Origin of the sequence: Chlorogloea sp. CCALA 695 (assembly GCF_003003885.1) — a bacterium.
In the GTDB taxonomy this organism is placed as follows: domain Bacteria; phylum Cyanobacteriota; class Cyanobacteriia; order Cyanobacteriales; family Chroococcidiopsidaceae; genus Aliterella.
Genome location: NZ_PVWN01000001.1, coordinates 1 through 57,671, shown reverse-complemented (window position 1 = coordinate 57,671; position 57,671 = coordinate 1). Strand labels below are relative to the sequence as shown.

Sequence of the window (57,671 nt, the reverse complement as noted above, 5' to 3'; positions counted from 1 at the left end):
TCCCGCTATGCAAGAGTTTCAGCTATTTTGAGGAGCAAGGCTTCGTTTGTAAATCCCGTCTTTGGGCGGCTTCTTGCTTAAGACTAAAATTTGTAGTTAAATAATTTTATGTAGGAACTTTGCTATCTTCATATTAAATTGTTACAACTTTAATCAAAAAATATATATCGGAACAAATACGGTGTTTTGCTATTCAAAAATGAATCAGCTTAAAAACTTCTGTATTTATACGTATTGCAGAATGATATAAATGTTTGCTAAAAAACTAAGGTAACAACTGACGAAAGTAGGCATAGCTAACCAATATTAGGCTCAAGTTATTAATTAAATATAAAACTAGGGATATATTTATAATTAGCCAAAACTTTGGAAAAATCCCATGATTAGCAATCAAATAGCAAAAATTAAAATTTAATTGCAGATATTTTTAATTAAAAGTTTAGGAATCAATTTATGAATAATGTTAGGCGCGATTTTTCTTCAACTCAAGAGCAAGTTTTAGACCTTTCCTTACTGGCGGCAGGAGAAAAAGAACAGCTATTAAAAGTATGGAACAATACAAAAACTAATTATCCCCAAGACCAATGTATTCATCAACTATTTGAGGAACAAGTTAAAAGAACTCCCGATAAAATAGCTGTGAGTTGTGAAAATAAGCAACTAACTTACCAAGAACTAAATAAACGAGCGAACAAAGTTGCGCGTTATTTGCAAAAAGCAAAGGTTTCGCCCGAAATTATGGTAGGTATTTGCTTAGAGCGAAGTCTTGACTTAATTGTGGGATTGCTAGGGATTCTCAAAGCTGGGGGTGCTTACGTGCCATTAGATCCAGCCTATCCTTACGATCGCTTGGCGTTTATGTTGCAAGACTTGCAGCTTCCGGTAGTATTAACAGAGATTGGTTGCTTAGAGCGACTACCACAGCATCAGGCACACATTATACTAATAGACGCAGAAGAAAGTGCGATCGCGCTGTTAAGCGATGAAAATCTAGAAAGTACCGTTACTTCCAAAAACTTAGCTTACACTATCTACAATTCGGGTACGGGTAAACCTAAAGGCGTACAAATTAGCCATCAAGCAGTAGTCAATTTTCTATCTTCCATGCGTTGCGAACCAGGAATGAACGAACAAGATGTCATGCTGGCTGTGACGACAATGAGTTTTAATATTGCCAGCTTAGAAATTTACTTACCGCTCATAGTAGGAGCAGAAATTGCCTTAGTCAGTCGTGAAGTTGCCGCAAATCCGATTGAGCTTGCCCAAAGCCTAGCAGCAGGCGTTACAGTTATGCAAGCAATTCCGAGTATTTGGCGCAGTTTATTAGCTTCTGGTTGGAAGGGAAACAAACAACTAAAAGTCCTCTGTGGTGGCGAAGCATTGAATAAAGGATTAGCTCATCAGCTACTAGAGAAGGTAGGCTCAGTCTGGAATATGTATGGCGCTGCTGAAGTTACAAGCTGGTGTACCATTTGTCAAATAGAGCTTGGTAACACACCAATTTCTATAGGTAGACCGATTGCTAATACTCAAATATATTTGCTAGATCCCATGCTACGGCGCAAGAGCGACCCTATTACACCCGTACCAGTGGGAGTAATGGGTGAAATGTGGATTGGTGGCGCAAGTTTGGCTCGTGGCTACTTTAATCGCGCCCAAATGTCAAACAATTTTGTGCCTAATCCTTTTAGCGACGAACCCAATTCTTACCTTTACAAAACTAGAGATTTGGCTCGTTATCTCCCCGATGGGAAGATTGAATTTATTGGGCGTATGGATAATCAGGTAAAAATTCGCGGTTTTCGGATAGAAGTAGAGGACATTGAAGCAACTCTTGGTCAACATCCAGCCATTAAAGAAACAGCAGTTGTTGCTCGTGAAAATGTAGCTGATGGAGACAAATATTTAGCTGCTTATTTGGTTTTGGATTCGCAATTTTTTCAGCAATCTCAAAATAAAATTGGGGAACAGCCTATTAGACATAGCAACATTTTGACAATCCCAGCTTATGCCCCAACGGCTGTTCAACTTTGGCATAATCCTGAAGAAAAACAAACTGTAAATAAGTTAATAGAGCAGCTACAAGCTTTACTTAAAGAGGAGCTACCCGAATACGCCATTCCATCGGTTTTTGTCGTCCTAGAAGCTCTCCCGGTGACTTCTAATGGCAAAGTTGATCGTCGAGCGTTACCAGAACCCAATCAATTTAACTCGACTTTAAGCGAAGAATTTGTTGCTCTGATCGCTCCCAGTGACGTAAAGTAGTAAAGATTTTGGTGTAGAGACGTTACACTATAGCGTCTCTACACGGGTTTTGCTTGCCTAGTGCGATCGCCTAGTAAATTCAATCAACTAACGATGCTCGATTGTAATTGGGTTTTGCCACCAACTCAGGTATCAGCTAGTAAAAATGAAGTTCACATTTGGCGCTCTACTCTCGATTTGCCTAGAGAAAAGGTAGAAATATTAGCTAAAACTTTGTCCGCCGACGAGCGCAAGAGGGCGGATCGGTTTCATTTTGAGCAAGATAAACAGAGGTTTATCGTGGCGCGTGGCGTGCTAAGAACGATTCTTAGTAACTATTTGGGGATACCCGCCGATTGCTTAAAGTTTGATTACGGACACTATGGCAAGCCAGCAATTAAAGACACCCAATTACGGTTTAATTTGTCTCACTCTCAAAGTTTAGCTTTGTACGCCATAACGAGCGATCGCAATTTGGGTATAGATTTAGAATTTATCCGCCCGATGAGGGAAGCCGAGCAAATTGCCAATCGTTGCTTTTCTCGTCGCGAAAATGCTATTTTTCAAGCTCTCACTCCTAGTCAAAAACCCGCAGGCTTTTTTCATCACTGGACTCGCAAAGAAGCGTATCTAAAGGCTGTAGGCGACGGTTTGGCAGCTTGTAACGATGATTTTGACCAAACAGTAGCAACAGAGAGGCTTCGCGCAAATTGTTGGTTTCTGCGATCGTTCGCTCCTGCACCCAATTACTTAGCGACTGTAGCTGTAGAAGGCAATGGCTGGGATATTGTTTATTTTGAAATATAAATTTTGCGGTAGAGACGTTGCATTGCAACGTCTCTACCTTGGGAATTACGTTTATTAAAACCATCCTTCTTGTTCCAAGGTTTCGATTAGTTGCAAGCCGCGCGGATCGCCAACGCCCAATAATGAGGCTTTAGAATCTTCCCTGACTCCCAAGTCTTCATCTTCAGCGAAAGCTTGAATTAAAGCATCGATGGCTGTGGCGTAAACAACATTAGAAGGCAATTCGCGGCACAATTGACCAATCGCCCACGCGCAATTGCTCCTGACGGCAGCGACAGGATCATTAACTAAGGCTTCAATTAATGGTGGGATTGCACCGACAACCCCTTCGTAACTTACTCCCGCCATCTGCGCCAAAGAACTCGCCGCCCATAACCGTACCGCAGAAATATCGGTTTTTAAAGCCTCTGCTAGAGGTACTAAGGAACGGCGATCGCGGCAGTTTCCCAACGCCCACACGATACCTTTACGGACGTAACCATTCCAATCAACGTTTAACTGCTCAATAAGCGGTAGAACCGCATTAGAGTCGGGGTTGCGCCCGATGGCATAAGCTGCACTTACTCGCACTAAAGGGCAAGTATCAGATAAAAGGTGAATAAGATGAGGGGTAGCGCGTCTGTCTTCTAATTCGCAAAAAGCCCGTGCTGCTAACATCCTTTGCTGGGTTTGCGGATCTTCTAGCAAGGCTAACATTGCGTCAGGATTTGGTTTATACGCCTCAACTTCAGCCGTTAACGGTTCAAGGTGATCTAGGGGACTTTCTAATTCTTCCCCTTCAAGTAAGCTGATTAAATCTTCGTCGTCATACATAACTATTCAAGCTACCACAACCTTTAGCTGTTAGCTTTGTTTAGTATATCTATTTCAATGGTTTTACCATCGATAGCGATTGAGTTTGATAGCCTAACTGATTGTAAAGATTTAAGGCGCTGCTGTTGGCTTGAAATACTTGTAGAGTGATCGCGCGCAGTCCTTTATCAATTGCCCAAGCTTCGACTAAGCCGATCAAAGCTGTAGCAATGCCTCTACGGCGGTGTTCTGGGGCGACATAGAGTAGAAAAATGTGAGCAATGGGATCGCCTGTTATTTGATCTATTGCGTTTCCTGCCCACAGACAAGCTACCGGAGAATTGCTATCATTTACCCACCATAAAGGCGTCTCTCTAGATAAATACTGCTCTACAGTCAGGGCTAAATGAGAAAAATCTTGTTTTGGGGCTAGTTCTTGATAAGTTTTTTGCATAAACTTTACTAGCAATGCCCGATCTCTACTCGATCCAGCCTGAACTTTGTAACCTTGTATTACCACATTTAATTAATCGTCATGCGGAATTGATCCGACAGCGCCAAATCGTCCGGGATGCCTTTTACCAATACTGATAAGCCTGGAGGTAGTTGTAATTCTGCTTTTTGGGGTGAATTGATTTCCTCAATTGGCGCAGGTGCAGCCATATCGTTAGGTATAAATATCCGGGCGCTAACTGCTACAAGGGCAATAAAAAATACAAACACGATCGCAAAGGGAAGCACGTATTGACGAAAGATAGCCATGTTGGTAGCCGTAGAAAGCAAAAAATATGAGAACTTAGCTAAAGAATTGTTAAGCTCTCTTTTATCTTACAACTTAATTTATTAATAATCATCATCATTTAATCCTGGTTTTGCCATAGCAATCGGCGGCGAATTCCAAGGCGCAATAAAAGGTAAAAGTAACAATCCTGGTAACGCTGCTACAATCGAAAGCAAGAAAAAGGTTGACCAACCTGTCATAACGGCTATTTGTCCGGCGGGGGCTGAGATGATGTCACGACTAATAGCAACTAAACTTGAGAATAAGGCAAATTGAGTCGTTGTAAAGCTATGGTTGCAAAGACTCATCAAATAGGCAACAGTGACGACAGTAATTAAACCTGCACACAAATTCTCGATATTGATTGCTAAGACAAGCAGAGAATAATTTTTTCCGAAAACCGCCAGAGCATAATAACCTAAGTTACTGAGTAATTGGAGAATCCCAAAAATCCACAAGGCGCGATTCATACCAATTTTCGTTAAAATAGCTCCTCCTGCTAACACTCCTATTGTTGTGGCAAAAAAGCCCATCCCACCTTGGATTGCGCCAATTTCAGTTTTTGAAAAGTTGATCTCCTGTAGAAATAAATTTGCTGTAATTCCGACCAAAGAGTCGCCCAGTTTGTAGAGCAAGATGAAAGCTAAAATCAAACTTGCTTGCGTTACTCCAAAACGCCCGAAAAACTCTTGAAAAGGTAGAACTACCGCGTCTTGTAATGATTGTGGTGGGCGACTTTCGCCGACGTTATTTAGCCGCTTCGGTAATACAAAAGCTGCAACTATCCAAAAAACGAGTAGACCTGCAATCAGTAGAGATAATGTAGGCAAAGAGATAAAACCTGTAATTAATCCGCCGACTAAGCCCGCCAGGAGTAAAGCAAATAATAAGAGAAAAATCCCGTCTTTAGCTGATATAGGTGCAGTATGTTGTTCGCCTTCTAGCATTGGTTCTGAGGGAGCAAATAAAGTCGCAATTATGCCAACTCCCATAAAAGCCGCCATGAATAAATAAACGGCATTCCAAGAAATGTAATCGGCTAAAACTAAAGCCAAAAAGCCAGTTGCAAGCAGCGCCATCCGGTAGCCTAGCACCCAAACCGATGCACCTGCGCCAGCTTCAAGAGGTGATAAAACATCTGTTCTATAAGCATCGCCAGCAATATCTTGAGTTGCACTTAAAAATGTAATAATTAGGGCGATAATTGCCAGTATTTGTAAGGATTGGAGGTTTTGGGAGGGTTGTTGTAATGCCATTGCTGCGATCGCAAGTACCAAACCAATTTGAGTTAATATGAGCCAACTGCGTCTTCGTCCTAGAAATGGCGGTACAAAGCGGTCTAATAACGGCGACCATAAAAACTTGAGCGAGTAGGGAACGCCAACTAAACTAAATAGGGTAATTGTTCCTAAGTCAATCTTCGCGTCTTGCATCCATAGTTGTAGAGTTTTGCTGGTGAGAAATAAGGGTAAACCAGAGGAAAAACCCAAGAATAGCAAAATTGCCATTTTGCGGCTTTGAAAAACTTGTAAAAAATTGCGCGTTGGATTCACTTGCGAAAAACCCCTAACTGAGCATAACTTTAGGCTGAAGTCATGATGCCACAGTAGGGGTTAATTGGAATGATGCGATCGCACGAGATCCCCCTAGTCCACGTCAACAAAGCGGTCAGGTTCAGCTACACCGCTTTTTGACTCCCCTTAAAAAAGGGTGAAAATATTTTGGAAAATCAAAATTATTGTAGAGACGTTGCAATGCAACGTCTCTACATAAAAATTCCTACGTTTAATTGGCAATGCCGACTTTTACAAATATCCTGTAATTAAGATGCGGTATCTTGGGGTTTATCGGGAGACTTAGCAGCAAGAGCAGCTTGTTGTTCGTCGGCTTTTCTTTGCCGCTTTTTGCGCTCGGCGGCTAACATATCTTCCATGACAATTAAGGCTTGGTTCATTTTTTCGACGTTACCGCGATACAAATCTAAGTCTTTGTTGAGTTTGTCTTCGGGTAGGTGTAGGCTGCTGGAAATTTGCTTGAAAGCTTCTTCGCGTTTAGTTTCATCTTTAACTAATTCTGGATCGGATAATTCTAGTAAACTAAATACACCGATCGCAAATAAACGACTGTATTTGAATTTGGGATTATTGGCAATTTCTTTGATTTGCTCTTGCAAATCGCTATAACCATCTACAGGCTTTTCACCACTCAACCATGCAGTCAAGTCTTGAGATGATAAACCTTTAGCAAAATTTCCCAAGCGTTCGGCATCTTGGCGATGTTTATCAGGATCGGTATTGATAGCTTGACACAAAGCTTGAAAAATTGATTCTTTATCCCGTTCTGGTTGATAGCCTTGCATAAAGCGCTCGTAGGCGGTAACAAAACCTAGCGCATATATGGGGTTGTAGCTAAAATCAGCGTTGACAGAGAGCAAGTGCGTTTCTACCATTAATTCCTCAACCACGCGGCGATAAATAGTGTTTATCGGGCGAGTGTGAGTAGAGTAGAATGACCTTTTGGTATCGGAAACAGTACGAACAGTGTTCACAGGTTGAGAATTAACGGGAGACGTATTAACTATTGTCTCGCTTAAAGGCGACTTTGCCAAGTCAGGAAGTTTTGCTTGAGAGGATGGTTTGGTAGTTAGTTGTGCGGGGAGATCCCCCCTAACCCCCCTTTTTAAGGGGGGAAAATCAGGAGAAATAGTTTTAGAGGTTGCCTTTTTTAGGGCGATCGCATAATAAGATTTAAGAGGTCAAATACTTATTCAATTCTTGGGCTAATGCTTGGACATTGGGACTTTTGAGCATGGTTAAATGATTGCCAGGTATAGAGTGTAATCCTACAGAACTTGTTAGTTGACTCCAGCCTAAAGTTGTGTCAGTGGTGGTTAAGGGTTCGTTACTTTTAAATAGTGCGATCGCATTTGGGTAACTTTGGGGTGAATAATTTAATGTAGCTTGACTATTTGCCCAAAAAATCCTCATTATTCGTTCAATTGTTAATTCGTCTAGCATTCGTAATCTAGTTTCTTGGGGGAAAAGGTGAGTAATTGTGGCGTTTTCTAGCAATGAAGTCCACCAGTGCGGAGAGAAAATTTGCTCAAAAGTGCTGGGAATACTAGCAGCATCGCAAATTAACTCCCAGTAATCTAGCAAGTAAGGATATATAGATTGGGGTACGGTGGTGACAAGAAATTTTAAACTATCCCAAAATGACGGTTGATTGTTGGGTATGGGTGCAAGAGTATCGAAAATTGCAAGTTTACTTACGGTTTCGCCTGCTTGGTGCAATTGTCGCGCCATTTCAAAAGCAACTAAACCGCCAAAAGACCAGCCACCTAGTTGATACACGCCTTTTGGTTGAACTTGACGTAAGGCTTTAATATAATAAGTTGCCATTGCTTCAAGGCTGGTTAATGGTGGCTGCAAACCATCTAAACCGCAGGGTTGCAGGGCGTAAAATGGTTGGTCTTTGCCTAAATGGGTTGCTAATTCGTAATAAGGTAAAACAACGCCGAAAATCGGATGAATGCAGAAAAATGGGGTTTTAGCACCTTGAGGTTGAAGCGGTACTAAAGGCGACCAAGTATAGTTTTTTTCAATGTTGGGTGCGAATTGTTCGACGGTTGGCGCACCCAAAAGCGCGGATAAAGGTAGGTTTTGCTTAAAATGCTGGTTTATTTGCTCTAATAACGCAACTGCTAGTAATGAATCTCCACCTAATTCAAAAAAGCTGTCTTGTATTCCTACTTGTTCAAGTTTAAGAGTTTCCGCCCAAAATGTTGTTAGGGTTGATTCTGTTGCATTACGAGGCGCTACAAAAGATTTGTGTGTAGTGGTATTTGAGCTTTTTAGGGCATTTCGGTCTATTTTACCGTTGGGTGTTAAGGGTAGCGATGACAAAACGATAAAAGCTGAAGGGATAGAATAATCGGGTAATTTTGCTTTGAGAAAGTCCCGCAGTTGAGTAGGGGAAAGAGTTAAGTTTGGCTGGAAGACTATATAAGCTATCAATTGTTTACTATCAGCATTTTTTTTCGCAACTACTACGGTGGATTGAATTGCTGGATGTTGGGATAAGACGCTTTCAATTTCTCCTAACTCAATTCGGTAGCTACGAATTTTTACTTGTTCGTCCTGGCGACCTGAAAATTCTAAATTTCCATTGGGTAGGTAGCGGACTAAATCACCAGTTTTGTAAAATTTTGGTAATGAGACGTTGCTAATTGGATATAAGAATTGTGGTAATAAGACGTTGCGCTGCAACGTCTCTACAAAGGGGTTAGGAATGAACCTTTTAGCTGTTAATTCAGGACGATGGAGATAGCCTCGCGCTACTCCTAGTCCACCTATGTATAATTCGCCGGGAATGCCTATAGGGACGGGTTGATAATTAGAGTCTAAGACGTAAAGTTGAGTGTTGGCGATCGCACTTCCAATCGAAATACTATCCCCAATCTCCGCCATGGTAGACCAAATAGTTGTTTCTGTTAGTCCGTAAGCATTGAATAAACGTCTCCCTTTTGCCCATATAGTCACGTCTCCCGTACAAGCTTCCCCCGCTAAAATTAGGGTTTGTAACGCTGGTAATTGTTCTGGGATGAGGGTTTTTAGCACCGCCGGAGGCAAGGTAGCATGGGTAATGGCGTGTCGACGCAAATAAGCAGTTAAGAATGCTCCTAGGCGCGATTTCTCTGGAATTAGGTAAAGCGTTGCGCCGTTAGCTAATCCCATAACTATTTCAAAAATAGACGCATCAAAACTAATAGAGGCAAATTGTAAAATTCGATGCTGTGGCTTAAGGTCAAAAATCTGTCTTTGCGCGTGGATTATATTAGTTAGTCCTCGATGTTCGATTAAAACACCTTTGGGTTGTCCGGTTGAACCAGAAGTATAGATTGCATAAGCTAGATTTGCTGCTTTTACTGAGTTTGTAGGATTATATTTATTTTGAAGGGCGATCGCTTTATCATCAATAAACACTACTTTATGCTCCCAATCCTCGGTAAACAAAGATTGTTGAGTTAGTAAAATAGTGATTTGCGAATCTTCTAACATGAAACGTGATCGCTCTATAGGATAACTTGGATCGATTGGTAAATAAGCACCCCCAGCTTTGAGTATTCCTAAAATTGCTACGATAATTAACGGCGACTTTTCTAAGCAAATCCCGACAAGTACATCGGGTGCAACTCCTAGGTTTTGTAAGTAATGGGCAAGTTGGTTGCTTTGTTCGTTTAACTGCTGGTAGGTTAGTTGATTGTTATCGTGTATGAGTGCGATCGCATTGGGATTATTATTTACTTGTTCCTCAAATATCTGATGTAGGCACTTATCAGGATAGTTTTGTTGGGTATTATTCCAGTCAATTAGTAACTGTTGGCGTTCGGTGGCGGTTAAAATGGGCAATTGGGCTAGTGTTTGCTGGGGATTATTGATAATTCCTGCTAGTAGAGTTTGCAAGTGTCCAGCCATGCGGAGGATTGCAACGCGATCGCACAAATCGGTACTATAAATTATCTGCGCTTCTAATCCGGCGGAACTCTGCCAAAAATTCAACTCTAAATCTAACTTACTTGTGCCATTTTCAATCTCAAAGGGACTTAGAGTAAGTCCAGGTAATTCTAAGGCTGTAAAGGGCGTATTTTGCAGAGATACCGCTACTTGAAATAAGGGATGTTTGCTTAAATCTCGCTCTGGTTGAAGTTCTTGTACTAGCTTTTCAAAGGGTAAATCTTGATGGGCGTAAGCTTCTATTGTTACTTGTTTTACCTTTGCTAACAATTCAACAAAGGTAAGATTGCTAGACAAATTAACTCGCATGACTAAAGTATTGACAAAAAAGCCAATCAATGGTTCTAACTCGGCGCGATTGCGGTTAGCGATGGGAGATCCCACAGCAATATCTTCTTGTCCTGTATAGCGATATAACAGCGTTTGTACGGCTGCTAAAATCGTCATGAATAATGTAACGCCTCTTTGCTGGTTGAAGGCTGCTAAAGACTCGCTTAGGCTGGCTGGAAGGGCTAAAAAGTTGTAAGTTGAGCCTTTATAGCTTGGAATGGGATTGCGAGGGCGATCGCACGGCAAATTTAAAGTTGGTAAATCGGCAAGTTGTGTCTTCCAGTAAGGTAGTTGCGACGCGATTATTTTTGGTAACTCTTGTTTTTGCCAAGCGGCGAAATCAGCATATTGGATAGGTAAATCAGGTAATAACGAAGTATTTGTCCAAAAAGCAGCGTATAGCGCGCTAATTTCCTTGAGTAATACGCCAATTGACCAACCATCAGCAACAATGTGATGCAGACATAGCAGCAAAATAGAGTCGTTGACATCTAGTTGAAATACTGTGACTCGCAGTAGCAAGTCTGTACTAAGGTTAAAGGGAAGCTGGGAAAGTGCGATCGCTTGTTTTCTTGCAGTAGTTTCTCGCTCATTTACAGGTAAATGTTGCAAGTCTACAAGTTTCAGCTTTATACTTGCACTCGTTGCAATTACTTGATTTAGTTGTCCTTGCTCCATTGCAAAGGTTGTCCGCAAAACCTCATGACGGCGGATTATTTCGTTAAAGGTTTGCTGTAGCGCTGTTAGATTTAAGTTTCCAGTTAGACGAATCGCCGCAGCTACGTTGTAGAAAGGATTGTTGGGCGCTAAAAGGCTGAGAAACCATAGTCTTTGTTGGGCGAAAGCAGCCGGAAAAACAAAAACTTCATCGGTAGAAATGGAGTAAGTCTGCAAGAATTACCTCCCTGAGTTTTCAGGATTTTTGAGAGACGATCGCAAACGGCGATGAGCATCACGGGAAAGCGGTACAATCCCTATGTCTGCGCCTTTTTGTTTGCTGTTTTGCAAGGCTTCGATAGCCAAAGCAAGGGGCGCGATTTGAGGAGTTTCAAAGACTTTTTGCAAAGGCAATTCTACGCTGAAAGCTTCGCGGATACGGGAAATTAGTTGAGTTGCTAGTAAAGAATGTCCCCCTAACTGAAAGAAATTATCTTGAGTACCAACATTTTTTATTCCTAGCAATTCTACCCAAATATTTGCTAATTTTTGCTGGGTGGGTGATGTAGGAGTAGTTGCGGCATTTCTTCCCCAATTTGGTACAGGAAGGGCGCGGCGATTGACTTTACCATTATTTGTAAGGGGGATGTTTTCTAAGACCACTAAGGCAGCAGGAATCGTATAATCGGGTAGATTTTGCTTTAGATATTGTTGTAATTGGGGGATGATTTGACGCGCTAGTTGTGCTTGCAAAGGATTATTAGTATCTGTCTTTGCTGTGTGTCTTTCCCTTACAACCTCTCTATTAAAAGGTACTTTTTGACTAAGGCTTTGAAAAATCACATCATAGCAACCTGTAGCATCGGTATTTATCCAACTTACTTCGACGGTGTAAGATAGCGGAGTTGATTTATACCAATCTTCCGGCTCAATACCTACGGTTTCTAACAAGCTTGATTCTGTACCAGTTAGCCATTGCGCGGTTTTGACGGCGGCGATTACACGAGCATTTGGTACTTTTGTTACCTGTAACATTGCTGGCTGATTTTCGAGCAAGTATTGATTTACTTTAGAAATACTTAACTTGGCAAATTCCCAATCAAGCTGATAATCAGGAATTGGGGTTTTTTGAGACTCAATATGCAATATGGCGTTGTAGCGAAATTGAGTTAATTCATTGCGATTACATCCTCGTGTAAGCTGTACTTGGACGTGACTAATTTTTTTAAAGCGCTGTTGCAATGCGGGAAAGAAAGCCGGATCGATAACTAATTCTGTTTCTTGATATATTGCTGCTTGTAACTGTTGCTGCAACTGCTCTTGAGTTATATTTGCGCCCATGCGATCGCATTGTACGGCTGCATGAAAAGCTGTTAATAGTTGCAAGTTTCGCACATCACCAATAAATATAAATCCTCCCGGCGTGACAGTTTCAATTGCTTGCTCTAACACTTGCAATAGGTAATCTAAGCTAGGAAAGTATTGGACTACAGAATTAAGAATCACACAGTCAAAATTTGCAGCTATTCCAGTAAAATCTGTTGCTACTTGTTGCAGTAATTTAACTTGTGGGAAAGATTCTACTAAAGGCTGTAAATATTGAATAGATGCAGAGGAAAAGTCTGTTGCTAAGTATTCGCTGCAATGAGGCGCAATTTTAAACAGCAATAAACCCGTACCGCAACCAATTTCTAATACTCGCTGTGGTCGCAATGCTAAGATTTGCTCTACGCGGCTATTTACCCATGTCTGCATTTGCTCGGTGGGAATGGGAAGCCCTGTATAACTGCTATTCCAGCCGATAATATTAAAGGTAGATTCGCTTGCAGATTGGCTATAGGTGCGATTGTAAAGATTTTCCCATTGTTTTACTTGCTCTAGTTGCAATTGTTGCTCTACGGTTGGTTGAGGGACAATGTAGGCTATGATGCGATCGCCATTGCTAAGAGCGATCGCATCAGTTACCATCGGATGCTGTTTTAACACTGTCTCAATCTCACCTAACTCTATCCGAAAGCCGCGAATTTTTACTTGCTCGTCAATTCGTCCAATAAATTCTAAATTTCCATCATGGCGATAACGAGCTAAATCCCCAGTTTTGTACAAACGATTGGTTGAAAAAGGATTATTGATAAACCTTTGCGCTGTCAATTCTTCTTGATTCAAATAACCCCGCGCTACGCCATCTCCAGCAATATAAACCTCGCCAACTACGCTGATTGGGACGGGAAGAAGGCGATTGCCCCTGGCGCTGCGCTCCGCGCAATCGCTTAATAAATAAATCTGTGTATTCGCCACTGGACGACCGATAGAGGGCTTTTCGTCCGAAACCATTAATCGTCCCACCGTTGCCCATATCGTTGCTTCTGTTGGGCCGTAGGCGTTGAATAAACGACGATCTTTAGCCCATTGTTGGACAATTTCAGTTGTACAGGCTTCACCACCAGCAATCACAGTTTGCAATAGAGGTAATTCGGACGCGGGTAAAACAGCTAAAACTGCTGGAGAAATAATCGTTGTATTGATCGCGTTTGTTTGCAAAAATTCTACTAAATTCCTTCCCGGTAACTGGGCTTTTTTGGGGGGAATGTAGAGACTTGCACCAACTCCAAAAGCAAGCATTATCTCAAAAATAGAAGCATCAAAGCATAGAGAGCTAAACTGTAAAATCCGGTTGTGCGATCGCAATTCAAAAGCTTTTATCTGTGCTGCAACTACATTACATAGTCCGCGATGTTCGATTAAAACTCCTTTTGGCTTCCCTGTCGAGCCAGATGTATAAATAATATAAGCAAGATTATCTAGATTTGCGCTACTGGTGGGATTTTCGGCGCTGTAAGTAGCGATATTCTCGTCTGTATCTAAACAAATTAGCTTTATATTTGCAAATAGCGATGTCAATGATTGCTGAGTTAAAACTACTTTTACTCCTGTATCGGTAAGCATAAACTCTCGGCGGCTTTGAGGATAATTTGGATCGATAGGTACATAGGCGCCACCTGCTTTAAAAACTCCTAATATCCCAATAACCATTTCTAGCGATTTCTCAATGCAAATTCCTACTAAACTTTCTGGCTTAATCCCTAATTCTTGTAGGTAATGCGCTAATTGATTTGCCTTATGATTCAATTGCTGATAGGTTAGTGTTTGATTATCGAAGACTAGAGCGACTTGATTTGGTGACTTCTCAGCTTGCTCCTCAAATATTTGATGAAATAATTTATCTGGGTAAGTACAGCTAGTTTGATTCCACTGTGTCAATAACTGATGGTTTTCGGTATCGCTTAATAAAGGTAAATCAGCTATGGGAGTATCAGGATTTGCAACAATTCCTGTAAGTAAGGTTTGAAAATGAGCGAGAAACTGAGAAATTGTACTTTTATCGAATAAATCGGTATTGTAAGCCAAAAAACCGCTAATTCCTTCAGCTTTTTCTGACCATAACCCACTTAAACCAAAACCTTGCTCCCACAGATGCAACTCTAAATCGAATCTTGTAGTAGTAACCTCAAACTGCAAAGGATTTATTGTTATTCCTGGTAATTCCAAGGCTTGCATAGGGGCATTTTGGAGAGCAAAAACCACCTGAAATAACGGGTTTCGGCTTAAATCGCGCTCCTCTTGCAATTCTTCAACCAACTTTTCAAAAGGTAAGTCTTGGCAATCGTAAGCTTCTATTGTCTTCTCTCGCACTCGTCCTAGCAATTCCCTAAAAGTGGGATTACCTGATAAATCTGTCCGCAATACTAAACTATTGACAAAAAAACCAATCAACGGTTCTAATTCGGCTCGGTTGCGATTAGCGATGGGAGATCCGATGACAATATCTTCTTGTCCTGTATAGCGACTCAGCAATACTTGAAACGCTGCAAGCATTGTCATAAATAAGGTTGAGCCTGTTTGCTTGCTCAAAGTTTCTAAGCAAGCACTCAAAGCTGGAGATAGAGAGAGTTTTTGTGTCGCACCTTTATAGCTGTGTACTCCTTTTCGCGGATTTGTAGGCAAATTTAGCATCGGAAGGTCAGCAAGTTGCGCTTTCCAGTAAGATAATTGACTTGCTAACACTTCTCCTTGCAAATACTTTCTTTGCCAAAATGCGAAGTCTGCGTATTGAATAGCTAAGGGTGGTAAAGGTTGATTTGTGTACAGTAGTCCGATTTCCCGAATTAATACCCCCAGCGACCAACCATCAGCAACGATATGATGCAAACTGAGCAATAAAACATATTCATTTTCGCTTAACTGTAATAATTTGACGCGCAGCAATAATTCTTTAGCAAGGTTAAATGGACGTTGTGCATCTTGGGTAGCAATATTTTGGGCTGCTGTTTGTCTCTTGGTGGCGGGTAAATGCTGCAAATCTACTATAGGTAAAGGTACATCAATTTGCGGAGATGCGATCGCAATTGGTTGACCATTTACTTCAACAAAGTTGGTACGCAAAGCTTCATGACGTTGGACAATGGTATTAAATGCTTGTTTTAAAGCTAAATAATCAAGCTTTCCAGTAAGACGCAAAGCCGCAGGTATATTGTAAAAAGGATTTTCAGGAATAAGTTTATCTAAAAACCACAACCTTTGTTGAGCAAAAGATAAGCAAGTACGATTAGTTTGAGTTACAAGGGGAGGAGATGGACAGAGTAAAGCAATTAACTGTGACTTGTTTTTGATGATATGCGATCGCAATTCCTCCGTCAAAACTCCTTGAGGCGCGTTACATTGCAGGCTTTCTCCTTCTACAGATACCTGAATATCTAAACGCCGTAAATCCGCTAATAATTCAATAGCCGTCAAAACTCTACCTCCTCACGGATTTTAGAAGTAACATTTTTGCCACTGATTATATACTCCGCAAGTCCTGCAATAGTTGGAGTTTCAAACACTCTTTTAAGCGGTACTTGTACGCCAAAACTCTCACGGATTCTAGAAACTAACCCTGTTGCAAGTAGTGAATGTCCCCCCAATTCAAAAAAGTTATCGTCAATTCCAGCTTTAACGCCTAATAATCCATCCCATAACCCTACTAATTGGACTTCTACAGAATTACGCGGAGTTTTGTTAGAGATATTTTGTGTAAAATCCGGTGTAGGAAGGGCTAGGCGGTCTACTTTACCATTGAGTGTTAGAGGTAATCCATCTAAAAACACAAAAACCGCCGGAATGGAATAGTTTGGTAACTTTACTTGCAAAAACTCTTTCAATTGCGAGCTTTTTAGCTGTACAGAAGCAACGATATAAGCAACTAAATTCTCCTCTTTAACTACAACTACACTTTCGCGTACTTTGGGATGCTGATTTAACACTGTTTCAACTTCCCCTAATTCAATCCGAAAACCCCTTACTTTTACTAAATCGTCTTTGCGTCCAATAAATTCTAAATTGCCATCAGGTAAATAACGGGCAAAATCACCACTTTTGTACAAACGCGCTGATTTTTGCCAAGGATGAGCAATAAATTGTTTAGCTGTCAATTCAGGACGATTAAAATAACCGTACGCTAAACCATCGCCGCCAATATAAATTTCTCCTGTAACTCCTACAGGTACAGGGTTTAAGTTATTGTCTAATAAATATATTTGCGTATTTGCGATCGCCTTTCCAATCGGGATAGTTTTTAATTGTGTTACATCTTCAACTTCGTACCAAGTAGTAAAAGTAGTATTCTCTGTGGGCCCATATACGTGCAACAAGTGCTGAGGCTTGCTTTCAACCACTGCTTGCACCGATTTCACATCCACCATTTCGCCGCCAAATAGTAGATATTGCAAACCTTTAAAAGCTGACGGAATTTCTCGCGCTATTTGGTTAAATAAAGCAGTAGTCAGAAATAAAATATCAATCTCTTGCTGTTGGAGTGTTTGGGCAAAATCTTGAGGAGACAAGGTTTCTCTATCGATTCCGATTAATTGCGCTCCGTTTAAAAGTGCGCCCCAAATCTCAAAAGTTGCCGCATCAAAGAAAATATTGGCACATTGAGCAACTTTATAGCTACTTTTCCAAGTAATGTAATTAGAATTAATTAGTCTATTTACCGCTTGATGAGTGACAGCAACACCTTTAGGGATTCCTGTAGAGCCAGAAGTATAAATTATATAAGCTAGAGTTTCGGCGGTTGATTGATTGGGGAGGTTTTTATCGCTTTGATTTGCTAATTTTTGCCAATCTCTTTCTAAACAGAGGATTTTAGCGTTAAAGAAAAGGTGAGCAAAGCTTTGTTGCGTAACGATTACAGCTATTGTTGTATCTTCCAACATGAACTGTAATCGCTCTTGTGGATAGGTTGGATCTAATGGTACATAAGCAGCGCCAGCTTTAAGAATACCTAATAAAACTGCGATCGCAATCGGTGTTTGTTCCATACAAATCCCCACCAATGAATCTTTACCCACACCAAGTTTTTGCAAATAACGCGCCAGTTGATTGCTACCGTGATTTAATTGCTGGTAAGTAACTTGATAATTTTTATAGTTAAGGGCGATCGCATGAGGATTAATATTTACTTGGTTTTCAAATAATTGTTGAATAGAAAGATGCTTTTGATAATCTTGTTGCGTTTGATTCCATTCCCGCAAAATTCGATTTTCTTCAGCAACGCTCAATAAAGGCAAATCGGTTAACTTAGTATCAATACTCTCAACAGCGCCAGTTAATAGGGTTTGGAAGTGCTGAAGTAATAAGGCGATCGCATCTCTATCAAACAAAGCAGTATTGTAAACTAAAACCCCCCGTAATCCGGCTGATTGTTGCCATTTATCTCCCCACAAGCTTCTAAAATCTTCACCGCACGCCCACAAATAAAACTCCAAATCAAACCTAGCCGTTGTCGTCTCAATTTCTTTAAAGGGCGCAAGAGTTAACCCCGGTAACTCTAATTGCTCCATAGGGGCATTTTGCAGCGCAAACACGACCTGAAACAAAGGATTTTGATTTAAACTTCGTTCGGGGTGCAATTGCTCTACCAGCTTCTCAAAAGGCAAGTCTTGATGAGCATAAGCATCTACGGTAACTTGCTTAACTCTGGCTAATATCTCTTTAAAACTAGGATTATTTGATAAATCGGTGCGAATAACTAAACTATTGGCAAAAAAACCGATCGCATCTTCTAATTCTCGGCGATTGCGGTTAGCAATGGGAGATCCTACAGCAATATCTGTTTGTCCAGTATAACGACACAACAAAGCCTGAAAAGCTGCAAGTAATGTCATATATAACGTTACACCTTCTTGCTGACTTAGGAGGGAGATTTTTTGCGCTAAATCTTGGGGTAATTCTAATAACTCTGTTGCACCCTTGTAACTATTTTGTAGAGGACGATGGGAAGCAATTTCAAGTAAGGGCAAATTTTGTAACTGTGATTTCCAGTAAGTTAATTGCCTTTCTAACACATCTCCTTGCAAATATTCTCGTTGCCAATGGGCAAAATCTGCATACTGAATTGTTACTTCTTCCAGGGGTGAAGGCTTCCCCGCACAAAAAGCAGTGTAGATTAAGCCCAATTCTCGAACTAGTAAAGCGCTCGACCATTCATCAAAGATTATGTGGTGTAATGCGAAAGCAAGTACATATTCTCCCGCTTCAATTTGCCACAATTTTACTCTTAACAGCGCTCCGTACTCCAGGTTAAAGGGTTGCTGACCGAATAAAGCGATTTCTTGTTGTGCGGCGGATTCTCTTTCCTTGACAGGCAAAGGTTGTAAATCAATTAATGATATAGATATTTTTAACTCAGGTAAAATAAGCTGTACGGGTTTTCCGTCTACGGTGTCAAAATTAGTACGTAATACTTCATGACGGCGGATAATTTCATTAAAGCTTGATTCAAAGACGGCGACGTTGAGTAAACCTGTTAACTGCAACACATTTACCACGTTGTAACAGGAAGAATTGGGAAATAGGCGATCAAGAAACCATAGCCGTTGTTGTCCAAACGATGCCGGAAAAACAAAAACTTCTTCGTCAGAAATATTGTACCGATCCGATCCTGCTACAGTCATTAGTTAGTTTACTTGCGTCTTAGCTAACTCTTTGTAACGGAGTGGCAACAAAAATAGCTCTACACTTAGACAGATTAACAATGATTTCTCCTGACTTAAAAACCCTTGCTGACTATATGACTGGTGAATTTGACAACCAAGAGCAAGCATTAGCCGATCCTGCTTGGTACGTCCACTTGAAGCTTTGGCAAGTACCAGTACAATTATTTACCGAAGATAGTATTACTTTTTTTGCCGAACAAGCCAATATCGTCTCATTAAATCGTCCTTACCGCCCTCGCTTAATCCGACTGCAACAAAAGCAAGAGATCAAAGTACAGTATTATATGCCCAAAAATCCCTCGGCGGTAAATGGTGCGTCAACAAATATCGATTTGCTCAAAACCTTAACTGTAGAAGACTTTGAGCTACTACCAGGTTGTTTGTTAGATGTAAAAATTGAAAACAAAGTTTTTACAGCGTCCTTACCTCAAGGTGCTAAATGCTGCTTCAATTATGCCGGGGAAACCAAACAAGTATCTTTAGGATTCCAAGCGCGTCAAGATGAATTTTTAAGTTACGACAAAGGCATTGATAGCGAAACAGGTAAAGCTTTATGGGGAGCAATTTTAGGGCCGTTTCGCTTCCAAAAACGTTAAATTAGGTACTTTTAAGATGCAAGCGGTTTTGTGCGGCTACTACGGTAAGGGAAATGGCGGCGATGAGGCGTTACTAGCAACGCTGTTGCAAATGTTGCCAAATAATGTAACTCCTTTGGTGCTGTCAGGAAATCCTGAAGCTACAACAAATCGTTATAGAGTAAAGTCATGCGATCGCAATTCCTTACCCCAAGTTATCCAAGCCTTGAGCCAATCGGATGTATTTATTTGGGGTGGTGGTAGTTTGATGCAAGACTCAACCAGCGCCATTAGTCCTTTTTACTACGGGGGACTCATGACTTTAGCGCAAGCTATGGGACTAAAAACTATTGCTTGGGCGCAGGGTATTGGGCCGTTAAAGCGCCCTTTAACTAAGTTTTTAGCACGGCGGACTTTTAGTAATTGCAGCGCTGTAAGCGTCCGCGATCGCGCTTCTGCGGAATTATTGACTAATTGGCAAGTATCTTGTATTTTGGCTCCAGATCCCGTGTGGGCGCTTGAATCGGTGGCTGTACAAGGATTATGGAACTTACCTGCACCGCGAGTTGCTGTCACATTGCGATCGCATCCCCTATTAACTCCCGCGCGTCTAGCTACCTTTACCCGCGCCTTAGTGGACTTTCAAACAGCTACCCAGACTTGCATTTTACTTGTACCATTTCAAAAAACTCAAGACTTTGCGATCGCTCAAGCAATTCAACTACAGCTACCAGGAAAAAGCGAAATATTTAGTTTAGAAGATCCCAAAGCTCTAAAAGGTTTATTTCGCGGCGTAGAAATGGCGATCGGTATGCGCTTACATAGCTTGATTATGGCTGCAAGTGAATGTTGCCGATGTTTTGCTCTTAGTTACGATCCTAAAGTTAGCCAATTGATGAGCGATTTAGATATGCCAGGATGGGAGTTATCCCAAATGCCAGAAGATGCCAATGTTATTAGCAAGACATGGATAGAGCATTTTGTTAATGGGGAGGCGACTTCTCCTGAAAAAATAGCATCTCTTGTAGAGCGAGCAATGTTGCATCAGGAGTTACTGGAAGAAGCTTTAAATTAACAATAAACCTCCCCTGAAAGTCTTTTAGTGAAACACTCTAAAATTTACAAAAATCGTTATTTTAGTTAGAGTAATCAGATTTTTCCGAAGATATTGCCTTAAGTAAAGAAAAATCACTAAATCTTTACTCAGTGATTTTTGCAAGAGACTTACGGTATTTTCAACTTTCCGTCGTTGGTAGCAAGAGCAACTTAATGAAGCTGTCCTCGAAGCGCGCCATCTTTATACTTAGCATTGTGTACGTTGATATAGTAGCCCGTAGACTTATCTTGAATATCTTTGAGTAAAGCAGCTCCTATAGAAACACAACCACTAGAAGCCCCAGGAGAAGCAGTAGGAGGGGTAAGAGTCACAACTATAGGCCCGTTCATGCCAGCCGTTCCTTTATGGATGTGAGCGGCTTTAGGGGGTTCTACGTTATCTACAGTTAAAGCAAAACAGAGTTTTTTCTGAGTCGGATTCAAAATTACGGTAGCCGATCCGTAACTATCAGGGTCACCCTTGGCTGCCATCCCTTTCATGTCTACTTCATAGCCACCGGAAAGGGTAGCAAACAGGGGAGGATGATTTGCCCCCACAGAGTCACTGAGGCTAACTGCTCCTAATACGCCCAAAATAGATGCAAGACCAAGGTAAATAACGCGCATAAAAAATGTTTCTCCAAATCTGTTTTTGCAAAAATAGCAATTAAGTAATTACTATTAAGTAATATTTCGGAGAAAGCGACAGTAAAAACACTTAATTTATAAAATGTGTACCTTAATAAAGCCCGTAGTTATACGAGAGGTGAGCTAAGGATAAATAAATGGGATTTACGAGAGTAATAATAATTGCTAGTGTCATTGCTCCTGTTGTATACAAGCTAAAAATTTAGCTTCAAAGTTGAGCTAACAATCCCTGACCACTGAACTAACTTTAGTTTGTCGCGGCGGTAAGAAAAGAAATGCTCAGGCTGAGAATAAGTGCAATGAGGAGAAACGGCTACTTGTTCGGGACTTATACCCAAGTTTTCTAACTGCAAAGCAATTACTCGTCGCACATCTAGCCGCACTCGTCCGGGATGCGGATCGGGTAATATTGGCGGATTGGGCAATTCTTGTAATGTCTGCATTGACTTAGAATCGTCAGAACCAATACTAGATAATACTTCTAACGCTACTTGATCAGATACTTGATAAACTGTGCCTGAAATCGCTGGGCCTAAAGCAAATTTTAAATTCTCTATTTTGCTACCTTGAGTTTGTAACTTGGCGATCGCACTAAGGACAATTTTCGCCGCCGTCCCCCGCCATCCTGCATGAAGGGCTGCAACGTTTCCGGTACTAGAATCAGCAATAAGTACGGGCGTACAGTCGGCGCTGGCTACCCACACTGCTTGTCCTGGAAGTTCTGTAATTAAACCATCAGCTTCAGCTAAAGTAGCGTGAATTTCACTAGGACTAAGCACAATATTACCGTGAACTTGCTTGACTCGATAAGCCTCTGCTTGAAACTGCATCAAGGAGGTAATCTCCGCAGGAGTGCGGGGGGAAAATTGCTGCGTAAAAAAGCCGTGTTTCCAAGGTTTCAAAAGGCTGCAAGTTAAGTATGGTAATTCTTCGCAGGTGCGCCAGTTCCAAGTAACGTGCATTGCCATAAGTGATAATAAGTGTTGATTTATAGTAACTTGAGTAGCAAATCTTGGGCTTAGAGGGAATTGGTAATTGGGAGGAAGTTTTGAGTTTAGAACGGCGAAAGTTAGAGGCATTAACTGCCCGAAATCTGACTCTGTATATTTATGAAGTTCTCCCCTCAACAAATCAAACTTTATGGGAGCTAATTAAGGCAGGAATAAAGCCAGGAATCGTAATTGCCGCCCAGCAAACCGCCGGACGTGGACAACGAGGGCATCAGTGGTATTCTGCCATTGGGGGATTGTACTTGTCTTACGCTCTTGCACCCAATATCCCAGTTTCACAAAGCTTTCAATTAACTTTATGCGCGGCTTGGGGAATTGCTAACGCTCTAAAAACTCTGGGCATTCCCGTACAATTAAAATGGCTTAACGATTTAGTTATAGATGGGCGCAAACTTGGCGGTATTCTCACAGAAACAAAGGTTAATCAAGGTATTATTACTCAAGCAGTGGTTGGGGTAGGGATTAATTGGATTAACCCCGTACCCGAAACAGGGATCAATTTAAGCTCGTTTATAGATACGATTCCTAGCTTAGAAATGCTGGCTGCTGTTACTATCCAAGGTATAGAAAGGGGAATAAACGAACCAGTCGCAAATTTAATCCCAGCCTACGAACAATTATTGATAAATATGGGGCAATCGGTAACATTCGGCGATCGCACTGGGGTAATTATCGGCATTACTAATACTTGTTGTTTACGCTTACAAATAGAAGATTGTTCAGAAATACACCTTAAGCCAGGTAGTATTAGTCTTGGCTATAGATAATTCATTGAAGTTTACAAAAGAAAATATTAAAATTACGAGAGCTTAGTAATTAAGCAATACTTTAGGGGGAAAATGAATCAGCACAACGATCGCCGCAAGCCTGTACGCCAAAAGTCGCTATTGATTAAGAGCCTTAGTTGGATAGGTGTTGTTAGTATTTTTAGCTGCAATCAAGTATTTGCTCAAACTGAGAGCGCCTCTGATAATCTTGTCCCCTTACCCAGCGCCGAAATTGCGCCGCAACCATCGTCAGATAGATTACAAAGGTTGCAACGTAGGTTGGTTAAACCCAAAGCTAAAGTTGTCCGCCAACAAGCCGCACCGCAGCCTAGAGTAGCTACCTATGTAGCACCATCTCGTAAAGCTGCTGTTCAGAAAACTCAAGATTATAATGGCGCATTTATCGACCCTACCGATTACAGTACGGGCGCTACCAGCACTTACGAAGCCCCTAGTAAAGTTATTTTTTCCCAGCATCCCAGCCGTAAATCTCAGCCTCAGACCATAATTACAACTAGAGGTAATTCCCTTCGGGCATCTACTCCTCAAAAACCTCAACCAAACGCAAGTTGGGTAAGCAATAGTCGCGTCGTAGCTACTACAGCAATACTTCCCGTCGAAGCTAATACAACAAGTAGAATCCGCTCGACAAACTCTGGGCGATCGCCTGTTAACAGAATAAGCTATACAAACTCTGGGCGAGCGCCGATAAATAGACAAAAAGCTTTTAAAAATGTCGTAACCTTACCCAAAATACCTGTTAGTAGCTTCTACAACCGCACAATTAGACCTACAGGAATGCTAGGTAACGACAATACAAACATGATGTTTCCGCTCCCCATACCTACAGCAATTACATCGTTGTTTGGCTGGCGGATTCATCCCATTACCGGAGATCGTCGCTTTCACGCGGGTACAGACTTGGGTGCAGCTATGGGTACGCCCGTTATTGCCGCTTATAGTGGTAATGTAGTTGTTTCTGACCTCATGGGCGGTTATGGTTTAGCGGTGGTTTTAGATCATCAAAAGTTTGGTCAACAAACTCTTTATGCTCATTTATCAGAAATATTTGTGCAACCTGGTCAAGTAGTAGAGCAAGGTACAGTAATCGGGCGTGTAGGTAGTACGGGCAATTCTACAGGCGCTCACCTGCATTTTGAAGTTAGACAGCTAACTAATCAAGGATGGGTAGCTACAGACCCCGGAGTAGAGTTACAGAGTGCTTTTGCTCAATTGGTAGAGTCTTTGCGCGTTGCTGATTCTGGCAAGCAAAAGAAAGGGTAAAAATGATTTGTGGGGCGTATAGGTGCGTCCCTATTTACACATCGAGATTTCGCTTGTTTTTACTGTCGGACTAAGTTGCGGATTTGATTGCCGTTACGAGTATCTTATACTTTGATAATTCCGTCTTGACTAGCTAAAGTAATTATTTCACCATCTGGACTAAAATCAACGCTGTAAACCCGTCCCGTATGCCCTGGTAAGGTACGAAATAAGTAAGTAGCCAATTATATTTTTAAGTTTGTTTTTTAAGAGCAAAATAGTAGTCTTTTGACCTTTACTAAAGACAAGTAGCATTCTTAAATCTTTGGTTTGCGACCATAAACATAAAAAGTAGTAATATCGTTCCAGATTCCTTGCTCAGTTTGGAGTGCTGCTAATTCTGTATCAAATTCAGCTTTGGCTTCGATTAACTGCTCTGATGTAAGTTGTGACAAAGGAGGCGGATATTGACCAGGTGCAGGATGAGAATTTCCCGCCCACATTCCTCTAGCTTTTTCTAAACTAATATAACTGCCATCTTGCTCAACTTTGATATCAATCGCCTCAAATCCTGCTATTTGAAGCAAGTTTTGGCATTTTTCTACTGTCCCTGTTGGTTGACTCATCAAAAATTCAATTCCATACTTTTGAGCAACTTTTTGAGTAATTACTCCACCAATAAAGGCGGTATCAGCAAAAGCATGGATTCCTAAAATTCCCCCAGGTTTAAGACAGTTATGCCAAAGACGTAGCGCCGCAATTAAATCTGACATCCAGATAAACGCCGATGAACAAAAAATTCGGTCAAAACTATTATTTGCAAAATCAAGTGTTTCACCATCTGCAAGCTGAAATTCAATATTGTTGAGGAGATTTGATTTATCAATCTTTTGTCTTGCTTGTGCCAACATTCCCGGAGAAATATCTATGCCTATTACCTTACCTTCAAAACCAACTAACTTAGCAGATGCGATCGCTACATGACCTGTTCCTGTGGCAATATCTAAAATATTCTGACCAGAACCAACTTGTCCATACTCAACAAGACGGTGGGCAATCTGCGAATGCCAATTACTACTATCATAAGTTTGACTTCTCCCAGTATATAAGTCTGCTATTTCTTGCTTATATACTCCTAAGTCAAGTTTTTTTTCCATTAGTTTTTTACCACGAATAGGACTTTTTTAGATTATTAAACACAAAATTAGCAATCAGGTAGTTACATTTTATGCAGTAATTATCAGTATCATCTATGGAAAAGTCCGGTTTTTGACGCAAAACAGTAGGTAAACTATAGTTTTTTGCCTTCTGGCTTGGAGCGATAAAACTGAAAAATATAGTACGAACTGTAAATTACTGTTGCGGAAATCTCAAAAACCTTCAAAAATTGTCTAAAACACAATTAGAGCCTCTATCTAAAAAATTTAAGACAGTCTTGGAGAAAATATTATGGATAAATTACGCAAGTACCGTTTAGCCTGCACTTTAACCTTTGGTGATATCTACGGTCAAATTATTGTTTGGCTGATTACTATTACTCTTAGTTTGGCTTCAGCAATGGCACTGATGGGAGCAAGAAGACCTTATTATGCCCTAGCTACCGTTGGACTAATTGTATTGCTATCGCTGCCATTTTTGCTGTTTGCGTTTGTCACGACGTTGTTTAACCATATCGAATTAATTGCCGTAGACGCTCAAACCCAGTATGAGCCGATGCCTGGTAATGTAGCAAATCAGCGCCCGGTAGAAGCAACAACTTAAGTAACAAAAGATAAATTTTAAAAAAATCCTTGCCTTGTGGTGAGGATTTTTTATTGAGTCAAAATATAAAGAATAACTATTTGTTTTACTTATGCTAGATGTCGACGTAATTATTATTGGTGGTGGATTGGCTGGATGCCGTGCAGCCGTTGAAATTGCCCGTACAGATCCTAAGTTAAATATTGCTGTTGTTGCCAAAACTCACCCCATTCGTTCCCATTCGGTAGCCGCTCAAGGGGGAATTGCGGCAACTTTAAAAAATGTCGATGCTGCTGATAGTTGGGAAGCTCACGCTTTTGATACTGTAAAAGGCTCAGATTATTTAGCCGATCAAGATGCGGTAGAAATTCTTACCCGCGAAGCGCCAGAAGTTGTGATCGATTTAGAACATATGGGGGTGATGTTTTCTCGCCTCGATGATGGACGCATCGCTCAAAGGGCTTTTGGCGGACATTCCCACAACCGCACCTGCTACGCCGCCGACAAAACGGGTCACGCTATCTTGCATGAATTAGTTAGCAATCTGAGACGCTATAACGTACATATTTATGATGAATGGTATGTAATGCGGCTGATTGTGGAGGATGAGGAAGCAAAAGGCGTTGTTATGTACCGGATTTTGGACGGTCATATAGAAGTAGTCCGCGCCAAAGCTGTAATGTTTGCCACTGGCGGCTATGGACGAGCTTACAATACTACCTCAAATGACTACGCTTCGACGGGTGACGGGCTGGCTATGACGGCTCAAGCAGGTTTACCTTTAGAAGACATGGAATTTGTGCAATTTCATCCTACAGGGCTTTATCCGGTGGGGGTGCTAATTTCTGAAGCTGTACGGGGTGAAGGGGCGTACTTAATTAATGCTTTAGGCGATCGCTTTATGAATACCTATGCCCCTAGTCGCATGGAACTTGCACCCCGCGATATAACTTCGCGGGCGATCGCTCGTGAAATTGCCGCTCATCGCGGTATTAACTCTGATGGTAGCGAAGGAGGCAAGTTTGTGTACCTCGATTTGCGCCACATGGGGGAAGAAAAAATAATGAGTCGGATTCCCTTTTGTTGGGAAGAAGCCCATAGATTAGTCGGAATTGATGCCGTACATCAACCTATTCCAGTACGCCCGACAATTCATTATTCTATGGGTGGGATTCCGGTAAATACTGATGGCAAAGTCCGCAGTAGTGGGGATGGATTTATTGATCGCTTTTTTGCGGCGGGAGAATCGGCTTGTGTATCCGTACACGGCGCTAATAGACTGGGGAGTAATTCGTTATTGGAATGCGTGGTTTATGGGCGGAGGACGGGATTTGCGATCGCCGAATTTGTGCAAAATCGCAAATTACCTGTTGTAGATGAGCAGCGTTATGTTCAAGGGGCAACTAAGCAAATGCAGCAACTAATCGCCCAAAAAGGAAAGTATCGGATTGCTCAAGTTCGCCAAGCTTTTCAAGATTGCATGACTGAGCATTGCGGAGTTTTTCGAACAGAAGCAGTAATGCGCTCTGGTTTGCAACAGTTGCAGCAAATTCAACAGCAATACCAAGATATATATTTAGATGACAAAGGAAACTGTTGGAACTCCGAACTTGTGGAAGCTTTGGAATTGCAAAGTTTGCTCGTTGTGGGGGAGATAATTTTAACTTCGGCTTTGAGTCGCACCGAAAGCCGAGGCGCTCATTGTCGTGAAGATTACACCATGCGAGACGATGAGAACTTTCTCAAGCATACGATGGCTTACTACTCCCCCGCAGGCATTGATATTCAATACCGCCCCGTAACTATTACAATGTTTGAGCCAAAAGAGCGCAAATATTAGCAGGTTGCACCCCTAATGTAGAGACGTTCCACCGGAACGTCTTACTTGTATTTCGAGCAAAGCCATAATTAGGGCGTAGTAGTCGGTGATGGCGATGGGGTAGATGGTGCAATCGGTGATGGTGCAATTGAAGGAGTAGGACTCGCGATCGCTAATTGCTGAATTTGCGCCTTGTACTCAGGAGGTGCGAGATTCGCTGCTGTTTCAAACAGAGGTTTTGCTTGGTCATTTTTGCCTTGCTCTTTCAAAACGCTGGCTTTGGCAAGTACGGGGCGAAAATCTTTACTATCTATACCCGTTGCGCGATCATAGAGAGAAATCGCATCATCGTAACGTTTTTGCACTGCTAAGACGCTGCCTTTAGCCAAAAAAGGACGGACATCTTTAGCATTTGTGGCGATCGCGCGATCGTAGGTTGCGATCGCTTCGTCGTAACGTTTTTGATTAGCATAAACTTCCCCTAAAAGCAACTGTACAGTAGTTGTATCTGCGCTTCCAGCTTTGGCTTTAGTCAAAGTATCTTGCAAAAAGCTGATAGCTTCATCGGGGCGCTGTTGCTGCAATAAAGTTAGCACTAATCCTTGTAAGGCTAAGTTATCGCTGGGATTTGTTTTTAATATTGAACGATAAGCATTTTGACCGCCTTCAATATCTCCTGTTCTGACTTTTGCTTGGGCAAGGAGCAGCGTATATTGGGTTTGAGTGGGGTTTAAGGCTGCCAATTTTTCAATAGATGGGATTGCTCCTTTAACATCCCCTAATTTAATTTTCGCATCGACCAATCCTTGCAAAGCTGTCTGGTTTTCGGGTTCGCGCTGCAAAACCAACTCAAAACCCCTTACTTGGTCTGTTAATTGCGATTTTTGGGCGGTAGGAGTTTGCCCAGAGGCTAAAGGTGATGCTGTGGGGGGCTGGCTTTGCTCAATGGTACTTGTCAATAGTGGAAGCATAGAACCGCCCACTAAAGCAATAGTTGCCACCACCAATATGATATTTATCAACCAGCGATTGCTCTTTTTAGACACAAAACTGCCTTGCACTTTTTATAGTATTATCCTTGATCAAAATAGAATCATTTGCCCCTAATACGCAAGGAGCAAAGCTTTTCTCCATAAAACTTTGCATTTGGTGTCAAGGAGATTTTGGGGTGCGATCGCCCTTGTAGCTGTGCTATGCTTCCCTAACTATGCTCGGCAACGCCGGAGCTTGTCTTGCGCCCCGTACTAGCAATAGTTGCTTGAAATCATTATAACTAAGGCAAAATTGTCTTTATGTTATAGTCACACTGTAAAAGCTAAGGTAAAGGATTAGTTTATTCCTTTAACTTGTGCCGATTTCTGGAAAAGGTGTAACATCCCGATCGCCAGTCCTAAAAAGGATAGTCTCCGCCGCAAGGAGTTTTTATGAATTCCTCTCTCAATTCGTCCGAATCAAATTCTGCTTCAAACCCACAGCAAACAAACGATCAGGCAATAGCAGCCCAAAATCTGTCTGCTGATGCGGGTTCAATTGATAACTCGCTTAATTGGCAACGCCTGCAACCAATTCCACCTCCTAGCGAACCCATGCAGTATCGAGCTATTGGCTTGGTACGTGGTCGTTATATTGCTAGCGAAGATCAGTTTACTCAAGGTACGCTGCTAACTGAGGATGAAACCCCAGTAAGTGCAGTTTTACTAGGGCGAATTATTAGTTTGCTCAAAAATCATATAGATTTAGCTCAAGAACATTTATGGGTAGTTTATCCCCGCACCGGGCAAAAAGAGGACAATCTACACCTGCAAATTGTGGGAGTATGGGAGCCAGAAAAATTAACCCAACAGCCGATACAAAGCCCAGAAACGCTGGTGCAAGAGGTAGTTGATGACTATTTCTCAGTGCGCGGCGAAGTAATTTTTCAATCTACCGCCGAGGGGCATTTTGTTGTCAAAATTAAGCAAATTTCCCGCACCCCAGTAGAGAAACCTAAGTATTTTAAGCTTAAAATTCTTGGTGATTTGGAGACTAAAGCTGTAGGACAGTTTTGGGATTTGCAAGTAGAAAGGAAAGCCGAAACTTTGGTATTAGCTAAAGGAGAAGTAGTTGCAACTTTGCCTCCAACCAAACCAAAGTTGAAAAAGCAGTCTTACAACGCTCCAAGTAGCGGCACTAAACGCAATATTACTCCGCCGCAACCCGTGCGAAAAACCAGCGTAGCACCGCCGATTAAACAGCCAGGGCGATCGCCAACGCCCAAGCCAATTAAACGCCAAAACCCACCCCTGTAGAGACGTAGCGCTGCTACGTCTTTATTAAAATTCCGTCCATTACGTCTTTATTAAAATTCTGTCCACCGATCTTGAGGCAAAAAGGCGCGATCGCTTGCAATGGGCGCTACGGGTTCTGTAAGGGTAAATTGTCCTGCTTCAATCCATTGTTTCAATTCTTGCGCTACTTGTAGCGATAGATACATACTGGCAAGGGGGGCAGTACGCACGGCTTTACCGTCAATAGTAATTTGCCCAGACTTTAATTGAGCGTAACTTACTAACCCAAAAGTTGGACGAACGCGCCGGGGAATAGAAAAGTCTACAATCGGCGCTACCAAATCTTTGTCTTGTACCGCACAACGAGCTATTACTTCCTCGTTGAGTACAGGTAAAGGTATGCCTACACCCAACATTAGGGAAGGGCCATAACTTTTAAAATAACAGCCGCGTACCCAACGATTGCTCATTTGTTTGGCATCGCCAATTAAAGCTAAAGTGGCAGCAGGCCCGACGGGGGTACGATTAGGCAAGCGTTTTTGTAAAGGGAAATGTTGCGTACCTTCCCAAGCAACGTAACCAACACCGCCGCCTAAAAAGATTTTTGTGCCAATGCCAATTAGTTGCAAGTCTGGATCGTTGAGTAATGGGGAAATTGCACCAGGATTGGAGTAGACGGCATTATTTAAACGCGGTTGTAATGGGCCTAAGTAAGTAAATAACGGGCGCTCACCACCGTTAACGCCGACGATAAAGTTTTGGTACAAATTGCGCGGGTTAAATAAGTAAAATTGGTTAATAGTTTCGCGGGTAATAGTAGTTTCAAAAGAAGCGCGAGGATAACAATCTGTCACCTGTCCTAAAGCTTTAACTTGTACAGGTAAACCAGCAATTAAGTCAGCGATTACATGACCGCCACCGCGATCGCGCATTTCTTCCCCGTCCATTGCTTCGGTAGGCTGAGTTGCACCCAAATACAAGTCCACGGCTCCAAAACCGGAGTAAACAGGGACATTATCCATCCAGCAACGCCTAATTTTGATTGGCGGGTCGGTATGTCCCAAATTAATAATTGCGCCGGAAGACTCCATCGGCTCAAAAGTGCCTGTAGTAATTACATCTACTTCTTTAGCCGCTTGAGCGACGCTAGACTGCGCTACTCGTGCTTTTAATTCTTCTACCGTCCATACCACCGCAGATTTACGGCTAATTTTGTCGTTAATTTCGGCGATCGTTCTCATATCAAGTTTTATCTTCGTTGCCTTTTTCCGGCGGTGGGGTTGTTTTAAAGGCAACGATAGTTTTTTGTACCTGGGTTTGCAGGGGTTCTACATTGCTAGGATTTGTTTGGAGTTGGCTATCTTCCTCGTCATCTTTGCCCCATTTATCTAATACATCAGTAATTAATACTTCTTGAATCCATACTTGAGCGACTACCGTTAAAGGCAGTGCCAATACTAAACCTAAAAAGCCAAAGAAAGTTGCAAAAAACACTTGAGAGAGCAACGTAACGGCGGGTAAGAGCGATACTTGTTGCGCCATGACTACAGGAGTCAAAACATTGGTTTCTAGCTGCTGGATACCTACATACAGCCCTAAAACGGCTAAAGATTTCCAAGGTGCGTCGAGGAGGGCGATCGCCATAGGTGGAATGACGCTCAAAACTGGCCCCACATTGGGGATAAAAGTCAAAATTCCAGCTAATGCTGCTTGAGCGAGCGGTAAAGGAATGCCCAAAATAAATAGACCAATCCCACTTAAGGAAGCGATCACAAACATATTAAACAAAATACCGATTAGCCAGCCGCGCAAAGCTTTTTCACAACGATCTAAAATCGTCTTGACTCGTCGGCGATAAAATGAGGGAAATAAGCAAATAAAGGCTTTACGGTACGGTTGCGGATCGCTGATAAACATTAAAGTCAAAATCAGCACTAGCAGAAAATCGACTACAAACCCAAAGGAGCTAGAAAAGAAAGTAAAAAATCTTTGAAAAAGCTGATTTGCTAAGGGTTGAATTTGTCTAACTAATCCATCAACATCGGGCAAATAAGGAGTAAGTTGCGGAGGGACGTACTTTTCAAGTTGAGCAGCCCAAAATTCTGACCTAGCTAATCCTTTAGGAAATAACTCTGCTAATTCTTGAAATTGCCTGCTAAAAGCTGGCACAATCAACCAGAAAAAGCCTGCTAATATAGTTAGCAAAATGCCTACAGATAGGAGAATTGCCAAACCGCGCGATATACCTAGTTTCTGCAACCGTCTTGCTAGTCTGTTTAACGCAGTAGCTATAACGATCGCTGTAAATACTAATAACAGCAGTTGACGAATCTGCCACAGTACATACAAAGAAATAAGTAAGACAATTAGACCGATCCATTGACCGATATTCACTCTACTGCAACTCCTAGCAAAAAATTATATTTAATATATCAATGCAGCTAGATTAGCGGATTATGGCTTTTTGTCCTAGATTCCCCAGAGGTTAGTTAACTTTTTACTGATTTTAGATTTGCGTAACGGAATAAAAAAGTAACTCCCATAACAATTGTGGGCAACAATACCGCGATTAGGGCATTAGTTGCAGTAGGTGCAATAGATATAGGCACAAATTTAATCGCCACCGACAGCGCGGCGGAGACAATTAGCAGTTTGAAAATGAATATTGCTTGACTTTTCATGTCATATCATAGCCGAACAAATTAGGATCGACTTCTCCTAAGTTTAAATCTGCCAAGCCGTACTCTTGCCAACGTCTTTCTACCATAGCAGCGACATCAGGGTCAGATTCTAGCGCAGCGCCCCAATCGTGGTCGGTTTCGGGGGGGATTTTAGTTGTAGCATCAATTCCCATCCGTCCGCCTAAGCCAATTTTTTCGCTGGCAAAGTCTAAAGTATCAAAGGGTGTATTGGGTAAAATAAATACATCGCGGGTTGGATCTACTTTAGAACTTATTGCCCAAACTACTTGACGCGGATCGCGGATATTAATATCTTTATCCACCACAATTACAAACTTAGTATAGGTAAATTGCGGCAGCGCACTCCAGAAAGCTAAAGCCGCCCGTCTAGCTTGACCAGGGTAAGCTTTATCAATAGAAATAATCGCCGCCTTGTAGCTAAGAGCTTCCATTGGCAAGAAAAAATCGACAATTTCCGATACTTGCTGGCGGAGTATGGGCGTGTAAATGCGGTTGAGGGCGATCGCCATCATTGCTTCTTCTTTGGGCGGACGACCACTAAAAGTCGTCAAATAAATTGGGTTTTGGCGATGGGTCATGCAGTGAAAACGGACTAAGGGCGAGTCTTCCACGCCGCCGTAGTAACCCATATGATCGCCAAAGGGACCATCGGGCATTACTTCCCCTGGGGTAATTGTCCCTTCTAAGACAAATTCCGAGTCGGCTGGCACTTCTAAGTCTACGGTTTTGCATTTTGCCAAATTTACCCCCGAACCGCCGTACAATCCCGCAAATAGCCACTCTGAGAGGTCTACCGGGATGGGGGTAGCCGCCGCCATAATAATCATTGGATCGACACCAAGCGCGATCGCAATTTCTAATTTTTTCCCTCTTTCGGCTGCTTTGCGTAAATGTCTCGCACCTCCCCGTACAGATAACCAGTGAACGGTCATTGTATTGCGCGATTGCAGTTGTAGGCGATAAACTCCTACATTAGGCGTTCCAGTTTCACAATCTTTGGTAATTACTAAACCCAAAGTAATAATTTTTCCCGCGTCCCCTACGTAAGGACGAATTAAGGGCAGTTGCGTCAAGTCTACATCATCGCCTTGAATTACTACTTGCTGACAGGCGGGAAAAAAGTCGCGCCCTGGCTTGGCTTTAAGGACATCAAACAACAACTTACCAAACTCTACCGCCTGTCCGATTTTCTTTGGTGGTTTGGGTTGTTGGAGCATTCCTAGCCTTTTGCCTAAGTCTTCCAATTCTTCTGGCTTCTGCATATTCATTGACCAGCAAATCCGCTCTACTGTCCCCATCAAGTTGATGGCTACCGGGAAAGCTGCACCTTTAACGTTTTCAAATAATAGTCCTGGGCCGCCTTGAGTCAGCATTCGGTTAGAAATTTCGGCAATTTCTAGCTCTGGATCGACTAGGGCGCTAATGCGCTTTAGCTGTCCTCTTTCCTCTAACTGCTTGATAAATCCCCGTAAATCTCTTGCCATTGTTTCTAGTGCAAACTTTAAAATAATGTATAGCTGTATTTTTTATTATCAGTGCCTACAATGCTTCGTTACCGCAGAGGTTAAAGGAGTTGGTGTAGGAAAAAATAAATAAGCGTAAATAAAACTTCACCTTTTTAAATTATCGTAATAAATAACTTAGATTCGCAAGGCGCTTGAGAAATCTGGTCTGCCAGTTATGTCTTAAATTATGTCTAGAGTATATGATTTGTTTGTAGCCGGGGGCCCGGTGATGTACCCTCTCTTGGGTTTATCTATCGCTACTTTTGCTTGTGCTTTTGAGCGCTTCTTGTTTTGGTTTCAATTGACTAGCCAAGAGGATAAGGTTGTAAATGATGTTTTAAAAGCTGCTCCCAAAGATTTAGCCACCGCCGCCCAAATCGCTAAACAATTTCAAAGTTTGGCAATTGGCAGATTTTTGTTAGCACCCCTCAGACTCCACTGGCCTAGTCCTGAAACATTCCATCTAGCAATGGAAGCCGCCGCCGATAAGGAATTTGTGCAGATGCGAAAAGGAGATAAGCTGCTAGAAACAGTAATTGCGATCGCGCCATTATTAGGTTTATTAGGTACTGTAACGGGTTTAATTGCTACCTTTGGCAGTCTAAAAATTGGCGGTGGTGGTAGTAGCGCTGACGTAACTAGAGCGGCGGCGGGAATTGGTGAAGCACTGACAACTACGGCGGCGGGGATGCTTGTAGCAATTATTGCTTTGTTTTTTTTCCGCATTTTTGTCAGTTTGCAGTCGCAGCAAATGGACTATTTTTCGAGAGTAGGTAGTGATTTAGAATTAATCTACCGTCAAGTATGGTACGAACCCTCCCAATCCAACGATAGGTTACAGAAGTCGCCAGCACAAGATAGTAATTAATATGCCCTTAAAGTCTAGATTCCGAGCTTCTACGTCTCAAATGCCAGAAATAAATCTAGTTCCAATGATGGATGTGTTAATGACGATTTTAACATTTTTCATCATCATTTCTATGACGATGACGGCGCAACAGCAATCGGTAAATATCGATTTACCTAGTACCAATGCAGGCGCAAATACTGTTAAAACTCCCGATCCTTTGGTTGTAGGATTAACTAATCAAGGGACTCTGGAAGTCGCAAATAATGCTGTTACCGACGCGCAACTAAGTCAACAGATGCAAGTCTATTTACAAACAAACCCTAATGGCGCTGTGGTTTTGCAGGCTGATAAAAAATTACCTTACGAGCAAGTAGTACAGGTATTAGGCAAAATGCGGGATGTTGGAGGCGATCGCGTTTCTTTGGCAATTGACTCTAATTAAATTGATTTCAAAACCAATGCAAAAGACGTTGCAGTGCAACTCTACATCAAAATTCTTAACCAAAACGACCACTGACATAATCTTTTGTCTGTTTTTGTGCAGGTTGAGAGAAAATTGTCTGCGTTTTGTCAAATACCATCTCGCCTAAGTACATAAAAGCTGTGTAGTCAGAAATCCGCGCTGCTTGCTGCATATTATGAGTAACAATCAAAATCGTTACTTTTTCTTTCAACTGACTAATCAACTCTTCAATGCTAGTAGTCGCAAAGGGGTCTAACGCTGATGTCGGTTCATCAAATAAAATAATCTCAGGAGTTGTCGCCAAAGCACGGGCAATGCACAACCTTTGCTGTTGTCCGCCAGAGAGGTTGAAAGCTAAATCGTGCAAGCGGTCTTTTGCTTCATTCCACAAAGCTGCATTTCGCAATGCTTGCTCTACTTTTTCATCAATTACGCTGCGCTTCGATTCTCCTCGTACCCGCAAGCCATAAGCAACGTTTTCATAAATTGATTTGGGAAAAGGGTTAGGTTTTTGGAACACCATACTAATCCTCATCCGTACTTCTATAGGATCGACTTTCCGCGCCAGAATATCGACTCTATCTGAATCTAGTAAAATTTCCCCTTCATAGCGATTGCCAGGGTAAAGATCGTGCATCTGGTTAAAACACCTAAGCAAAGTAGTTTTACCACAGCCTGAAGGCCCGATCAGTGCTGTGACGCGATTTGCCGCTACAAGCAAGTTAATGTTTTTGAGTGCTTGGACTGCACCATAGTAAAAGTTTAGCTGCGTAGTAAGCGTACCCAAAATAGCCTAATGCCCCTCTGTCCCGGCTCACACCCTGCACTAAAACGTTGTCGTCTTCGCTACCCGTGTAGTCAGTCCGGCTAGATTTTGCTTTGCCGACAATGGCTTCAGTGAAGTAGTCAAAAGTACCAGAATCAGCCCCCGCACCATATAACTTCAAGGGAGCGCTGGGGAAGCCCTGACGAACTTGGTTCCAATTTTTGATCTTGCCTTGTGTTGCTGGTTGCCAAACTTTTTTTAGTTCAGCAACGCTCAAGCTTTTTACCCAGTTATTACGGGGTTTTACTACAACTGTTAACGCATCATAGGCAACTGGCAGTTCAATGTACTGAACACCAGCTTGTTTGCAAGCAGCTATTTCTTTAGCCAAAATTGGGCGAGAGGCATTGGAAATATCTGTCTCGCTACGGCAGAACTTTTTAAAGCCGCCTCCAGTACCAGAGATACCAACTGTAACTCTACCACTACCTTTTTTCTGAAACTCCTCGGCTACTGCTTCGGTGATCGGAAAAACTGTACTTGAACCATCAACTTTAATTACGTTTTGGCTTTGTGACTGAACCGCAGGTATTGATAAGCCAACTGTAGTGGCTACCAGTGCGATCGCACCTATTGCTGTGAAGCGGTTAAGCTGAGATGTTATCTTATTGACCGCCATGCTACTCCAAAAAAATATTTAAGTCATCCCTTAGATAGACTACTTTCTCTAGATTAAGGAGATGTGATCAAGTTTTTAAAAAAGTTTAATCTTTAATTAATTAGACTATAAGTTTTGGTTAAGCCCAATCATTTCAGATTGCTCCCCGCTCAATTAACAAGAAATTGCTTAACAGTAAAATACTTATCACTGCTCTATAGTTGCAGAAAGACTTTACCATTGTTACTTCTTAACCGAGCTTTAGATCGATTAGGCAGCAAATCTTGAGGGGATATTACTGGCGAGAGTGCGATCTTCGGTATGCACATTAATAGCAACGCAGGATGAAATTGTCGAATCCGTAATTAAAAGCTCGGCATTGTGGGATGAAGTCAAAGATAAGTTACATAAGGAAGGCTTTGGGGCTTTCGGGTGGACAACAACAGCGTCTTTGTAGTGCTCGTGCTTTAGCTGTGAAGGCAAAAATTTTATTAATGGATGAACCCCCTTTAGCCCTCGATCCGATCGCTACAATGAAAATAGAGAAATTGATTAAAACTTTGCGATCGTTAGTCACGATCGCCATTGTGACTCACAATAGGCAACAAGCGGTGCGGTCTGATTACACGGCATTTTTCAGCACTGATGAAAGCCGAATTGGGCAGATGGTGGAATTTGGTTCTACAACTCAAATTTTTTCTGAAGCTACTCACTCTCGCACCCGCGATTATGTACAAGGACGTTTTGGTTAATTTATGATTAATAATGTAATTTTTCGGCGGCTATTTTCTTGGGTGGCGATCGCCTTTACAATTTTGTTAGCAACGACAAGTAGCGTTCAAGCTGCTAATCTTCCCGAAGCAATTATGTATCGAGATCCAGCCTGTACTTGCTGCGGTGCTTGGATGAAGCATATGCAATCTCAAGGATTTACTGTAAAAAATGTTCCCACTGCTGACATGATTACTTTTAAGCAGAAACAGGGCGTAACCAATGATTTAGCCTCTTGTCATACAGCAATAATTGATGGCTACGTTGTGGAAGGTCACGTTCCTAGCGACGATGTTAAGCGGTTATTAGCACAAAAACCCGATATTAGAGGTATTGCGGTTCCCGGTATGCCTGTAGGTACGCCAGGAATGGAAATGGGCGGTAAAAAAGACTCTTATGCTGTAGTTTCTTTTGATAAAAGAGGACAAACTAAAGTTTTCAAACAATATTCTTTTTAAGCTATGCAGCAAGACAAAATATTATGGTTAGTTAAAGGGGTTGGGGGCTTGCTGTGCGTTGGTTTGGGCTTAAGCGTATTTGGTGAAGCTTTGAGTCGAAAAATTAGCGGCGATGGCTGGTTTTGGATTGGTACAGCAAGTTTGGTTATATTTAACTTTGGTTTGTGTTTGATGTTTGACAGCCATAATCATCAAACCCGACTGACGAAGTTGGAGCAAGAAAATTGAGGGCGATTAATTAGCCTTTCTTAATTAATGTCATAGAGGACACAATTAAGATTTTTAAACCAGTAGAGACGTTGCAATGCAACGTCTCTACACCAAAATTTATATACCTAATCAGCAACCGCCGTTTAATCTTCGTCGCGTCCGTGAACTTGAGCGGGTGGACTTGTAGCTTCAACGGCGGTAAAAGACTCAAGGATTTTGTAAGTATGAGAAGAACCTTTAGGAACAACCCAAGAATTGCCAGGTTCTAACAAAATCATTTGACCTTCAATGTGTAATTCAGCTTTGCCACTAATTACATAACCAACGGTTTCGTACTCGCGCGTACCTGGGGGTTTTGGTTCTGGGGTTGGTTCCTCGTTTTCCCACAAACGCATAGAGACAGACTTACCAGAGGCGAGATATTTTTGTCCTAATTGACCTGTGGGGGAAGTAGTCGAATCGACTTTTTTTACACTTGTATCGCTCATAGGTATCTCCTATAAATTTAAGTAACTATTTCAGCAAAACAGGTTGGGCATTAACGCGGAGGCGAAATAAGCTGTAAGGCTTTTGGCGCAAGTCTTTGCCGTTTTGGTACTGCCCTTGACGATGGAGTTGATTGGCGGTGAAATAAAGGTAGCCGTTACGAGCTAGAGACATAGTATCGGGCCACAATACGCGATCATCATTAACTAGAGTTTCGTAAGCACCATTAGGCGATCGCCTTTGAATGGCATTTTGCTCGTAATTAGTCAAATAGACGCGGTTTTGAGAATCAGACTCTAACCCATCAGACGCGCCACCTTTTTCACCCAAGTCTACAACCGTTGCTGCTACTTGCTCGTCAGTTATTTGCTCGTTTGCTAAAGCATCGGTACTGACGCTATACAATCGCCGTCCAGCTAAAGGACAGTAATAAAGTGTTTTGCCGTCGGCACTAATAGCGATACCATCAGAGCCAATAGTAATAGGCGTGGAAGGCTGATTTGCAGAGGGACGATTGCGGACAACTTGACCTTCCACGCTAGGCAAAAAGTTTTTCACCGCTTTAGTTGAAGGATGATCATTTAATCGCCGCCAACTTTTACCCGAATCTAGGTCTACAACGATAATTCCATTAGGGCCGTTGCCGGAAGAATCGGTAATGTAGGCAATTCCAGCATTACCGCGCCGCAAGTCAAAGCGAATATCGTTGAGATAAGTTGTTGGCAAAGCTACTTCTTGCGGAAACAAGATAGTTTTAAAGACGCGGTTTTGCTTGAGGTCAACACCAATTAGTTTTGGCCCACCGTAAGTTGTCGGGCCAAACTTAATACTTCCGGTATCTAGTAGCCATAAACGATCTTGAGGATCTATGACTACACTTTGCACTGAAACCAAGGACTCTGATTGTTTGCTGAGATTTAAGCGATTAACTTGAGCGTTAGGATAAGCAACCGTGCGACCGTTTTTAACTTCCGCCACGGTGTAATCTACCTTGTCACCCCAGCGAGGGAAATTGACAAAAATTCTCCCATTAGCGGAAACAGTCACACCTGTAGGCATAGGGCCACTAAAAGAGGCAACTTGTTCGATATTGCCTAGCTTTTTTTCTTGGGGTAGCGCTTGGGCGGTAGATGCAAAAGTTACAGCAGATAGAAGGCAAAGAATAAAAGGGTTTAGATATTTCACGGTTTGAGAACAACTTTGATGCAGTTATCTTTTTTGTGCTTAAAGATTTCGTAGGCGTGGGGTGCGTCTTCTATTTTCATCCGATGAGTAATGATGTAAGAAGGATCGATATCCCCATTTTGGATATGTTCGAGTAATGGGCGAAAGTACCTATGTACATGGGTTTGTCCGGTTTTCATTGTCAAACCTTTGTTCATAAAAGCACCCATCGGTACTTTGTCTATAAAGCCAGTATAAACACCAGGTACAGACACTGTGCCACCTTTACGACAGGCAACGATCGCTTGACGTAAAGCCGTAGGGCGATCGGTTTCTAAACGCAGCGCTTGTTTTGCTTGGTCGTAGAATCCATCTAAACCCGCCCCGTGGGCTTCCATTCCCACCGCATCCATACAAGAATCTGGGCCGCGTCCCCCGGTCATTTCCTTAAGTGCTTCCCCTGCATCTACTTCTTCGTAGTTAATGATTTCTGCTTTGCTTTGTTCTTCTGCCATTTTCAATCGTTCGGGAACTCGGTCAATAGCAATTACTCTTTCAGCGCCCAGCATATAGGCGCTTTTAATCGCAAACTGTCCGACAGGGCCACAACCCCAAATTGCTACCGTATCCCCAGGTTGAATATCGCAGTTTTCCGCCGCCATGTATCCGGTGGGAAATATGTCGGTAAGAAACAAAACTTGTTCGTCGGTTAGTCCGTCAGGAATTTTGAATAAGCCAGTATCAGCAAAGGGAACACGGGCATATTCAGCTTGACCACCAGCATAACCACCCGTCATATGGGAGTAGCCGAAAAGACCAGAAGGGGAATAACCCATGATTTTTTCTACCATCCAAGCGTTGGGGTTGGAGTTATCGCACAACGACCACAAATCGCGGTTGCAGAAAAAGCACGACCCGCAGGAGATGGTAAAAGGAACAACAACGCGATCGCCTATATTGACATTTTTAACAGCGCTACCGAGTTCAACTACTTCTCCCATAAATTCATGTCCGAGGATGTCTCCAGGCTTCATCGTGGGGTTGTAGCCATCATAAAGATGCAAGTCAGAACCACAAATTGCGGTAGATGTAATTTTAATAATTGCATCGCGCGGGTTGATAATTTTGGGATCGGGTACGGTATCAACTCGTACATCATTAGTGCCATGCCAGCAAACTGCTTTCATAATGTTATTTAGTGAGGTTTTTAATTTAAGGTTTGAGTACAACTTTGATGCAGTTGTCTTCTTTTTGCTGAAAAATTTTGTAGCCTTCGGGCGCTTGTGCTAACGGCAATTGATGGGTAACAACAAAAGATGGATCGAGTTGTCCAGTTAAGACTAAATCCAATAACTTGTGCATATACTTTTGACCGTGCATTTGTCCCGCCCTCATGGTCAAGCCCTTATTCATCAGCGCCCCAAAGGGCATTTTGTCCACAAAGCCACCGTAAACGCCCATAACTGAAAGCGTGCCGCCTTTACGACAAGCAACCATCATTTCGCGTAAAACGTGGGGGCGGTCTGTTTCCAGCTTTAACTTTTGTTTTGTCTGGTCGTAAAAGTCTTCAAAGCCCACGCCATGAGCTTCTAAACCTACTGCGTCTAGGCAACAATCGGGGCCACGGCCGCCCGTCATTTCCTTAAGGGCATCGCCTGTATTAATTTCCTCGTAGTTAATAGTGTCAGCTTTGGCATATTTTCTAGCCATTTCTAAGCGTTCAGGGAAACGGTCTATCGCAATAACGCGCTCTGCACCCATCATATAGGCGCTAATCATGGCAAAGATGCCCACTGCACCGCAACCCCAAACAGCTACCGTATCTCCCGGTTGAATATTACATAATTCTGCGCCCATGTAACCTGTGGGAATCGCATCAGAAATAAATAACAATTTCTCGTCGGGGATGTCTTTAGGGACTTTAACGACACCAACATCAGCAAAAGGTACGCGCACGTACTCCGCTTGAGCGCCTGCATAGCCGCCTAATAAGTGGGAATAACCGTAGATTGCGGACGTAACACCACCCCAGAGTTTTTCTTGCATCCAGCCGTTAGGGTTGGAGTTGTCACACAGTGACCATTGGTCTTTTTGGCAGTAGGAACAGTTACCGCAGCCAATTGTTGAAGGTACAACCACGCGATCGCCTATTTTTAAATTAGCTACTTTACTTCCAACTTCGACAATTTCCCCCATAAACTCATGACCGATAATGTCACCTTTTTGGACTGTGGGAATATAGCCGCCGTAAATGTGCAAGTCTGAGCCGCAAATTGCTGTTGATGTAATTTTAACGATCGCATCCCGTGGGTTGAGAATCTTTGGATCTGGTACTGTGTCTACTTGTACTTTATTAGCACCTTGCCAGCAAACAGCTTTCATTTGTGTATTATTCCTTAAAAGTTAACTACCTTTTGGCTGTCCTTCAGTGGTGGCAATTTCCCCGGCTTCCATCAACATTTTGAAGCGGCGCAAATCATCGCCAATTTGTTGTTCTGGTTCTTCACCAAAGAGTTTTGCTATAGCTGCTGTGGCTGCGCCGCCTGGAGGTGCGTATTCCATTACTACTTTTACTTCTGTACCGCGATCTTTGGGGGCGGGTTTAAATCTGATAAAGCCAGAGTTATCAATGTCCGCACCTTCTACCGAAGCCCAGGAAATAAATTCATTTTCCCGATCTTCAATGATGTCTGCGTCCCACTCTATGGTTGCTCCTAGGGGCGCAGTTGCTACCCAATGCGATCGCTTTTGATCTATGACTGTTACTGACTTGACGTGCTTCATAAAAGTAGATAAATTGCCGAAATCGTGCCAATAACGGTAAAGTTCAGCCGCAGGCTTGTTAATTGTGACAGTTTTCTCTACTTTGATAGTTTTATCCATCCCTAACGCTTCGGTAATGCCTCCTTGAGCTTTGGCGGCTTGATAAGCCAGACCGCCCCCGGCGACCGCCATTAATGCCCCACGCAACGATCTTTGGCGCAATCCCATCAACACCATCGCGCCACCGCCAATTAAGGAAGCCCATTTTCCAGTATCGCCGCTACCTTCGTTTTGATTGCCTTTATCTTCAGTCGTTGAACTCATTTTTTACTCCCTTGTTAAAAAATTGACGGCTCTCCTTTGTGAAGGAGGAGATATACCAATAATTATTTGAATTTATGCTGTTATAGCACTCTTTACTTTTTATTTAAGAGTAGGCAGCCAGCTATTAAGTTCTCGTCAATCCAAAGGGATAGATTGTTTCTATCTCAAGGGATAAGTTACCTAACTCTACAAACGCTATTGTGAACAAATGCGATCGCACTCCAGTAAAAGTTATGGCTAAAAATAAAAATACTGACAATTCAGATTTACCTCAAGAAGTTACCGAATCTTACGGTACAGGCGTACATGAATCCTCTATTGCAGATATTGGCGATGCAACGTTAACAGGTGGCGATATTGATGCAAATTTACTTGAAGCTGATGCTGTAGGGGATGAAGCGGTGGGCGGTACTGTATCCACTCCTGACCAAGATGTAGTTGACGAGATTGGTAAGGCGGTAGGACTGGAAATGAGCGATAGCGCGTTTTTGCGAACAACGGAAATTTTAGAAGAAAGAGACACTCACCGTTGGGAAGACGATCCCATGTCTTCGGAAGATTACGAAGAACACAAAATATAGTTTCCCTCAAACCTTAAAGGATTATCTCGCCTTGGCTATGAGCCATAGTCCTCAAAGTGCTAGTAGACAAATGTAATAAAAAGGAGTAATAACGTGGACGCTATTGAAACCCTGGAAAAGGATCATCACAGGATAAGAAGCCTTTTTTCAGAGCTTGAGGAAACTACTGAGCCTCAAGAACTGCAAGATTGTTTTGATAAACTTAGCAATATTCTCATCATACACGCGGAAGCTGAGGAGCAAGTTCTTTACCCAGAAGCAAGCAATTGTCAAGGTACGGGCGAAGTAATTACAAAAGGTTACGAAGATCATGACAAAGGCGATCAAATGGTTCTGGAGATTAAATCTATCAATCCTAGCGAATCCCAATTCAAACAAAAAGTCAAGGAATTACAGTCGTTTATGCTGAATCATTTGGATGAAGAAGAAAACGATCTCTTTCCTAAAGTTCGCCAGGGTATGGACGATCGCAAGTTAGAGGAACTTGCTACTGAAATTAAGCACACTAAAGCTGAGGTTGCATCCAAAGTAGTAGATTAATTTTTTGTTGGCTGTACAACAGTTGGCTAGGTAATTAATTCCAGTGATAAATATAATTTCCCTAGCTGAAAACCTTGTTTGCAGCTAGGTTAGTTCGATATGCACGAATTATTTTTTCAGCCTACTGGGCTTCAAATTCTTCTTTTGTAGCTCCGCAAACAGGACATACCCAATCTGCTGCTATGTCTTTAAAGGGAGTACCTGGTTCTACGCCGGAGTCTGGATCTCCTTGCGCTGGATCGTAAGTGTATCCGCAGACTGTGCATATACATTCATCCATAATTGATATCTCCTAATTGATAATTTAACTTCATGGTATAAGCCTTACCCCATCGCAAAAAAGAAGTCAGGCGGGAGAAGGTGTACGCTAGTTAACGTACTATCAAGAGCAACCTTATGGCAAAAAAACGGGATTCGCACCTATCTGAGGAAGGTTTTAACTTTCTTGGTCGTCAAAATGCCACAGATAGCGCTCAGGCGATAGTAGGACAGGTAGCGAAACGTTTTGACAAACAATACAAAGGTGAAGGTTTTGCCCTTCCCCCAGAAGTTGAGGCGATGCCAATTTTTTTAGAATGGACTGCGGGTACACTGGCAAATAGAATCAATTCTAATTTTTGGGAGATTGCTAAACCGCAAAAACACTGGCGCTGTTTGGATATTGGTTGCGGTGTCAGTTTTTTGATTTATCCTTGGCGCGAGTGGGACGCATACTTTTATGGGCAAGAAATTAGTATAGTAGCCCGAGATGCTTTAAATAGTCGCGGTTCTCAACTTAATTCAAAGTTATTTAAGGGTGTAGAGTTAGGATCAGCCGATCAATTGCAATACGCAGCTTCGCAGTTTGATTTAGCGATCGCAACTGGTTGGAGCCAGTATTACGAGCTTGATTACTGGAACTTAATTTTAGCAGAAGTCAAGCGGGTACTAAAACCCGGTGGTCAGTTTGTTTTTGACATTCTCAATCCTGAAAAGCCCCTAGTAGAAGATTGGGCAATTTTAGAAACCTATTTAGGTACAGAGGTATTTTTAGAACCGATTTCTGCGTGGGAAGAAACCTTAAAAGCAGCTAATGCTAAGATCGTTTCGCGCCAGTCGGGAGAACTATTTGAGATGTACAAGGTGCAGTTTTCAGACTAATGTGCCGCTTCCAAATGCCAGTACAGAAGCATAATTTATCTAGATGCCTCAGCCAATTTAAAAGGGCGTGGTTTAGCAATGCCATAGCCTTGAGCATAATCTATCCCAATCTCTGTAAGCTTTTGCTTAATAGCATCATTTTCTACAAATTCAGCAATAGTTTTCAAACCCATCACATGACCGATTTGATTAATGGCTGCGGTTAATGCTAAATCGGTTGGAACCTCAACAATTCCCCTCACAAAGTTGCCATCTATTTTTAAGTAATCAACTGGTAGATTCTTAAGATAGGCAAAAGAAGACATCCCGCTACCAAAATCATCTAAAGCAAAACTACATCCAAGACTTTTAATTTCCCGAATTAGCTTACTAGCATTGTTGAGGTTAATAATTGCAGTTGTTTCAGTAACTTCAAAGCAGATTGCTTGGGCGGGAACTTGATGCAATGTAAATTGTTCATGCAAAAAGTCAATAAACTCATCGTCATTGATACTCGCACCAGAGAGGTTGACTGCATAAAAAGTGCGAAGCCCGTTACCGGGCGCGCTGTCGCTATCGCGCTTTTCTAAACCATATCCGTCTTGATAGCACTGCCCAAGATGAGTAAAAAGAGTACGAATCACCCAGCGATCAACAAGGTGCATCAAACCGTAACGTTCCGCCGCCGGAATAAACGCCATTGGCAGTATTATGTCGCCCGTTTCTTCTTGGAGGCGGAGCAAGATTTCGTAATGTTCCTGACTTGCCTTAGTGGCATCTAAAGAAACAATCGGTTGGCAATAAAGGCAAAAACTATTATTTTCTAAAGCTTGATGAATTCTGGAAACCCATTGCATTTGACCATATCGAGCGACTAGATCGTTGTCCTTTGACCGATAGATGTGTACACGGTTGCGCCCAGCATTTTTAGCTGCATAACAAGCTGCATCCGCCGCATTAAGTATACTTGCCACATCGTTCTCGGCATCAATCCCAACCAAACCGACGCTGACACTCACTGTAAAAATTTTGTCTTGCCAAATAAAACGAAATTCCTCTAGCTTTTGCCGGATGGTATTAGCAATTCGCAATGCTTGCGGAGTCGGACAGTTATTAAGCAATAAACCAAATTCATCTCCGCCTAAACGAGCAACAGTATCGGCCGCCCGCACTTGAACTGTAACTATATTAGCCACTTGTCGTAGTAGTTCATCTCCCGCCGCATGACCGCAGGTATCGTTGACGATTTTAAAACGATCTAGGTCTATATAACAAATGGAATGCTGCTCCTTGTCTGTTTTGACACTTAGCAATAGGTGTTCTACGCGCTGCTCAAATTCACGTCGATTTACAAGTCCTGTTAGCAAATCATGACTAGCTTGCCAAGCCAAACGCTTCTCGCTTTCGCGCAGTGCTTTTTCTGATTGCTTGCGTTCGGTAATATCTCTAAACACAAGCACCGCACCCGTAATCTCGCCTCTATCGTCTAAAATCGGTGCCGCACTATCATCAATCGGAATTACTACACTATTTTTATTAATTAATACTGTCTGTTTTGGTAAGCCAACTACAATACCTAATTGCAAAGCTTGGGCGATCGGGCTATCAACTGCAATGCGAGTTTCTTCATGAACAATATTGAATATTTCTGTCGCATTTTTTCCAAATGCGTCCTTTTGCTTCCATCCTGTTAGTACCTCGGCAACGGGATTGAGTAGGGTTATACAACTTTTATCATCTGTCGCAATTACACCGTCACCTAAACTTGACAGCACTGTTGCTAACCATTGTTCTCTTGCTTTTAGTTGGTTTTCTAATTTATGTCGATGTAAAGCAATTTCGATTGTAGTGTACAATTCTCTTACATCAAATGGCTTAATAATATAACCGAATGGCGCTGTATTTTTTGCCTGTTGAATTTTATTTATATCTGAGTTAGCGGTTAGATATATTACCGGAACCTCAAATTCGTCCCATATTTTTGCTGATGCTTGGATGCCGTCCATCTTACCTTTTAGGAAAATGTCCATCAAAACTAAATCTGGGCGGATAAGCGTGACTTCTCTGAGCGCTTGTTCTCCTGAATCTGCGATCGCAGTAACTATGTATCCTAGCACCAACAAGTTTTCTTTAATAACTTCTGACACAATAATATCGTCTTCTACGATCAATATTTTTGGATTATTTATTGTTTTATTTATTAAATCCATCTGTATTTAAAGGAAGTATAATTTTAAATTCTGTCTCGTTAATAATATTTATTTCAATTTCGCCATCTAGCTGTCTAACTAAACTCTTAACTAATTTTAAACCTAAAGATTTAATCTTTTCTAAATATGACTCTATGGAAAAGTTACACGATTATCTCGAACAACCAGTTTTTAGTCATGAGAGTTTGGCTTAGAAAAATTAATATTAATTTCGCCCAACTTTCCCTCTGAAAAAGTGTACTTTAAAGAGTGGAATCTCAATAGATTTACCTTTGCATAGGGGTTTTTAAGCTCGCGGTTTAATTATTAGGCAAAAACCTTCTATTAGCAACGTTGGTTGTATTTGTGCAAAACTTTTGATTGTTGTAAGTATCGGGCTTCATAACAACTTACCTCACGTCTACTGCTTCACAAAAACTTTGTGAAATTAAAGTCTCTCTCAGTAGATACCACAGTGTCTACAGTAGGATTACTGAAAAACTTAAAGCTTTCGCTCAAAAACGGATATAACTTGCCTTGTTTATCCGCATATTTACTATAATTGTGTCAAATAATACAAGACTCAAAGCATAGGTATTAAAAAGCGAGGTTTAAACCTCGCTTACATGATTCACAATTAAGCGTTTAATTTAGACACTTACACGATCGCATTTTCTTTTTTACGTTTAATAATTATTCCCAGTGCGATCGCACCTATAATTATCAGCATCCATTCGGCGGGTTCGGGAACGGCGGAAACGGCTAGTGGATTGTTGAATGTGGGCATTTGTTTGTCTTCAATTTCGCGCTTAAAGCGATCGCTCTCTTTCTCTGCTTGTTTCAAATCGTTCTTTTGTTGGTCGTTGACAAGTACGATCATTGAAGAATAAGGCGTAACAATTTGCGCGGCTTTGGCTACTTTATGAATCCCGTCAAGATTTGCAATGGCTTTTAAATCTCGATCTTGACCTAAGTAATTAATCAATTGTCTGGCTGCAAAGGGGTTAAATTCATTGTTAGGATCGGCGGGAATATTATTTTTTTCCCCAAACCACGCATAACCATCTTCAACCCCAATAACTCCCGGTGCTAACGCTGATTGAGTAGCGAAACGCTGCATTACTTCCTGTACTTGGGTTGCAACTCCCCCGCCACTAGCTTGTATTGTCTCAAAAATTGCATCGTCATAGGCGCTTTGTACTCCGCCTAAATGTACTATCCATAAAGGTGCAGGTAAGTCTAAAGCTTTTGCTTTATCGTCTCCTAATTCGTAACTACCGCGATCGCTTATTAATAAAATCCCATCGTAATTACTCTCGCCGCGCAAGTTCTCAAATTGTCGCAACATCTCTAATGGCTGCATTGTGCCGTAAAAAGTTGCCCTTTCTACATCAAATTCTGCTAAATCGTCTAACTTTTTGGGTGCAACTCCTGGCGCTGAAGTTACATAGATATCAAAGTCATTGCTGGAAACAGCTTGTGCTTTTAACCATTTAAAGGTTTTAACGGCTTCTTTGGTGTGCTTCGCCATACTGTAAGACGTATCTAAAACTACGGCAATGCGATCGCCTTCGGGTAAGCGATAATCTTCGTTAGATAAAGGTTTTCCGGTAATTTGATAGCCGTTTAAGTTGATTTGGTGTAATAAAGGTGTAGTTGGAGTTGCTGCGATCGCACTTGCAAACCAACTATCTTGATCAGCTACACTGCTGCCATTATTTAGGCGTTTTGTATCTTTAGTCCAGAAAATATTACGCTTTTCACTCAGTTGCGGTAAAGCAATTCCCGCTTTTGTTTGCAAGACTTGGTAAGTCATCCATAGATGTAAGGGTGTCTTTTTATCAGGTAAAACAGGGAAAGCTCTCAAACGGTAGCTATTTGGGCCAATTTGCTCTAGTAAAGCTGGATCTACATTGCGTCTAACTTGCTCTGTATATACTTTCTGCGCCGCGCCACGAGTGGAAACGGTAAAGGGAAAACGCGCTGATAAGTCGCTGCTATTTCCTAACCATACGCCAGTAATTACTGCGCTTGGGGGTAAAGAAAAGGAGTAAACTATCTCTTGACTGTCAAAAGTTTGATTTTCATAGATTTCATACAACTCTACCTCCGCCCAATCACCTTTAGTTGTTGTTTTTACTCTTTGTTCGGCTAACCAAACTTTTTTCTCGTTAATATTTAGCAATCCCGCTTTAGCTTCGCTGCGATTAAAGGTAGCTTCTACGGCTTTTTGGACGGCTTTTTGTTCACCACGCAAAATTGGGACATCAAAAAAATCTGAATATAACTTAGTAGCGGTATCTCTGTCTGTGCGTTTACCATCGTACAAAAAGGGTGAAACTAACACATTGTAAGTGTTTTGCAATGATTGACTAAAATCTTCTCCCAAATTAAAAACGCTGTTATAAAGATTGCGGATATTGGTATTTTCTCGTCCGTAATCTTGATAGCGGTAAGTTGCTAAGTAAGCATTAACTAAGCCTTTGCGGATTTCTTCAGACTTTTGTAATAATAAAGAGCGATCGCGTTCAGTAGTTATTGGCTTTTGGAGTGCGGCAAAAACTTCAACTTGTGGCTGTTTTTGTACGGCGATAACTGCAATCAATCCCGACATTATTACGGCAATTGTGCCTACATACGCTTTAGTCCAGCCGTACCTTGAGGCAAAATCATTTAAGTTATTTCGCCAAGCTTGAATATAAATCCAAGCCATTCCAAAAGGAATAGTAGCGCTTAAAACAATAACTATAGCTACGGGAGACAAAAATATTCCGTAAATAATTACTAAAAAGAGAACTTGTATTGGTGTACTGAATAAACCGTATATAATAGCGGCGCTGAGGGGGATTGCATAAAACAACGCCAGCGTTAGGATGTATAGTGCGATCGCAAGTATCAAACTATGAAGCGCTAACTTTACCCAAGTACCGCTAGTTGTAGTGGGTTTGCCATAAATTAGCTGATGCAGGAAAGCACCAAGACTTACACAGCCAGCTAATAAAATAATTGTGCTACCAGCGTTAAGTTCTTTTAGCCAAAAAAAACGCACTGAACACAGCACTAGCAACGGTGCTTCTATACCATAAAATAGCGGAATTGTAGATAACGACCGAAAACTAAATTTGCGTTTCCCAGTCTCCACATTTTCTAAAGCTTGGGGTTTGGCTTTAGTCAGACTCAAAAGGCTAGTAGTAGTTGGTACGCCGATTAAACCAACCAATGGTAACAGCAAATCAAAGGGGACTTGTCCTTTAAAAGCATCCGCAATAATTGCCGTACCCAGAAAAGGTAAAATACCCACATAACCAATTAGCAGCAAAGTTAAATTAAACATCCAAAAGAAAACTGTAAACAAGGTTTTTCCCGCAGATTTTGTTTGCATATTTATACTCCAGTTAGGGAAGATGCGATCGCATCGTGAATATTAGTTGTAAAAGCTTGTATTTCTGGTGTATCGGGCTGTTGGCTGCGATCAAAAAGCACTGAAACCATTACCCATAAACGGTCTTTGCGCGTCATTCCTCCCCAAAGGCGGGTTAAAAAGTCATCGGTTGTATGCTTAGGTGATTGAAACCAATAAGTAGCCGCCATTGTCCCGTTATTAATAGAAATCCAACGCCCTAAAACCTGTGGTGATAGTTGTAAGGGTTTCATAGTGTCTATTTTCAAACCATTACCTACAAGGCACAATTCGGGCGCGTGGTAAGCTTGCACCGAGTTACTACTAACTAAGAGGATTGATCCAGCCATGTTTTGCCACTCAAAGCGGGACTTTTGAGCGATCGCACCCTCGTAATTAGCAAAAAAGTCTTTTTCTATCGCCGAAAGCTGTAAAGGCTCTGAGTTCATCTGTGCAGGCAAATTGATAGATGCAATCGCGCTGGTTGTCACCATTCGGGGGTGCGGAATTAAAGCCAGTCCTAAAATACAACTACCAACAATTATTTGCTGCGTTAAAGGTTTCAAATTTCCTAATGGAGGAGTTTTGAGTGTCTCCGCTTTGGGTGGTGTATTTTTGTGTCGAGGAACAGTTTGTAATAGCAACCAACTAAACAACCCCGCCGTAATAAAACCAATTAAACCTAGCGGTACATGAAGTATCGCCGCCAAATCGGGGCGATCGCCTACATTGCTAATTAAAACTAAAAGTAATATCCTGCCTGTATTAGCAGCGATCAGCAGCAAAATATTTGTAACGCAAACTAGCAACCATTTAAACCTAAGCAGCCGATTTTCTAACCAAGTAGCCGCCAGCAAAAATAAAGTGCCAGTCCACAAGCTTTTTAACCCGCTACAGGGCAAATCTACTTGAGCAATGCTATTTTCTAGCACAATAATATCGTGGGAAGAAATCGCCGCAATATGCCAAAAAGCAAGGATATGTTCAACTAATTGTGCGGTAATTACTCGGACAGGAAACCCCAAACCCGTACCAAATTGAACGCTAAACGGCAAAATACAAGCGGCAAAAATCGCCGCCGGAAGTCCTTTGCGCCAGACATTAGGAGCAATAAATAACCCAATTAAGCCATAAGATGCAATCGCAAATAGCAATACGCCAATTTGGGGAACATCTAACAGCCATTGCAAACCAATTCTAGTTACTGTACTTCCAAACATCAGTATTAGAGGCGCTGGGTGCAATCTAGGGGTAGCAGATAAGCCTAGTTTGCGGCGATGGTGAATAGCTTGGACTAATAAAATCGTTGCTACCACGCCAAAAATTATTAAGTTAAAGATGGAAGTATTGCTAAAAGATGCAAATAGCCACTGCAACGCCGTATAATTCAGCACTAGCCAAGCAAATCCAATCAAGCCAGTAGCAATCAAGACTGACCAATTAGCCATCTTCGGAGGCGTATCGCTGTGAGTTAAAGTCATAGTTTAATCAAAATCTATGTCTCTAGACTGACTAATATTGATTTATGTTGCCCAACTCATTTTTTATTTACATTGACAACAATCCAAGTTAAAACTGGTCGTGAAGCGATCTACAAGTCTGAACTTAGAGAAATAATCAGTATTGTACAATCAATATTTTTGCGATCGCGCCGCAGCTATCACCTATGACTCATTACTACCCCGTGCAAGCAATTATTTTCTACATTCATCCGTGCAGAAATTAATACTCGGATAGGAGTGCGATCGCGTTTAATGAAATAGGCGGCAAAGTTATCTACCTTGCCTTTAATTTGAAGCTGTGCGAGCATTAACTGTTCATCGCCCGGAGCAACATAGAAGTCTGCAATAGTTTTTTGGTTGATTACTTCGGCGTGACTGTAACCGAGCATCCCAATAAAATGCTGGTTAACTTCTACAATTAGCCCATCGTTAAGGTGGGCGCTAAAGATGCCAATGGGGGCGTTTTCAAAGAGATTGCGAAATTTTGTTTCACTGCGGATTAGCTGTATTTCGGCTTTTTGGCGATCGCATATTTCTTTTTGTAATTGAATATTGCGAAGTCTTAGTTGCTTTTGCAGTCTGCGGATTGTTAAGTTGTTTTCTACCCGCGCAAAAACTTCTTCTTCACTAAAAGGTTTTGTAATATAGTCTACTCCTCCTACAGCAAAGGCTTTAACTTTATCAAGTACCTCGTCTAAGGCGCTGATAAAAATTACCGGAATATCGCACGTAAGCGGAGAAGCTTTTAAGTGTTGACAGACTTCATAACCATTCATGTCAGGCATCATCACATCTAGTAAAATTAAGTCCGGGGGAGCCGCTTGGACAGTTTTTAAAGCCGTTTGTCCGTTAATTACTTTGCGAACTTCGTACCCCAGTTGACCAAGCAAAGCAGATAAAAGCCGTAGGTTGTCGGGCTTATCGTCTACTACAAGAATATTTACTTTTTCTGGTTGGTTATTCATGGTTGGGATAAATCAATGATTTTATCGATCCGAAAATTATTAACGGTTTCAGCCAGAGCCTTTGCTAAGTGTGCATTTGCTGCGGGAATTTGCTGCAATAAGCTAAAAATTTGTTGTTCGTCAGTACGCAATGCTGCCTGGTGTAGCTGCTCTATCCACTCTTGGGGCATAACTCTTAAATTTTCGGTTTTGAGCGCATAGCAAACTGTTTCCTTGGGCTGTGGTTGGCTATCTTCGTATAAGTAGCGCACTCCCAAATACTTAGCCATTTTTTCGAGGATGACTTCTTCTAAAAAAGGCTTGCAAACAAAGTCATCGCAACCCGCCGATAATACTAAGGCTCGTTCCTCATCAAAGGCACTGGCAGTAAGAGCGATAATTACTGTAGATTGACCTTTTAAATGAGCTTTAATTTGCCTTGTAGCTTCGTATCCATCCATTACAGGCATACGCATATCCATCCAAATTAGGTGAGGTTCCCAAGTTTGCCAAATATTTATGCCTACTTGTCCGTTTTCGGCTTCACGGACTTCAAAACCGCAGGATGTCAGAAGTTTGACTAACAGTTGACGATTATCACACTTATCTTCTACTACCAAGATACGGTATGCAGGCTGATGGGGCGCTAAAGAAATTGCTCTAGTCTGTTTTTGCCGTTGTTCAACTTCTTCAGGTCTTTGCGCCCTGCTAACGGGGACATTGAAGGAGAAAATTGTACCTTGACCAAGAGTGCTTTTTAGGGCAATTTCTCCACGCATCAAACGGGCAAATTGTTGACTAATAGACAAACCTAAACCTGTTCCCTGGTGAGATTTTTGCCCAGCTTGAGTTTGTACAAAAGGTTTAAACAATTTTTCTAATTCGTGGGATTCAATTCCTGTACCTGTGTCTTCAACTTCAAAGTGCAGGGTTAAATGTTCGTTGCTCATAACTACCGACGCGCGTAAAGTCACTCTCCCGGTTTCAGTAAACTTAATCGCGTTACCTAGTAAGTTAATCAATACTTGACGCAATTTGCTTTCATCGGCGTAGAGGTAAAGCGGTAAGTCTTGACTACGCTCAAAAATCAACTCTAGTCCCTTAGCTTCAGCTTTAAGAAGAAACATCTCGGCTAAAGAATCCAAGAGATTATAAAGATTAAAGCTATTTTCGTCTAGAGTTATGCTCCCCGCCTCGATTTTGGACATTGACAAAACATCATTAATCAAGGTTAATAAGTGTTCGCCACTGCGACTAATAATTGCTAAATTTTCTAATTGTGAAGAACCAAGAGTGCGATCGCGCGTCATTAATTGAGTAAAGCCAAGGATAGCGCTAAGAGGTGTCCGCAATTCGTGGCTCATATTAGCTAGAAAGGCACTTTTAGAACGGTTAGCAGCTAGAGACTCTTGAGCTTTTTGTTCTAATTTGTGGCTGTAATTTTCTAATTGTTCGCGGGAAATTTGCAACTGTTGTGTTAGCCAATACACTCCTATCGATAGCAATCCCACCGATACAAGTCCTACTAAAACAATCGTCCCGGCTAGTTGACGCGCTGGGGTAAAAGCTTCTGCTTGCTCCATTTCCACCAATAAAGCTAAGTCTTGTGCGTTTAACCAGCGATACACGCCGATTACTGGGACTTTGGCGTAGTTTTGATAAAGCCCAAATCCACTAATTCCACTGGTAGCAGTATCAATTCCTTGGCTGCTAATCCCCATAGAAAATGTTTCTAGGTCAGTTTTATCTGCTTTAGAAATAAACGTTTTAACGACCCAAGAGCCAACTAAATAGGTTTCGCCGCTTTTACCTAAGCCTGTACGCTCCCGCACAATGCGATCAATTCGAGCTAAGTTCAAATGAGCCAAAATTACGCCTTGACGGACTCCTGCAGCATCTCTAAGGGGTGTGGCGAAGGTGACGGTGGGTTTGCCTGTGACGGGGGAAACGTAAAAAATCGGTGCAGTGTTTCCCGGCTCAATTTTCTCAATATAGGTAGTGTCGGCTAAAATCTCATACTGACCAACATGGAGCTTATTAGTAGATAAAATTACTTTATTGCTGCGATCGAGAATAAAAATTTCTTGAAAATCTGGCTTAGTTTGGACAATTTCTACTAGGTAGTTAAAAGTCCGTTTACTGGTTGCCAGGTCGTAGTTTTGAGCTTTGAGTTGGCGGATTTCAGGGAAGCGCGCGATCGCAAAAAAGTCTTGTTGGCGATCTTGAAACCAGCGAGTAATTTCTTCTTCTTTTAAAGTCGCAGCAACGCTAAGTTGATTAAAAGCTGCTTGTTTCAATGCTTCCCTGGCTCTAAAAAAAGCTACACCGCCTACAACCCCAATAGCTACTAAAGACCAAAGCAGGAACAAACTAGCGACTTTAGTAGTAAGGTGCTGATTGCTAGAGCGCATAATTTACCATTGAGCAAAAATTTGTTTAATGCGCGCAACCGCTTCATCGGCGGCTATTTCTGCCGAAACACCATCCACTAATACCTTTTTGAGCGCTTGACCCCAGACATTTTCTTGCAAAACTAGGCTGTAAGCAGGATTATAGAAAGTATAAAATAAGCGTGTTTGACCTTGAGTAATTGTCTTCGTCGCTGTCGAAACGTGAGGATCTTGGGGATTTGTCCAAAAAGGATCTTGCCAATTAGGTTTAAGTACGGGGGAATGCCGACCTCCAGAAACTTTAAGATAATTACCAATAACTTCCGGTTGAATTAAGTAGGCTAAAAAGTCTTTAGCAATCTTTTGATTTTGAGAGTTGGCAAACAAAATGACTTGCTGCACTGTAATTAAGTAACGCATTTTTTGACCGCTAGGTTTATTAGGCAATTCCAATACTCCTAGCTTTTTGCGATAGGTTTCGGGGTCTTGACGCAATGCTGTAGCAATGGAAAGTGTATCGTTAGTGGTCATCAACACTTTGCGGTTAAGTAAATTGCGATTGTTGTCTGGATTCAACCAATGCAACGCATCCGGTGGTAGATAACCTTGTTTGTAAGCTTGAATGTGCCAATTTAAAATTTTTACAATGCCTTGACGCACTTGGGAATTATCAACTTGGAGTTGTCCATTAGCGTCTAACATTTGAACATCGTAGGCTTCTAAAAATTGCTCAAAAGTCTGATAGGTATCTCCGGCGGCTACCGATAGCGGCAATCCTAAACCATAAATATCGATGTTTTTTGCCCGCAGTTCATCCTGTCTTTGCTGCCAATACTGCCAGAAACCAGCCCAATTAGTAGGAATATCCTTGGTACTATGTCCGACTTTTTCTAACAAATCTCGCCAATAATAAACATGAATTGTTGCTTGATGAATCGGTAAGGCGTAGTAACTGCGCTTTTGAAGGGTTTGATTGTAGAAGTTAACTGTTTGTAAAATATTTTTTGAATATAGGCTTTTGACGGGTGCAATTACATCGGAAACATCCGCAAGTTTACCTTCCCAAGCTAGACGAGCGGTAAGAGATTTTTCACTTTTGAACATGGCAATTAAATCGGGCAGATCCCCAGTCCTAAGCTCTCTTTCTGCCTTTTGCGATAGCTCATCTGTACTGTAAAAAGATAGCTTGACTTTGTTGCCGCTTTGTTTTTCCCAATTACTAACAATTTGCTGGAGCGCTTCATCTTCTTCAAGGGTAAAACCTTTGTCCCACCAAATTTTGAGGACTTTATTGTCTGTTAAAGCTGCGCTTACTAAATCTTGATTGCTTGTAGAAATGCGATCGCAAGCAACAATCAAGAGACTAAACATTAGTGCTAAAAGCAGATATCGCCATTGCCAAATTTTAAACCTTTGGGGGCGATCGCTCTGGATTTTAGGCATAGTTTTTCTGCCTCCACACTTGTTAGAGTCGATGGGGGTTATTATACCCCGCACCTCTCCTACAAAGCCGGACGCGAACCTTTCGACTCATCCGGC

At 41.9% G+C, this 57,671-nt stretch carries 46 protein-coding genes and 4 pseudogenes (1 of these 50 running past the window's edge); 19 read left to right on the top strand and 31 right to left on the bottom strand.

Features of this window, described 5'->3' with window-relative positions; genetic code table 11:
* From C7B70_RS00240 to C7B70_RS00230, 3 genes are all read left to right on the top strand, one after another.
* Positions 1 to 31, top strand: the final stretch of a protein-coding gene (locus C7B70_RS00240; RefSeq protein WP_106367071.1) for a nitrate reductase associated protein. The gene continues 419 nt to the left of window position 1, outside the view; 31 of the gene's 450 nt are visible here — the last part of the coding sequence; its start codon lies off the left edge, out of view; its stop codon occupies positions 29 to 31.
* Positions 32 to 453: 422 nt separating this feature from the next.
* Positions 454 to 2,265 (top strand): amino acid adenylation domain-containing protein, encoded by a 1,812-nt coding sequence (locus C7B70_RS00235; RefSeq protein ID WP_106367070.1) that lies wholly within the window; start codon positions 454 to 456, stop codon positions 2,263 to 2,265.
* A 93-nt stretch (positions 2,266 to 2,358) separates the two neighbouring features.
* Positions 2,359 to 3,051, top strand: a complete 693-nt coding sequence (locus C7B70_RS00230) for a 4'-phosphopantetheinyl transferase superfamily protein (protein ID WP_106367069.1) — start codon at positions 2,359 to 2,361, stop codon at positions 3,049 to 3,051.
* Positions 3,052 to 3,105: 54 nt separating this feature from the next.
* Here C7B70_RS00230 and C7B70_RS00225 read toward each other — a convergent pair whose 3' ends face one another.
* From C7B70_RS00225 to C7B70_RS00190, 8 genes are all read right to left on the bottom strand, one after another.
* Positions 3,106 to 3,864, bottom strand: coding sequence for a HEAT repeat domain-containing protein (locus tag C7B70_RS00225; RefSeq protein ID WP_106367068.1), 759 nt, complete (start codon positions 3,862 to 3,864; stop codon positions 3,106 to 3,108).
* A 49-nt stretch (positions 3,865 to 3,913) separates the two neighbouring features.
* The gene (locus C7B70_RS00220; protein ID WP_199191969.1) at positions 3,914 to 4,297 is read right to left on the bottom strand and encodes an N-acetyltransferase; all 384 of its coding nucleotides are present in this window, start codon (positions 4,295 to 4,297) and stop codon (positions 3,914 to 3,916) included.
* 68 nt (positions 4,298 to 4,365) lie between these two features.
* On the bottom strand, positions 4,366 to 4,605 hold the full coding sequence (locus tag C7B70_RS00215; RefSeq protein WP_106367066.1) for a hypothetical protein: 240 nt from the start codon (positions 4,603 to 4,605) through the stop codon (positions 4,366 to 4,368).
* Between the two features lie 81 nt (positions 4,606 to 4,686).
* A complete protein-coding gene (locus tag C7B70_RS00210; RefSeq protein ID WP_106367269.1) occupies positions 4,687 to 6,132 on the bottom strand; it encodes an AmpG family muropeptide MFS transporter in 1,446 nt (481 codons plus the stop codon).
* 314 nt (positions 6,133 to 6,446) lie between these two features.
* Positions 6,447 to 7,172: a photosystem II biogenesis protein Psp29 gene (psb29, locus tag C7B70_RS00205; RefSeq protein WP_106367268.1), complete on the bottom strand. Its 726-nt coding sequence runs from the start codon at positions 7,170 to 7,172 to the stop codon at positions 6,447 to 6,449.
* Between the two features lie 199 nt (positions 7,173 to 7,371).
* Positions 7,372 to 11,364, bottom strand: coding sequence for an amino acid adenylation domain-containing protein (locus C7B70_RS00200; RefSeq protein WP_106367065.1), 3,993 nt, complete (start codon positions 11,362 to 11,364; stop codon positions 7,372 to 7,374).
* 3 nt (positions 11,365 to 11,367) lie between these two features.
* Entirely contained in the window at positions 11,368 to 15,921 is a 4,554-nt protein-coding gene (locus tag C7B70_RS00195) for a non-ribosomal peptide synthetase (protein ID WP_106367064.1), read from the bottom strand.
* Positions 15,918 to 19,121, bottom strand: a complete 3,204-nt coding sequence (locus tag C7B70_RS00190) for a non-ribosomal peptide synthetase (RefSeq protein WP_106367063.1) — start codon at positions 19,119 to 19,121, stop codon at positions 15,918 to 15,920. The genes C7B70_RS00195 and C7B70_RS00190 overlap by 4 nt, the downstream gene beginning before the upstream one ends.
* Positions 19,122 to 19,162: 41 nt before the next feature.
* On the opposite strand from C7B70_RS00190, the gene C7B70_RS00185 reads away from it, so the two are divergent.
* Positions 19,163 to 19,759: a chromophore lyase CpcT/CpeT gene (locus tag C7B70_RS00185; protein ID WP_233220764.1), complete on the top strand. Its 597-nt coding sequence runs from the start codon at positions 19,163 to 19,165 to the stop codon at positions 19,757 to 19,759.
* A 16-nt stretch (positions 19,760 to 19,775) separates the two neighbouring features.
* Complete coding sequence (csaB, locus tag C7B70_RS00180) at positions 19,776 to 20,813, top strand: polysaccharide pyruvyl transferase CsaB (protein WP_106367062.1); 1,038 nt, start codon at positions 19,776 to 19,778, stop codon at positions 20,811 to 20,813.
* A gap of 191 nt (positions 20,814 to 21,004) precedes the next feature.
* Here csaB and C7B70_RS00175 read toward each other — a convergent pair whose 3' ends face one another.
* Both C7B70_RS00175 and pgeF read right to left on the bottom strand, forming a co-directional pair.
* The gene (locus tag C7B70_RS00175; protein WP_106367061.1) at positions 21,005 to 21,460 is read right to left on the bottom strand and encodes a CHRD domain-containing protein; all 456 of its coding nucleotides are present in this window, start codon (positions 21,458 to 21,460) and stop codon (positions 21,005 to 21,007) included.
* A gap of 215 nt (positions 21,461 to 21,675) precedes the next feature.
* Positions 21,676 to 22,449 carry a peptidoglycan editing factor PgeF gene (gene pgeF / locus C7B70_RS00170; protein WP_199191968.1) on the bottom strand — a complete coding sequence of 258 codons (774 nt, stop codon included), beginning with the start codon at positions 22,447 to 22,449 and terminating at the stop codon, positions 21,676 to 21,678.
* A gap of 44 nt (positions 22,450 to 22,493) precedes the next feature.
* Here pgeF and C7B70_RS00165 point away from each other — a divergent pair, with 44 nt between their 5' ends.
* A complete protein-coding gene (locus C7B70_RS00165) occupies positions 22,494 to 23,258 on the top strand; it encodes a biotin--[acetyl-CoA-carboxylase] ligase (RefSeq protein WP_233220763.1) in 765 nt (254 codons plus the stop codon).
* 72 nt (positions 23,259 to 23,330) lie between these two features.
* Complete coding sequence (locus tag C7B70_RS00160) at positions 23,331 to 24,542, top strand: M23 family metallopeptidase (protein ID WP_106367060.1); 1,212 nt, start codon at positions 23,331 to 23,333, stop codon at positions 24,540 to 24,542.
* Positions 24,543 to 24,646: 104 nt separating this feature from the next.
* Here C7B70_RS00160 and C7B70_RS25820 read toward each other — a convergent pair whose 3' ends face one another.
* Positions 24,647 to 24,766 (bottom strand): WD40 repeat domain-containing protein, encoded by a 120-nt coding sequence (locus C7B70_RS25820; protein WP_146133997.1) that lies wholly within the window; start codon positions 24,764 to 24,766, stop codon positions 24,647 to 24,649.
* 72 nt (positions 24,767 to 24,838) lie between these two features.
* Positions 24,839 to 25,678 (bottom strand): class I SAM-dependent methyltransferase, encoded by an 840-nt coding sequence (locus C7B70_RS00155; protein ID WP_106367059.1) that lies wholly within the window; start codon positions 25,676 to 25,678, stop codon positions 24,839 to 24,841.
* 292 nt (positions 25,679 to 25,970) lie between these two features.
* Between C7B70_RS00155 and C7B70_RS00150 the strand changes: the two genes are divergently transcribed.
* Complete coding sequence (locus C7B70_RS00150; protein WP_106367058.1) at positions 25,971 to 26,282, top strand: hypothetical protein; 312 nt, start codon at positions 25,971 to 25,973, stop codon at positions 26,280 to 26,282.
* A 91-nt stretch (positions 26,283 to 26,373) separates the two neighbouring features.
* Positions 26,374 to 28,101, top strand: a complete 1,728-nt coding sequence (locus tag C7B70_RS00145; protein WP_106367057.1) for a succinate dehydrogenase/fumarate reductase flavoprotein subunit — start codon at positions 26,374 to 26,376, stop codon at positions 28,099 to 28,101.
* 68 nt (positions 28,102 to 28,169) lie between these two features.
* On the opposite strand, the gene C7B70_RS00140 is transcribed toward C7B70_RS00145, so the two are convergent.
* Positions 28,170 to 29,126, bottom strand: coding sequence for a lipopolysaccharide assembly protein LapB (locus tag C7B70_RS00140; RefSeq protein WP_106367264.1), 957 nt, complete (start codon positions 29,124 to 29,126; stop codon positions 28,170 to 28,172).
* A 378-nt stretch (positions 29,127 to 29,504) separates the two neighbouring features.
* On the opposite strand from C7B70_RS00140, the gene C7B70_RS00135 reads away from it, so the two are divergent.
* A complete protein-coding gene (locus C7B70_RS00135; protein ID WP_106367056.1) occupies positions 29,505 to 30,368 on the top strand; it encodes a hypothetical protein in 864 nt (287 codons plus the stop codon).
* A 50-nt stretch (positions 30,369 to 30,418) separates the two neighbouring features.
* Here the strand turns inward: C7B70_RS00135 and C7B70_RS00130 are convergent, their stop codons facing one another.
* Together C7B70_RS00130 and C7B70_RS00125 are read right to left on the bottom strand one after the other, a co-directional pair.
* On the bottom strand, positions 30,419 to 31,588 hold the full coding sequence (locus C7B70_RS00130; RefSeq protein ID WP_106367055.1) for a homocysteine biosynthesis protein: 1,170 nt from the start codon (positions 31,586 to 31,588) through the stop codon (positions 30,419 to 30,421).
* 1 nt (position 31,589) lies between these two features.
* On the bottom strand, positions 31,590 to 32,741 hold the full coding sequence (locus C7B70_RS00125; RefSeq protein WP_106367054.1) for an AI-2E family transporter: 1,152 nt from the start codon (positions 32,739 to 32,741) through the stop codon (positions 31,590 to 31,592).
* A 156-nt stretch (positions 32,742 to 32,897) separates the two neighbouring features.
* On the opposite strand from C7B70_RS00125, the gene C7B70_RS28205 reads away from it, so the two are divergent.
* Positions 32,898 to 33,020 (top strand): hypothetical protein, encoded by a 123-nt coding sequence (locus tag C7B70_RS28205; protein ID WP_255409298.1) that lies wholly within the window; start codon positions 32,898 to 32,900, stop codon positions 33,018 to 33,020.
* A gap of 4 nt (positions 33,021 to 33,024) precedes the next feature.
* On the opposite strand, the gene C7B70_RS00115 is transcribed toward C7B70_RS28205, so the two are convergent.
* Positions 33,025 to 34,533, bottom strand: coding sequence for a UbiD family decarboxylase (locus tag C7B70_RS00115; protein WP_106367052.1), 1,509 nt, complete (start codon positions 34,531 to 34,533; stop codon positions 33,025 to 33,027).
* 208 nt (positions 34,534 to 34,741) lie between these two features.
* Between C7B70_RS00115 and C7B70_RS00110 the strand changes: the two genes are divergently transcribed.
* Together C7B70_RS00110 and C7B70_RS00105 are read left to right on the top strand one after the other, a co-directional pair.
* Positions 34,742 to 35,422 (top strand): MotA/TolQ/ExbB proton channel family protein, encoded by a 681-nt coding sequence (locus C7B70_RS00110; protein ID WP_106367051.1) that lies wholly within the window; start codon positions 34,742 to 34,744, stop codon positions 35,420 to 35,422.
* A gap of 1 nt (position 35,423) precedes the next feature.
* Positions 35,424 to 35,846: a biopolymer transporter ExbD gene (locus tag C7B70_RS00105; RefSeq protein WP_106367050.1), complete on the top strand. Its 423-nt coding sequence runs from the start codon at positions 35,424 to 35,426 to the stop codon at positions 35,844 to 35,846.
* A 55-nt stretch (positions 35,847 to 35,901) separates the two neighbouring features.
* On the opposite strand, the gene pstB is transcribed toward C7B70_RS00105, so the two are convergent.
* Positions 35,902 to 36,654 (bottom strand): phosphate ABC transporter ATP-binding protein PstB, encoded by a 753-nt coding sequence (pstB, locus tag C7B70_RS00100; protein ID WP_233220762.1) that lies wholly within the window; start codon positions 36,652 to 36,654, stop codon positions 35,902 to 35,904.
* Positions 36,638 to 37,312, bottom strand: a pseudogene (locus C7B70_RS00095) (PstS family phosphate ABC transporter substrate-binding protein); the annotation flags it as partial. The gene pstB and the pseudogene C7B70_RS00095, both read right to left, overlap by 17 nt.
* A 322-nt stretch (positions 37,313 to 37,634) precedes the next feature.
* Between C7B70_RS00095 and C7B70_RS28650 the strand changes: the two are divergent.
* The 3 genes and pseudogenes from C7B70_RS28650 to C7B70_RS00080 all read left to right on the top strand — a co-directional run.
* Positions 37,635 to 38,043 (top strand): annotated as a pseudogene (locus C7B70_RS28650) (phosphate ABC transporter ATP-binding protein); the annotation flags it as partial.
* A 3-nt stretch (positions 38,044 to 38,046) separates the two neighbouring features.
* Positions 38,047 to 38,520 carry a DUF411 domain-containing protein gene (locus tag C7B70_RS00085; RefSeq protein ID WP_106367047.1) on the top strand — a complete coding sequence of 158 codons (474 nt, stop codon included), beginning with the start codon at positions 38,047 to 38,049 and terminating at the stop codon, positions 38,518 to 38,520.
* A 3-nt stretch (positions 38,521 to 38,523) separates the two neighbouring features.
* Entirely contained in the window at positions 38,524 to 38,748 is a 225-nt protein-coding gene (locus C7B70_RS00080; protein ID WP_106367046.1) for a hypothetical protein, read from the top strand.
* A gap of 125 nt (positions 38,749 to 38,873) precedes the next feature.
* Here C7B70_RS00080 and C7B70_RS00075 read toward each other — a convergent pair whose 3' ends face one another.
* The 5 genes from C7B70_RS00075 to C7B70_RS00055 are packed head-to-tail and all read right to left on the bottom strand — an operon-like array spanning position 38,874 to position 43,467.
* On the bottom strand, positions 38,874 to 39,218 hold the full coding sequence (locus C7B70_RS00075; RefSeq protein ID WP_106367045.1) for a cupin domain-containing protein: 345 nt from the start codon (positions 39,216 to 39,218) through the stop codon (positions 38,874 to 38,876).
* 25 nt (positions 39,219 to 39,243) lie between these two features.
* On the bottom strand, positions 39,244 to 40,401 hold the full coding sequence (locus C7B70_RS00070; protein ID WP_106367044.1) for an L-dopachrome tautomerase-related protein: 1,158 nt from the start codon (positions 40,399 to 40,401) through the stop codon (positions 39,244 to 39,246).
* Positions 40,398 to 41,567 carry a zinc-dependent alcohol dehydrogenase gene (locus tag C7B70_RS00065; protein WP_106367043.1) on the bottom strand — a complete coding sequence of 390 codons (1,170 nt, stop codon included), beginning with the start codon at positions 41,565 to 41,567 and terminating at the stop codon, positions 40,398 to 40,400. Before C7B70_RS00065 ends, C7B70_RS00070 begins: the two co-directional genes overlap by 4 nt.
* Before the next feature lie 25 nt (positions 41,568 to 41,592).
* A complete protein-coding gene (locus C7B70_RS00060; RefSeq protein WP_106367042.1) occupies positions 41,593 to 42,762 on the bottom strand; it encodes a zinc-dependent alcohol dehydrogenase in 1,170 nt (389 codons plus the stop codon).
* Between the two features lie 21 nt (positions 42,763 to 42,783).
* On the bottom strand, positions 42,784 to 43,467 hold the full coding sequence (locus C7B70_RS00055) for an SRPBCC family protein (RefSeq protein WP_106367041.1): 684 nt from the start codon (positions 43,465 to 43,467) through the stop codon (positions 42,784 to 42,786).
* A 233-nt stretch (positions 43,468 to 43,700) separates the two neighbouring features.
* Here C7B70_RS00055 and C7B70_RS00050 point away from each other — a divergent pair, with 233 nt between their 5' ends.
* Entirely contained in the window at positions 43,701 to 44,048 is a 348-nt protein-coding gene (locus tag C7B70_RS00050; protein WP_106367040.1) for a DUF6335 family protein, read from the top strand.
* Between the two features lie 93 nt (positions 44,049 to 44,141).
* The gene (locus C7B70_RS00045) at positions 44,142 to 44,588 is read left to right on the top strand and encodes a hemerythrin domain-containing protein (RefSeq protein ID WP_158260462.1); all 447 of its coding nucleotides are present in this window, start codon (positions 44,142 to 44,144) and stop codon (positions 44,586 to 44,588) included.
* Between the two features lie 121 nt (positions 44,589 to 44,709).
* On the opposite strand, the gene rd is transcribed toward C7B70_RS00045, so the two are convergent.
* Positions 44,710 to 44,868, bottom strand: a complete 159-nt coding sequence (gene rd, locus C7B70_RS00040) for a rubredoxin (protein ID WP_106367038.1) — start codon at positions 44,866 to 44,868, stop codon at positions 44,710 to 44,712.
* Between the two features lie 116 nt (positions 44,869 to 44,984).
* Between rd and C7B70_RS00035 the strand changes: the two genes are divergently transcribed.
* The gene (locus C7B70_RS00035; RefSeq protein WP_106367037.1) at positions 44,985 to 45,728 is read left to right on the top strand and encodes a class I SAM-dependent methyltransferase; all 744 of its coding nucleotides are present in this window, start codon (positions 44,985 to 44,987) and stop codon (positions 45,726 to 45,728) included.
* Between the two features lie 35 nt (positions 45,729 to 45,763).
* Here the strand turns inward: C7B70_RS00035 and C7B70_RS00030 are convergent, their stop codons facing one another.
* From C7B70_RS00030 to C7B70_RS00005, 7 genes and pseudogenes are all read right to left on the bottom strand, one after another.
* Complete coding sequence (locus C7B70_RS00030; RefSeq protein ID WP_158260461.1) at positions 45,764 to 47,878, bottom strand: EAL domain-containing protein; 2,115 nt, start codon at positions 47,876 to 47,878, stop codon at positions 45,764 to 45,766.
* A gap of 676 nt (positions 47,879 to 48,554) precedes the next feature.
* Positions 48,555 to 51,278, bottom strand: coding sequence for a TIGR02921 family PEP-CTERM protein (locus C7B70_RS00025; RefSeq protein ID WP_106367035.1), 2,724 nt, complete (start codon positions 51,276 to 51,278; stop codon positions 48,555 to 48,557).
* A 2-nt stretch (positions 51,279 to 51,280) separates the two neighbouring features.
* Positions 51,281 to 52,777, bottom strand: a complete 1,497-nt coding sequence (gene xrtO / locus C7B70_RS00020; protein WP_106367034.1) for an exosortase O — start codon at positions 52,775 to 52,777, stop codon at positions 51,281 to 51,283.
* 179 nt (positions 52,778 to 52,956) lie between these two features.
* Positions 52,957 to 53,280: pseudogene (locus C7B70_RS27480) on the bottom strand (PAS domain-containing protein); the annotation flags it as partial.
* A gap of 27 nt (positions 53,281 to 53,307) precedes the next feature.
* Positions 53,308 to 53,763: pseudogene (locus tag C7B70_RS27475) on the bottom strand (response regulator); the annotation flags it as partial.
* Positions 53,760 to 56,153, bottom strand: a complete 2,394-nt coding sequence (locus C7B70_RS00010) for an ATP-binding protein (RefSeq protein ID WP_106367032.1) — start codon at positions 56,151 to 56,153, stop codon at positions 53,760 to 53,762. The gene C7B70_RS00010 and the pseudogene C7B70_RS27475, both read right to left, overlap by 4 nt.
* Before the next feature lie 3 nt (positions 56,154 to 56,156).
* On the bottom strand, positions 56,157 to 57,575 hold the full coding sequence (locus C7B70_RS00005; protein ID WP_106367031.1) for an ABC transporter substrate-binding protein: 1,419 nt from the start codon (positions 57,573 to 57,575) through the stop codon (positions 56,157 to 56,159).
* Positions 57,576 to 57,671: the final 96 nt, after the last annotated feature.

Coding starts and splice junctions, on each gene's coding strand:
- C7B70_RS00235 (WP_106367070.1), top strand. CDS start 454: ATGAATAATGTTAGGCGCGATTTTTCTTCAACTCAAGAGCAAGTTTTA.
- C7B70_RS00230 (WP_106367069.1), top strand. CDS start 2,359: ATGCTCGATTGTAATTGGGTTTTGCCACCAACTCAGGTATCAGCTAGT.
- C7B70_RS00225 (WP_106367068.1), bottom strand. CDS start 3,864: ATGTATGACGACGAAGATTTAATCAGCTTACTTGAAGGGGAAGAATTA.
- C7B70_RS00220 (WP_199191969.1), bottom strand. CDS start 4,297: ATGCAAAAAACTTATCAAGAACTAGCCCCAAAACAAGATTTTTCTCAT.
- C7B70_RS00215 (WP_106367066.1), bottom strand. CDS start 4,605: ATGGCTATCTTTCGTCAATACGTGCTTCCCTTTGCGATCGTGTTTGTA.
- C7B70_RS00210 (WP_106367269.1), bottom strand. CDS start 6,132: ATGGCAATTTTGCTATTCTTGGGTTTTTCCTCTGGTTTACCCTTATTT.
- C7B70_RS00190 (WP_106367063.1), bottom strand. CDS start 19,121: ATGACTGTAGCAGGATCGGATCGGTACAATATTTCTGACGAAGAAGTT.
- csaB (WP_106367062.1), top strand. CDS start 19,776: ATGCAAGCGGTTTTGTGCGGCTACTACGGTAAGGGAAATGGCGGCGAT.
- C7B70_RS00175 (WP_106367061.1), bottom strand. CDS start 21,460: ATGCGCGTTATTTACCTTGGTCTTGCATCTATTTTGGGCGTATTAGGA.
- pgeF (WP_199191968.1), bottom strand. CDS start 22,449: ATGGCAATGCACGTTACTTGGAACTGGCGCACCTGCGAAGAATTACCA.
- C7B70_RS00160 (WP_106367060.1), top strand. CDS start 23,331: ATGAATCAGCACAACGATCGCCGCAAGCCTGTACGCCAAAAGTCGCTA.
- C7B70_RS00155 (WP_106367059.1), bottom strand. CDS start 25,678: ATGGAAAAAAAACTTGACTTAGGAGTATATAAGCAAGAAATAGCAGAC.
- C7B70_RS00150 (WP_106367058.1), top strand. CDS start 25,971: ATGGATAAATTACGCAAGTACCGTTTAGCCTGCACTTTAACCTTTGGT.
- C7B70_RS00145 (WP_106367057.1), top strand. CDS start 26,374: ATGCTAGATGTCGACGTAATTATTATTGGTGGTGGATTGGCTGGATGC.
- C7B70_RS00135 (WP_106367056.1), top strand. CDS start 29,505: ATGAATTCCTCTCTCAATTCGTCCGAATCAAATTCTGCTTCAAACCCA.
- C7B70_RS00130 (WP_106367055.1), bottom strand. CDS start 31,588: ATGAGAACGATCGCCGAAATTAACGACAAAATTAGCCGTAAATCTGCG.
- C7B70_RS00115 (WP_106367052.1), bottom strand. CDS start 34,533: ATGGCAAGAGATTTACGGGGATTTATCAAGCAGTTAGAGGAAAGAGGA.
- C7B70_RS00110 (WP_106367051.1), top strand. CDS start 34,742: ATGTCTAGAGTATATGATTTGTTTGTAGCCGGGGGCCCGGTGATGTAC.
- C7B70_RS00105 (WP_106367050.1), top strand. CDS start 35,424: ATGCCCTTAAAGTCTAGATTCCGAGCTTCTACGTCTCAAATGCCAGAA.
- C7B70_RS00085 (WP_106367047.1), top strand. CDS start 38,047: ATGATTAATAATGTAATTTTTCGGCGGCTATTTTCTTGGGTGGCGATC.
- C7B70_RS00080 (WP_106367046.1), top strand. CDS start 38,524: ATGCAGCAAGACAAAATATTATGGTTAGTTAAAGGGGTTGGGGGCTTG.
- C7B70_RS00075 (WP_106367045.1), bottom strand. CDS start 39,218: ATGAGCGATACAAGTGTAAAAAAAGTCGATTCGACTACTTCCCCCACA.
- C7B70_RS00065 (WP_106367043.1), bottom strand. CDS start 41,567: ATGAAAGCAGTTTGCTGGCATGGCACTAATGATGTACGAGTTGATACC.
- C7B70_RS00060 (WP_106367042.1), bottom strand. CDS start 42,762: ATGAAAGCTGTTTGCTGGCAAGGTGCTAATAAAGTACAAGTAGACACA.
- C7B70_RS00055 (WP_106367041.1), bottom strand. CDS start 43,467: ATGAGTTCAACGACTGAAGATAAAGGCAATCAAAACGAAGGTAGCGGC.
- C7B70_RS00050 (WP_106367040.1), top strand. CDS start 43,701: ATGGCTAAAAATAAAAATACTGACAATTCAGATTTACCTCAAGAAGTT.
- rd (WP_106367038.1), bottom strand. CDS start 44,868: ATGGATGAATGTATATGCACAGTCTGCGGATACACTTACGATCCAGCG.
- C7B70_RS00035 (WP_106367037.1), top strand. CDS start 44,985: ATGGCAAAAAAACGGGATTCGCACCTATCTGAGGAAGGTTTTAACTTT.
- C7B70_RS00025 (WP_106367035.1), bottom strand. CDS start 51,278: ATGCAAACAAAATCTGCGGGAAAAACCTTGTTTACAGTTTTCTTTTGG.
- xrtO (WP_106367034.1), bottom strand. CDS start 52,777: ATGACTTTAACTCACAGCGATACGCCTCCGAAGATGGCTAATTGGTCA.
- C7B70_RS00010 (WP_106367032.1), bottom strand. CDS start 56,153: ATGCGCTCTAGCAATCAGCACCTTACTACTAAAGTCGCTAGTTTGTTC.
- C7B70_RS00005 (WP_106367031.1), bottom strand. CDS start 57,575: ATGCCTAAAATCCAGAGCGATCGCCCCCAAAGGTTTAAAATTTGGCAA.